This is a genomic window from Nonomuraea africana (assembly GCF_014873535.1).
GTDB classification, from domain to species: domain Bacteria; phylum Actinomycetota; class Actinomycetes; order Streptosporangiales; family Streptosporangiaceae; genus Nonomuraea; species Nonomuraea africana.
Genome location: NZ_JADBEF010000001.1, coordinates 2,493,805 through 2,549,865 on the forward strand (window position 1 = coordinate 2,493,805; position 56,061 = coordinate 2,549,865).

Genomic DNA, 56,061 nt, shown 5'->3' on the forward strand with positions numbered 1-56,061 from the left:
GTAGCCCGCCTCGCGGGTCAGCTCGCCCGGCATGGTGGCGCCGCCGTGATGGCGGTTGAGCAGGCCCTCCGACTCGAGGGCCCGCAGGTCGCGGCGGACGGTCACCTCGGAGGAGCGCACCGCCTGGGCGAGCTCGCGCAGCGAGACCGCGCCGTTGGCGCGCACCAGCTCCAGGATGCGCTGGCGGCGCTCGGCGGCGAACACCGGCCTGCGGGCGTCGCTCTGCGTGTCGCTCACGCCCCGATCATAGGCGATGTCCAGCTCTGACCGAATGGGAACGAATTTGATCGCAACCCTTGACCAGGACGATCGTAAAGTGCTTCTTTTGTGTCCAAGTCGATCGGAAGGAGTCTCGATGAGGAAGCTGATCTCCTTATTCGTCGCCGTGCTGATCTGTGCCATGTGGCAGCCACCCGCGGGCGCCGAGCCGGCCGTGCCGGTCGAGCGGCACGGCCTGCGCGGCGACTACCACCTCTCGACCGGACCTGGCAGGTTCGACTTCGGCGAGCTCAAGGCCTCCGTCGTCGACCCGAACCTCGAGCTGGCCGACCTGAACCCGGTGCTCAAGGAGCTCACCGGCAGGGAGGACGACGTCACCGTCCGCTGGACCGGGCGGATCAGGCCGGCCCACTCCGAGACCTACACCTTCTCCATGATCGGCGACAACGGCTTCAGGCTGTGGGTGGACGGCAGGCTGCTCATCGACAACTGGCAGGACGTGTGGGACGTCGAGAAGGTCGGCGCCCCCATCGCCCTGGAGGGCGGCCGCGCGTACGACATCAAGGTGGAGTACTTCGAGCACTTCGGCGGCGCCCACCTGCGGCTGCGCTGGCAGAGCCCGAGCCTGGCCAAGGAGATCGTGCCGGCAGACGTCCTCTTCCTGCCCGAGGGCTTCGACCCGCCGGGACCGGTCGAGGCGCAGGTGAGCGAGGCCGGCGACCGCGTGACGCTGACCTTCGACGAGCCGCTCGGCGCACTGCCCGCGGGCGTCCACGAGCACCTCGCGGTCACGGTGTCGGGCACCAGGTGGCCCGTGGAGTCCGCGACGGCGCAGGGCCAGTCGCTCGTGCTCGCGCTGGGCGCGAAGATCCCCAAGGCCGCGGGTCAGGGCGTGCGCGCCTCCTATGACGGGCACGGCGGCGTCACCGAGCCCTTCACCCGCGCCGTCGTGCTGAACCGCTCCGCCTACGTGCTGCAGACCAGGTGGTCGAAGGATGTGGACGCGGCCGGCCCGCTGCCGGAGTACCCCAGGCCGCAGCTGGTGCGGAACAGGTGGCGCAGCCTCAACGGCACCTGGCAGTTCGCCCCCGCCGAGGCGGGGGAGGCGCCGCCGACCGGACGCGACCTGGCCGAGCGGATCGTCGTGCCGTACCCGGTGGAGTCCACGCTGTCGGGGATCGGCAGGCACGAGGAGCGCATGTGGTACCGCCGGACCTTCACCGTGCCGCGCTCGTGGCAGAAGGAGCGCGTGCTGCTGCACCTCGACGCCGTCGACTACGAGTCGGTCGTCTACGTCAACGGCCAGAGGGTCGGCGCGCACAAGGGCGGCTACGACCGCTTCACCGTCGACGTGACCGACGCGCTCAGCGACAAGGGCGGGCAGGAGCTGGTCGTCGGCGTCCACGACCCGACCGACCCCGCGCGGCAGGCGCTCGGCAAGCAGCGGCTGAGCCCGGGCGGCATCATGTACACCTCCGCCTCCGGCATCTGGCAGAGCGTCTGGCTCGAGCCGGTCGCCGCCCAGCACATCACCTCGGTCGACACCACTCCCGACGTGGCCGGCCAGGCGCTGCGCGTGAAGGTGAACGGCACCGGCGGGCAGGCCGAGATCACCGCCCGCGCCGGCGACCGCGTCGTCGGCAGGGTCAGCGGCGCGGTCGGCGCCGAGCTGACGCTTCCCGTGCCGAACCCCAGGCTCTGGTCGCCCGACGACCCCTTCCTCTACGACCTGACCGTCGAGGTCGGCAAGGACAGGGTGCGGTCCTACTTCGGCATGCGCTCCATCGCGGTAGAGCAGGGCAGGATCCTGCTCAACGGCTCGCCCGTCTTCCAGCTCGGCCCGCTCGACCAGGGGTTCTGGCCCGACGGCATCTACACCGCACCCACCGACGAGGCGCTCAGATTCGACCTGGAGGAGACCAAGCGCCTCGGCTTCAACGCCGTCCGCAAGCACGTCAAGGTCGAATCGGACCGGTGGTACCACCACGCCGACCGGCTGGGCCTGCTCGTCTGGCAGGACATGCCCGCCATGTTCGGCACCGGTGCCAGGCAGCAGTACGAGACCGAGCTCAGGCGCATGGTCGACCAGCACCGCAGCAGCCCCTCGATCGTCATGTGGGTGCCGTTCAACGAGGGCTGGGGCCAGTACGACCAAGCACGCATCGCCGACCTGGTCAAGAGCTGGGACCCCTCCCGCCTGGTCGACAACATGAGCGGCATCAACTGCTGCGGAGCCGTCGACGGCGGCAACGGCGACATCATCGACTTCCACATCTACCCCGGCCCCGGCAACCCTGGCAGGCCCACCGCGGCCAGGGCCCTGGTCCTCGGCGAGTACGGCGGGCTCGGCCTGCCGCTCATCGGCCACACCTGGTCGGGCGGCGGCTGGGGCTACGCCGTCGAACCCGACCGCAAGGCGCTCACCGACCGCTACGTCGGCATGAACGCCGAGCTGCGCAGACTGCACGCCTGCAACGGCCTCAGCGCGGCCATCTACACCCAGACCACCGACGTGGAGACCGAGCTCAACGGCCTGATCACTTATGACCGCGAGATCACCAAGCCGGACGTCCAGCGCATCCACGACGCCAACAAGGCGCTGACGGGCGAGCTCTCACCCTCGTGCGCGTCCTGATAGGAAGGAACCTGATGACCCCCCACCCCCGTGCGGCGGCCCTGGCGCTGGCCGTACTCCTGGCGGCCGCAGGGTGCGCCAAGGCCGAGCAGAGCGCGAGCCCGCCCAGCCCCGCGAGCACCGCGGGGCAGCAGGTCGTGCAGTCGTCCAGCGGCACGGCCGGGCCCACGTGCACGCTGCAGCGGTTCGGCGGACAGAAGTTCGACCTCAAGAGCGCGGTCGTCGGCTTCTCCCAGTCGGAGAAGGAGGCCAACCCGTTCCGCATCGCCGAGACCAAGTCGATCAAGGACGAGGCGGCCAGGCTCGGCATCGCCCACCTCAAGGTCACCAACGCCCAGTCGCAGTTCTCCAAGCAGATCACCGACGTGCAGCAGCTCATCGCCCAGGGCGCGCAGCTGCTGGTGATCGCGCCGCTGAACTCCGACGGCTGGGAGCCGGTGCTCCAGCAGGCGGCGGCCAAGAAGGTGCCGATCATCACGGTCGACCGCAAGATCAACGCCAGGGCCTGCACCGACTACCTGACGTTCATCGGCTCCGACTTCTACGAGCAGGGCAAGCGCGCGGCCGACCGGATGATCGAAGCGCTCGGCGGCAAGGGCAAGGTCGCCATCCTGCTCGGTGCGCCCGGCAACAACGTCACGACCGAGCGGACGGCCGGCTTCAAGGACCGCGTCAAGGAGAAGGCGCCCGGCATCCAGATCTCCTTCGAGCAGACCGGCGAGTTCGCCCGCGAGAAGGGACAGCAGGTCACCGAGCAGCTCATCCAGTCCAACCCCGACATCAACGGCATCTACGCGGAGAACGACGAGATGGCGCTGGGCGCGGTCACCGCGCTCAAGGGCGCCGGCAAGGAGCCCGGCGACATCAAGATCGTCTCTATCGACGGCACCCGCAGCGCCGTCCAGGGCATCGTGGACGGCTGGCTCTACTCCGTCATCGAGTCGAATCCGCGCTTCGGCCCGCTCGCCTTCGAGACCGCGGGCAAGTTCCTGGAAGGCCGGCCCATCCCGGACAAGGTGATCATCTCCGACCGCGACTACGACCAGAGCAACGCCAAGGACTCGCTCGGTGAAGCGTACTGAGCCGGTGCTGGAGGCCCGGGGAATCGTCAAGCGGTTCCCCGGGGTGCTCGCCCTCGACGACGTCTCCCTCGCCCTGCGCGCCGGCGAGGTGCACGCCCTCGTGGGGGAGAACGGAGCGGGTAAGTCGACCCTGATCAAGGTGTTCACCGGAGTCCACCGGCCGGACGAGGGGACCCTGCGCTACCGGGGCGCCGACACGGGCTTCGCCACCCCGATGGAGGCGCAGCGGGCCGGGATCTCCACCATCTACCAGGAGGTCAACCTCGTCCCGATGATGAGCGTGGCCCGCAACCTGCTGCTCGGCCGCGAGCCACGCGGCCGCCTCGGCGTCATCGACACCGCCAGGCTGTACGGCGAGGCCGAGCGCCTCCTGGCGGGCTACGGCGTCGAGACCGACGTCAGGCGGCCCCTGCGCACGCTCGGCATGGGCGCGCAGCAGATGGTCGCGCTGGCCAGGGCCGTCTCGGTGGACGCCCGCGTGGTCATCATGGACGAGCCCACCTCCTCGCTGGAGCCACGCGAGGTCGAGACGCTGTTCGGGGTGATCAGGCGGCTGCGTGAGCAGGGCATCGCGGTCGTCTACGTCAGCCACCGGCTCGACGAGCTCTACCGGGTCTGCGACCGGGTGACGGTGCTGCGCGACGGCCGCGTCGTGCACACGGGCGCCATCGAGGGGCTGGAGCGGTTGAGGCTCATCTCGCTGATGCTCGGCCGCGACCTCGGCGAGATCCGCGCCGAGGGCTCCACCAGGTTCACCCGCCGCGCCGCGTCGGGCGAGGCCGCCGGCAACGGCCGCCGGCCGCTGGTCGAGGCGCGCGGTCTCACCAGGCGGCACGTCCTGTCGGGCGTCGACGTCAGCGTCCGCGAGGGCGAGGTCGTCGGGCTCGGCGGCCTGCTCGGCGCGGGCCGCAGCGAGACCGCCAAGGCGATCGTCGGAGCGCTCCCGCTGGACGGCGGGCAGGTCCTCGTCGCTGGACGGCCCCTGCGCGGCGGCTCCACCTCGCTCGCCATCAGGGCGGGGATCAGCCTGCTGCCCGAGGACCGCAAGGCCGAGGGCATCGTGCCGACCCTCTCGGTCCGGGAGAACATCGCGCTGGCCGCGCTGCCCGCCCTGGCGACGGCGGGGGTCGTGTCCGAGGCCAGGATCGACCGCGTGGTGGAGATCTTCATGCGGCGGCTGCGGATCAAGGCGGCCTCGCCGTACCAGCTGGTGTCGGAGCTGTCGGGCGGCAACCAGCAGAAGGTGCTGCTGGCCAGGTGGCTGGCGGTGCGGCCCAAGGTGCTGCTGCTGGACGAGCCCACGCGCGGCATCGACGTCGGCGCCAAGGCCGAGGTGCAGGCGCTCATCGACGAGCTGGCGGGGGAAGGGCTCGGCGTGCTGCTCATCTCCTCCGACCTGGAGGAGCTGGTCGAGGGGGCCGACCGGATCCTCGTCCTGCGCGAGGGCGCGGTCGCCGGGGAGCTGTCGGGCGACGAGGTGACCGAGGAGAGGATCATGGAGACGATCGCGGAGCAGTCCGATGAATGAGCGCGCCTTACGGTGGGCCCGCGACTACGGCGTCTACGTCGCGGTCGCGGTCCTGCTGCTGTTCAACGTGCTGTTCACGCCCTACTTCCTGGACGCGGCCAACTTCCGCACCCAGCTGGTCCAGGTCACCCCCATCGTGATCGTCTCGCTCGGCATGGCGCTGGTCATCGGCACCCAGGGCATCGACCTGTCCGTCGGCTCGGTGATGTCGCTGGCCGCGGCGCTGGTCGTGCTCTACCTCGGGTACGGCGCGCTGCCCGCCCTGCTGGCCGCGCTGGTCGGCGGCGCGGTCTTCGGGGCGGCGGGCGGGGCGCTGGTCGCCTACGTCGGCGTGCAGCCCATCGTCGCCACGCTCGCCCTGCTGGTCGGCGTGCGCGGCGTGGCCAACGTCCTGGTGCCGCAGCTGGTGGAGTTCCGCAACCCCGACCTGATCGCGCTGGGCAGCAGCGCGGTGCTGGGCGTGCCGGTGATCGTGCTGATCGCCGCCGCGCTCACGCTGGTGATGACCTTCCTGGTGCGCCGCACCACCTTCGGCCGCCAGGTCGTCGCCATCGGCGGCAACAGGGCCGCCAGCGAGCTGTCCGGCCTGCCGGTCAAGCGCGTGCTGCTGACCGTCTACGTCATCTCAGGACTGCTCGCCGCGCTGGCCGGAGTGCTGGCCACGGCCAGGCTCCAGGCCAGCGACCCGACCTCGCTCGGCCTGTTCATGGAACTGTCGGCGATCACCGCGGTCGTGGTCGGCGGCACGCCGCTGACCGGCGGCCGCATCAGGGTGCTGAGCACGGTCATGGGCGCGCTGCTCATGCAGCTGCTGTCGGCGACGCTCATCAAGCACAACCTGCCGCAGTCGTGGACCCAGATGGTCCAGGCGGTCATCATCCTTGCCGCCGTGTACGCCACCAGGGAGCGGGGAACCCGATGAACTCCGAGAAGCTGAGCAGGACGCTCCAGCAGCACGGCGCGGTCATGGTGCTGGCCGTGCTGGTCATCGTGGGCAGCCTCGCCTTCGACACCTTCGCCACGGCGGGCAACGCCGCCAGCGTCCTGGTCTCCTCCTCCTTCCTGGCGATCATCGCGATCGGCATGACGTTCGTCATCATCAGCGGCGGGATCGACCTGTCCGTGGGCTCGCTGTTCGTGCTCGGCGGGGTGCTGGCCGCCTACGGCTCGCAGTACGGCCTGCTCGTCGCCCTGGTCCTGCCGCTGGCCGCCTGCGGGCTGGTCGGGCTGGCGCAGGGACTGATCATCGCCAGGACCGGCATGGCGCCCTTCATCGTCACGCTGGCGGGCCTGCTCGGCGTGCGCGGCCTCATGCTGGCCATCTCCGACGAGGGCGCCACGACCTACCTGGTGAAGGACGCCGCCTTCGCCTCGCTCGGCCTGACCTACCCCGTCTTCATCACGATCGGGCTGGCCCTGGCCGCGATGGTGCTCCTCCAGCGGACCGGTTTCGGGCAGAACGTCTACGCCGTGGGCGGCAACGAGCAGGCCGCCGCCCTGATGGGCGTGCCGGTCGCGCGCACGAAGGTGCAGGTCTACCTGATGTCGGGCCTGCTGGCAGGGCTCGCGGGAGCGCTCAACGCGGCCAGGCTGTCGTCGGGGGTGACCATCCTCGGCATCGGACTGGAGCTCGACGCGATCGCCGCCGTGGTGATCGGCGGCACGCTGCTGACCGGAGGCGCGGGCGGGATCACCGGGACCGTGGCGGGCGTGCTGCTGCTGGGGGTGATCCAGAGCCTCATCAACCAGGTCGGCAACCTGACCTCCTCCTTCCAGCAGGTGGTCAGCGGCGCCTTCCTGGCCCTGGTCGTGGTCGCCCAGCGCCTGCTCAGCAAGGCCCAGCGGCTGAACTGACCGCCGTCAGCGGACCCGGCCGCGCGGTTTGAGCCGGGCGGTCGGGAGCGCGGGGGCGGGCAGCGGGTCGCCGTCGGCGACCGTGCCGAACAGCGCCCCCTCCGACCACTCCTTGCGGAACGCCTCGATCTCCTCGTGCGAGCGGCCCACGAAGTTCCACCACATCACGATCTGCTCCTCGAACGGCTCGCCGCCGATCAGCAGCAGCCGTCCTCTCCCCGACACGGGCACCGAGGAGCGCCCCTGACCGAGGTAGAGCAGCGGACCCACGGGAAGCGCGGTCTCGTCGACGGTCAGCGATCCGGTCAGCGTCAGCACGGCGTGCTCGAACCCTGGCGCCAGCGGCAGCTCGGCCAGGCCGTCGACCGACACCTCGGCGCCCACCAGCGGCGTGTACGCGCCGGCGGGCGAGCGCACCCCGTCGAAGGCACCCATGAGGACCGTCGCCTCGTAGGAGGCGCCGCGCGCCACCGGCAGGTCGGCGTGATGCTCGAAGCCCGGCGGCACCTGCCTGGCGTGGTCGGGCAGCGCCACCCACAGCTGCACGCCGTGCAGCTCCATCTCGGGAGAGCGCTCCGAGTGCGAGATGCCCCGCCCCGCCGTCATCAGGTTGAGCTGGCCCGGCCGTACCAGCTGGAGGCTGCCCAGGCTGTCGCGGTGGACGACCTCGCCCGACACCAGCCAGGTGACGGTCTGCAGGCCGGTGTGCGGGTGCGGTGGCACGCTCATCGCGGTCGTCTCGGGACCGTAGTGGTCGACGAAGCACCACGCGCCCACCATGCGCCTGCCCACGGCGGGCAGCGTGCGGGTCACCGTCATGGCGCGCGGCCCGCCGAGGGCGACCTGGTGGCCCGTCACCAGCTCACGCACCGGCTCGCCCGCCGCGCACACCAGCTCGCGCGGGTCCTGCTCCACGTTGCTCACGAGAGACCTACAGCGTGGAGGCCCCGTCCTTCAGGGCGGGAAGGAAATGCGGTGCAGAGGGGCACTTCGATCTCCAGATTTTGTCGGTGGCGGTCGGTAGGTTGATCGGCATGCCCCGCTACCGCCTTCAGCCGACGCCTGCCCAGGAGCAGGTGCTGGCCGAGCATTGCGGGCACGCCCGGTTTGTGTGGAATCTGGCCGTGGAGCAGCACCGGCACTGGAAGCTCGGACGTAAGAGCGCGCCGGGCTTCGCCGAGCAGTGCCGTCAGCTGACGGAGGCTCGGGCGGCGTTCGCGTGGCTGCGCGCCGGATCGATCATCGTCCAGCAGCAGGCGCTCAAGGACTTCGCCCAGGCGACGGCCAACTACTTCGGCCACAGCCACCGCAAACCGACGTGGCGCAGGCGCGGGCAAAGTGAAGGCTTCCGCATCGTCGCGGTCAGGCCCGCCGACGTGCGGCGGCTGTCTCGCCACGTGGGCGCGGTGAAGATCCCGAAGGTGGGGTGGGTGCGGTTTCGCTGGTCGCGCTCGGTCCCGGAAGGGGTGAAGTCCTACCGGGTCACCCGGGATGCGGCGGGGCGCTGGCACCTCGCGTTCGCCGCCATCCCCGAGCCGATCCCCGCGCCCGGCACGGGCGCGGTGGTGGGCGTGGATCGGGGTGTCGCCGTGTCGGCGGCGCTGTCGACCGGCGAGCTGCTGCGCGCGCCTGCGCTGCGGGAGGCGGAACAGGCCCGGCTGGTGCGGTTGTCGCGGAGGCTGGCCCGAGCCGAGCGCGGCTCGAACCGCCGGGCGAAGGTCAAAGCCGCGATCGCCCGGCTCAAGGCGCGTGAGAGGGACCGGCGCAAGGACTGGGTCGAGAAGACCAGCACCGACCTGGCCCGGCGTTTCGATGTGATCGCCGTCGAGGATCTCAAGATTTCCAGCATGATCCGGTCGGCCAAGGGCACCCTGCGGGTGCCCGGCCGGAACGTCGCGGCCAAGGCGGGCTTGAACCGGGGCATCCTCGCCGCCGGCTGGGGCCGGCTCGTGCAACGTCTGGAGCACAAGGCACCCGGACGGGTCGTGAAGATCAACCCTGCGTACACGAGCCAGCGTTGCTCGGCGTGCGGGATCGTGGATGCCAAGGCGCGCGAGAGCCAAGCCGCCTTTCGGTGCCGGTCCTGTGGATACGCCGCCAACGCCGACGTGAACGCGGCCAGAAACATACGCGATACCGCCGCAGGGCATGCGGTGGTTGCGCGGGGACGCTCCGGGTTGCCGGAGCGGACGAACCGCGAACCTCAACCTGTCCTCCTCACAGTGTAGGGACGGGTTGGAATCCCTCGCCTTAGGCGGGGGAGGATGTCAACCTACGACTGTAGGGCCTGCCACCAGGCGTCCACGGCCGGGTGGGAAGCGGTGTCGACGAGCTCCCCAGGGCGCGGCACCACGATGTCGACGTCGCGCGCCTTGGCCTCGCGCCACAGCCGGTCGACCGGCTCCGACCACGGGTGCAGCGCCAGCGTGAACGTCGCCCAGTGCACGGGCAGCAGCAGCGATCCGCCCAGCTGGACATGCGCGTTCACCGCCTCCTCCGGGTTCATGTGGATGTCGGGCCAGGCCGCGTTGTAGGCGCCGATCGGCATCAGGGTCAGGTCGAAGGGGCCGTGGTCGGCGCCGATCTTGGCATAGCCCTCGAAGTAGCCCGAGTCGCCCGCGTAGAACACCCGCCGGTGCGCGCCCGCGACGACCCAGGAGCCCCACAGCGTGTCGTTGCGCCGGAGGGAACGCCCCGAGAAGTGGCGGGCGGCCGTCGCGACGAACCGCAGGCCGGCGACCGTGGTCTCCTCCTCCCAGTCGAGCTCGACGATCCGGTACAGCGGGACGCCCCAGCGCTCCAGGTGCGCGCCGATGCCGAGGGGGACCAGGAACGGTGCCCTGGAGATGCGGGTGAGCCTGCGCACGGTGGCCAGGTCGAGGTGGTCGTAGTGGTCGTGGGAGATCACGATCGCGTCGACCTTGGGCACCGCGTCCAGCGGGACCGGCAGCGGGTGGTGCCGCCGGGGGCCGACGAACCTCGTGGGCGAGACCCTGTCGCTCCACACCGGGTCGAACAGCACCCGCCTGCCCTCGATCTCGACCAGCGTGGAGGCGTGGCCGTACCAGACCGCGTTCAGTCCCGTGGCGGGCGGCTCACCCACGGGGGGCGTGCGCAGCGGGATCGGCCCCGGCGGACGGCGCGACTCCCTGTCCTTGGCCAGCTCCCTGAGCAGCCCGGGCGAGGGCGCGGCGAGGCTGGTCGGCTCGGGCATCGGGTTGTGGAAGACGCCGTCCTTGAACTGCGGGGAGCTGCGGATCCTGCTCGCGCGCTCCTCGCCCGAGGTCAGCGGGCGCACGCCGAGCTCGGCCGGGACATCGCGCAACGCCCATCCGGCCACGGCCAGGGCCGCACCGCCCGCGAGAGCCCGCCGTACCGTCCGCATACCTGCCATCGCTCACACTCCAGAAATCAGTCTCCCTCCAGGACAACTGCTCCCGGAGGCCCACGTGTTCCTGGCTACGACGATATATCGCGATATGTTGGGGTGAGCGATGGGGGTGATCGTCAGGTCAGCCTACTCGTCGATCAGCGGGAAGCCGCGCTCCGACCACAGCGCCCTGGAGGCCGCCTCCGGATCGCGGACATCCGAGGGCTCCACGTCGAAGATGTGGGTCGAGGCCGCCACCGGCTCGTAGGCGGGCCAGCCGGGATCTCCCGTCCTGGCGAAGCGCGTCCACGCGGTGCGGAACTGCCTCGACATGGCCTCGGCCTCGGGCGCGCCCCTGATGATCCACCCGGCCAGCGCGCCGTTCACGGTGCCGAAGGTGAGCGGGACGTCGAGGGCGTGGCAGGCGCCCAGCTCGGTCGGCGCCCAGGTCAGCTCGTAGGCGAAGGTGGGGCCCGCGTGCGCGTCGGCGAGCAGCGCGCTCGGCATCCTGAACAGCCAGTCCGACAGCACGACGTTGTACAGCTCGACGGCGTCCGCGTCCGGATGCGCGGTGCGGTAGACGACGTCGGCGTCGGGCAGCGCGAACTCCTTCAGCGCCTCGGCCAGGTCGCGCTCGGTCGCGGGCGGGGCCATGGCGGCGAACATCCTGAACTCGTCGCGGTTGAATCCCACGACCAGCTCGACCTCGCTGCCGGCGCCGTCCGCGAAGGCCTCCCACGGCGTCGCCGGCAGCACCTCGCCGTCCACGACGGGCGAGAACGGCACCGTCACGCCCTTGCGGCGCGCGGCGAAGCGGCGCGCGGCGGCCAGCAGCTCCTCGGGCGAGCAGTCATGCGCCGACCGGCCGACGAGCAGCTCGTGCGTCACCCTTCGCGCGTAGGCGGTGCTGTAGAAGGTGCCCGGCACGCTCTGCGCGATCGCGCGCCTGAACAGCCCGCGCGCCATGGGCATCGACATCAGCGCGGCCACCGAACCGGCTCCCGCCGACTCGCCGAAGATCGTGACCTGGCCCGGGTCGCCGCCGAAGGCCGCGATGTTCTCCTGCACCCAGCGCAGCGCCGCCACCTGGTCGAGGAGACCCCGGTTGGCGGGCGCCCCCTCCACGTGGCCGAAGCCCTGCATCCCGACGCGGTAGTTGAAGGTGACGACCACCACGCCCTCGGCCGCCAGCAGCGCGCCGTCGTACTCGCCGAGGTCGGCCGAGCCCGCCTGGTAGGCGCCTCCGTAGATCCACACCATCACCGGCAGGCCGGAGCCGCCCTCGTCGGGTGTCCAGACGTTGATCGTGAGGCACTCGAGGCCCTCGGCCGAGCTCCACTCGGGCACGCCGGGGGCGATGGCGACCTGGGCGGGCCTGGGGCCGAACGCCGTCGCCTCGCGCACGCCGTCCCACGGTCGGGCGGGGACCGGAGCCGCCAGCCAGTGCTCGCCGTACGGGGCCAGGGCGAACGGGATGCCCTTGAAGACGGACAGATCGCCCTCTCTCGTGCCCCGCACCCTTCCTGCCGTTGTGTGCACCATGACCGTCAGTCTGATCACCTCCCGGAGAGGTCGGAAGCCCTCCTTCCGCTGGGCGGAAACGGCCACGGATTGGGCAGGCAGCGCTGCAGCGACTTCGACTGCTGCATCATGACGGGGGCGGGTCGGCCGCGGCCGGGACAGTGGACGTGGTGGTGACCGAGCCCGTGGCCGACCTCGTGGTTGATCACGTACTGGCGGTAGCCCTCCAGGTCGCCGCGATACTGCTCGACGCCCGTGGCCCAGCGCAGCGCGTTGATGACCGACCTGCGGCCGTTCCAGCACGACAGCTCGCCCCCCGTGCGCAGCGGCCGGCACTCGCGGTTGGTGGTGACGGGGCTGGTCAGCGCGACGCTGAGCCGTACGGGGCCGTGGTCGACACGTAGGAAGCGGCCCCAGCCGCGCGGATCGTTCAGCGTGGCGTGCACGCTGGCGGCGAAGTCCTCGCCGTCGAAGGGCAGGCCGCGCTCGACCTCGACCAGGTAGCGCACCACGGGCCCGCGGCCCTTCCTCGGCGCGTCCGTGCCCGCGACCACCGCGTAGCGCCCGGTCGCCCTTCTCGGCACCTTCACGTACGGCACCGGCGCGCCCCCGTGCGGCGGTTGCGCTCGCTTGGGTCCGGCGGAGACGGCGGGGCGGCGCCCCGGGCCCGAGGTAGGCAGAGACGCGCAACCGGCCAGTAGGAGGGCCACCGCGCCCAGCGCCACAACGCGCACGTCATCCCCCAGATGATCGTTCCATCGGGGGAGAACTTGATCATACGGCGAAGGGCGCCAGGTCCATCGCAGGCTCCTCGCCGAGGGCCAGGGCGGCGGCCAGCAGGCCGGCGTACGGCCCCGCGGTCAGGCCGTACGCGCTCAGCCCCGTCACCGCGACCACCCTGTCGGCGACCCTGGCGATGAGCGGCCTGCCGGTGGACATCACGGGACGCAGACCCACTCTGGTCTCGGTGACCGTCGCCGCCGCCAGGCCCGGCGCGACGGCCAGCCCCGCGGTCAGCACCTCGCCGAGACCCGCCACGGTGATCCGCGGATCGAAGCCCACCTCCTCCACCGTCGCCCCCACGACCACCCGCCCTCCGGGAAAGCCCAGCAGGTACGGCCCTCGCCTGGGCAGCACGATCGGCCACGCCGACGTGTCGGCGCCCTCCACCGTGGCGTGCACGATCTGGCCCCTTCGCGGGAAGACGGGCAGATCGACGCCCAGCGGCCGGCACGCCTGCCCGGTCCACGCCCCTGCGGCGACGATCACCGCGTCCGCCTCCAGCCGCGTACCCTCGGCGGTCGTCACCGCTCCGTCGGCGGTGAGGGCGGCGGCGCCGCCGTGGACCGTGGCGCCCTGCCGTACCGCGGCCTGGAGCAGGCCGTCGCGCACCGCGCGGCCGTCGACGCGGGCCGCCCCCGGCACGTGCAGGGCCGACAGCTTCGGATCGAGCGGCGGGAACAGCTCCGCGGGCCTGGCCACCTCGGTGATCTCGCCCATCTCGGGGGCGTCGGCGTACCTGGTGGCCAGCAGCGCCCGCACCGGCTCCAGCTCGGCCGGGTCCTCGGCCACCAGCAGCGCGCCCACCCTGGCGTGGCCCACGCTCGCCGGTAGTTCGGCGTAGTGGCGCGCGCCCTCGACGGTCAGCCGGTACCAGTCGTCGTCATCCTCGTGATCGACCCACGGGCAGACGATGCCCGCGCCCGCGGCCGTCGCCGCACCCGCCTGGCCACCGTCGACGACCGTCACGCCCACGCCCCTCAGGCCCAGGTGGTAGGCGGCGGCCGCCCCGACAATTCCGCTCCCGATCACGGTGATCCTCATGTCCCGATGATCTCAGACGGGTTAGGTTGGGCATGGAACCCTCGAAGCGGAGGTGGCGCAGGTGGCAGTCGTCCTCATCGGCACGATCGACACGAAGGGCCGCGAATACGCCTGGCTGCGGGAGCGGCTGACCGAGCTCGGCAGCGAGGTGATCATCGTCGACGCGGGCGTCGGCGAGGAGAGCACCGGCCCGGCCAGCTCGTTCGGGGCGCCGGCCACCGCGTCGGCCGAGGACGTCTCCAACGTGCGCGTGGCCGCCGCCGGCGGCGCCGACCTCGCCGAGCTGCGGGCGGCGGGCGACAGGGGAGCGGCCGTCACCGTGATGGGCGAGGGCGCGGCGAAGGTGCTGGCCGAACTGCTCGAGGAAGGACGCGTGGACGGAGTGCTCGCGGTCGGCGGGAGCGGCGGGTCCTCGATCGCCGCGCGGGCCGTGCGCGACCTGCCGATCGGGCTGCCCAAACTGATCGTCTCCACGATGGCGTCGGGGGACGTCTCGCCCTATGTCGGGGCGAAGGACGTCACGATCATGTACAGCGTGGTCGACATCGCGGGGATCAACCGCGTCTCCCGCCTCATCCTGGGCAACGCGGCGGCGGCGATCGCCGGCATGGCCGCCGCCTGGGCCGCCGCATCCGAGGCCGCTGCGTCTTCGGCGGCCGCTTCCGCGGGCTGGTCCTCCCCGGCCACGTCGTCCTCGGCCGGCGCCCCCGCTGGTGGCGCCGGCTCAGGGGTTCCGACTGCGGGGCCTTCGGCTCCGGGGCCGTCGGCTACGAGCGCTTCGCTTGCGGGGGCCCCGCCGGAGGGGGAGCGGCCGTTGGTCGCGGCGTCGATGTTCGGCGTCACCACGCCCGCCGTCGACGCCGCCCGCGAACGCCTCACCGAGCTCGGCTACGAGGTGCTCGTCTTCCACGCCACCGGCTCGGGCGGCCGCGCCCTCGAGGCACTGGCCGCCGACGGACTGCTCGCCGGCGTGCTCGACCTCACCACCACCGAACTGGCCGACGACCTGGTCGGCGGTGTGCTCTCGGCGGGGCCCGACCGGCTCACCGCGGCGGGACGGCGCGGCGTGCCCCAGGTGGTCGCCCCCGGTGCGCTCGACATGGTCAACTTCGGGCCGCGCTCGACGGTTCCCGAGCGCTTCTCCGACCGGAACCTGTACGTCCACAACCCCACCGTGACGCTCATGCGCACCACCCCCGCCGAGATGGCCGAGCTCGGCCGCCGCGTCGTCGCCAAGCTCGCCGCCGCCACCGGGCCCACCGCCCTGTTCGTCCCGCTCCGCGGCGTCTCCGCGCTCGACGCGCCCGGCCTGCCGTTCCACGACCCCAAGGCCGACGACGCGTGCTTCGCGGCGCTCGGTGACTTCCCCGGCACGACACGGCTCGACCTGCACATCAACGACCCGGAGTTCGGCCGCGCGATGGCCGACCGGCTGCACGACCTGATCAGGGGTGAGGGATGAACCGCCAGACCGTACTCGAACGGCTTCGCCGTACCGTCTCCGCAGGCAAGCCCGTCATCGGCGCGGGCGCCGGCACCGGCCTGTCGGCCAAGTGCGCCGAGGCCGGTGGCGTCGACCTCATCATCATCTACAACTCGGGGCGCTACCGGATGGCGGGCCGCGGTTCCCTGGCCGGGCTCCTGCCGTACGGCGACGCCAACCAGATCGTCGTCGAGATGGCGAGCGAGGTCCTGCCCGTCGTGCGTGACACACCCGTCCTGGCCGGGGTGTGCGGCACCGACCCGTTCAGGGTGATGCCGCGCTTCCTCGACACGCTCAAGGACATGGGCTTCGCCGGCGTGCAGAACTTCCCGACCGTCGGCCTGTACGACGGGGTCTTCCGGCAGAACCTCGAAGAGACCGGCATGGGCTTCGACCTCGAGATCGAGATGATACGGCTGGCGCACGAGCGGGAGCTGGTCACCGCCCCCTACGTCTTCACCGCCGCCCAGGCCCGCGCCATGGCCGAGGCGGGCGCCGACGTCCTGGTGCCGCACGTCGGCCTCACCACCAAGGGTTCGATCGGCGCGGGCACCGCCCTCACCCTGGACCAGGCGGTGGCCGCCGTCCAGGAGATGCGCGACGCCGCCGCCGAGATCAGGCCGGACATCCTCGTGCTGTGCCACGGCGGGCCCATCGCCGAGCCGTCCGACGCCGCCTATGTCCTGGCCCGCACCAAGGGGGTGGTCGGCTTCTTCGGCGCCTCCTCCGTCGAGCGGCTGCCCACCGAGCTCGCCATCACCGCGCAGGTGGCCGCCTTCAAGAATCTGGAGATCTAGATGCTCGTGAGCCCCTCCCAGGTCCCCACGATGACCTTCGACTGGGGGTCGATCAAGTGGTTCGTCACACCGTCCGCGATCCCGGGGGCGGGCAGCACGCTCGGCGAGGTGATCGTCAATCCCGGACGCGGCCACGCCCGGCACAACCACCCGAAAGCCGAGGAGATCATCTACGTGATCTCCGGTGAGGCGACGCAGATGGTCGACGACGGCGAGCCGTTCCCCATCAGGGAGGGGGACACGGTGCACATCCCGGCGGGGGCCTTCCACTCGACGTTCAACACCACGTGGCGGCCGTTGCGGTTGATCGTGACGTACACGCCTGGCGGGGAGGAGAAGGCGCTGGAGGGCGCCCCCGACTACTGCCTGCACGAGGCCGGCACAGTCGCGGAGTGGCGCCAGGCCTGAGCGTTCGATCCCAGCGCGCCGGGACCGAACGGGTGGCGGCGGTGCGCCGGGTCCGAACGGGGTGGCGGCGTACGCAGCCCCGAACGGCGGCGGGCTGGCGCCAGGTCCCTCACCCGTCGGCGGCCCACCCGTGCGTGCGCATGAGCGTCTTCGCCACCACCGCGAACCTGTCGCGATGCAGCACGGCCCCCTCCCGCCGGATGTCGTCCTCGTCCAGCGCGAACACCCGGTCGAGCCGCAGATACGACACCCGCCCGTCGCTGCCCCACGAGCCCAGCTCGAGCCACTCCGGACCCTCGTCGCCCCGGCTCGACAGCATCATGGCGAGCAGCCTGCGCCCGTGCCGCCCCACCACCAGCAGCGGACGGTCCTTGCCCCGATCCGGGTCCTCCTCGTAAGGCACCCAGGCCCACACGATCTCCCCTGGGTCGGCCATGCCGTCCAGGTCGGGAGAGTAGGCGAGGGCCGCGGCCCGATCGATCGAGTAGATCTCTTTGACAGCGCCACGCAGCGGGCGCGGGTCATCCTGGTGATCTCGCACATTCGGAGCCTAGACCACACCCCGCTTTCCACGGTCATGACCTTGTCGACCTCACCTCATGGCAGCAGGCCGGCCTTCCGGCCCCACAGCCGATCCGTACGCGCTCGCGCTCGCCATCGTCGACACCCTCCTGCCCCCGGATGAGGGGTTCAGTGGATGTTCAAAGGAGGCCCAGGTCGGCCCGCCGCGCCCGTGCTGGTCTGCGCAATCGCTCGTGTTGAACCTGCTCGCCTCGATCAGCCCATGAACTGACCGCTACCGGCGCCGACCAAGGTCAGGACGGGTCCTGGTCCGACCGAGCATGGTCGTCCACGTCACAAAAGGTCGGTCGTGCTCGCCTGTCGGTCACGTTCGCCGGCCGCGTTCCGTCAGAGCGGTGAGGGACGCAGCCCCCAAGGGGGATGGCGTCGTAACCGATCGGCAAAGGGACATGACGTTGAACGAGATCCAGGTACAGGGCACTGTGGCGGAAGGCTTCGAGGAGGTGCGGCAGGAGTTCGCCGCGGTCGTGGCCAAGGAGCGGGGAGAGTCGGGCGCGCAGCTCGCGGCCTACGTGCGCGGCCGGCGGGTGGTCGACCTGTGGGCCGGAGAGGAGGTGAGCGGCGAGTCGTTGACCGGGGTCTTCTCCTCGACCAAGGGCGCCGCGACCCTGGTCGTCGCGCTGCTCGTGCAGGACGGGGTGCTCGGCCTGGACCAGACGGTCGCGCATTACTGGCCGGAGTTCGCCGCCGCCGGCAAGGGCGGCATCACCGTCCGGGACGTGCTCACACACCGCACCGGACTGGTGGGGGCGGAGGGCGGGTTCCCGTTGGCGGAGCTCGCCGACGACCGGCTGATCGCCAAGCGGATGGCGGGTCAGCGGCCGCTGTGGAGGCCGGGGTCAGCCCACGGCTACGGCGGTTTCGTGACCTTCGCCATCGTCGGCGAGGTGGTGCGCCGCGTCACCGGGCGCTCGATCCAGGAGCTGTTTGAGGAGCGGATCCGCTCGCCGTACGGGCTGGATCTGTATCTGGGGCTGCCCGAGGCGCTCGAACCCCGGTACCTGCCGGTGTTGCCGTGGCAGGCCGCGCCGGAACAGCAGGCCGCGTTCGAGGCGAACTGGGTCGCGCCAGGCGCCATCAGCCCGCACAGCATCGCCGGGATCTCCTACAACTTCAGCTTTTTCCAGCCTGCTGACGTGCTGGACTTCCCCAACCACCGCATCGTGCGCGCCCTGGGCCAGGCCTCGGGCGGCGGGGTGGGCAGCGCCCGCGGACTGGCGGCCCTGTACGCGGCCGCCATCTCCGAGGTGGACGGCCAGGCCCCGCTGCTGGAGCCGGAGACCCTCGCCGAGTTCTCCATGATCCACTCGACGGGTAAGGACCTCGTGGGCGGCGAGCGGGCCCAGTACGCCCTCGGCTTCAAGGCCGTGGGCATGTCCTACCCGTTCCTGAGCGCGAACGCCATCGGCCACGACGGCTCCGCGGGATCGGAGGCATTCGCCGACCCCATCACCGGCGTCGCCTACGGGTACACCCGCCGTCGAGCCGCCTTCGGCTTCCACGCCCCGGAGAACCACCGGCTGGCAGCCGCGGTTGTGCGAGCAGCCACCGCAAGCGCCTAGCGCGAGCCATCCGCCCGAACACCTCGAAGGATCACCATGAAACGACTGCTTGCGATGACGCTTGCCTGTTTGATCGTGCCTGCCGCGCCCGCTTCGGCGCAGCCGCGCTGGGCAGGCGCGTGGGGCGCCGCGCCCCAACCGCCCAACCCGGGAGTGAATTCCCCCAACGTGTCGCAGAAGGGCTTCGACCACCAGAGCGCCCATGCTTCGGCGAAAGCGAACAGGCGCGCTTCGGGCGTGACGTGCTCGACCAGCCGGGCGTGCGCAGCGTCATCATCCAGGGCGGCCTGAACGATCTCGGCCACCCGCTGTGGGACAACGAGTGCAGCAGGCCGAACCCGGTGGTGACCGCCGCCGAGCTGATCAAGGGCTTGCGAAACATGATCGAGGCGGCGCACCAGCGGGGGATCAAGGCGATCGGCGCGACCATCACCCCCATCCACGGCACCTACTTCTACAGCCCGCACGGTGAGAGCGTCCGCGAGGAGGTCAACACCTGGATCCGCAGCAGCGGCGCCTTCGACGCGGTGGCCGGCTTCGACCGCGCTCTGGTCGATCCCCATCCTGCCGACCCGCAAAGGCCAGGGCCCAACCCCGCCCTGACCTCCGAGGACGGCGTGCACCCCAACGACGCCGGATACCAGGCCATGGCCGACGCCATCGACCTGGCCGCCCTCTAACCAGAGGCCATCGGTCACATCCCCTTTCCGCGCGAACCTTCGTCGCCACCCTCCGGCCGTTCACCACGGGGAGTGTGTGGGTGGTGATGCGGTGGCGAGGGTGTGCTCCAGGTCGGTGCGCAGGATGTCGTAGGTTGGGGCCAGGGCGCGCAGGGTCTGGGCGGCGGTGCGGGTGTCGCCGGTGGCCAGGGGGTGCTGCAGGGCGCCGACGAGGCGGGCCTGGCGGGCCAGGGTGGCTGCCGCGGCGGTGCATCCCACGCGGCGCAGGCACGTGGCGGCGTCGGCGAGGCGCCGGGCGCCGACGCGGACGGCGAAGTGGATGAGGTGCTCGCGTAGTTCCTCGTCGCGGGCGTCGAGCCGGTCAGCGAGGGCGAGGGCGGCTTGGCCGTTGGCGAGGCTGCCCGGAGGCGCGGGCAGCTCCGGGTCGGCGGTGAGCCAGGTGATCGCGCGGGGCAGGGTGGCGGTGACGGCGGTGGTGGCGCTGATGTCGGTGACCCGGGTGAAGCCGGTGCGCATGGTGTATGGCCGGCCGTACTCGACCGTGTCGGCGCGCCAGGCATCCATGAAGTCGGTCAGCGGCAGCTGCGCGTAGGGGTAGCCCTGGGGGTCGTGCAGGGTGATGTGGTCGCCCTCGACGTCGAGGGCGATGAGGTAGTGGTCGGCCCCGATGGGGCCGGTTTTGCCTGGCTGATAGCGCAGGTGTCCCATCTCGACCGGGCCGACCATGACCGGCCCGCCCTCCAGCAGCGAGGCGAGCCGGTCGAGCGCGCTGTCCGCGTCACCTCCGCTGAGTGTGCGCGCGGTCCAGCCGAGGGCGGTCAGGGCGTCCTCCACGCCGGTCTCCGGTGTCCAGCCGTAGGGGTCGAAGAACGGCAGTGTGCCGCCGACGAGCTGCATGCCGAACGGGCTGCCGGTCACGGTCTCGATCACAGCCGGCTCGGGCGCGTCGGCTCCCATCATCATGGCCAGCGAACTCGAGTAGCAGTACGGCCCGGAGCCCAGGTACGGAATGTGGATCACCGCGGCAGCGTGCCAGTTTTCCCTGGAAAACGCCACCGCGCTCGGCCGAACAGGTGACCGACGGGAGGAGTCACCGCTCCAGGCCAGTGAGGTCGATGCGGGCCAGCCGGTCAGGGTCGGTCGACCGGCCAGGCCTGCCGGGTACGTCGCTGAGTCGCTCGTCAGGCGTCCAGGACCGCCAGATGGAGCCGGCGAAGGCGGGCGGGGTCGGCCAGGATGTCGATGGCGACGATCTTTCCGTTCGCGATCGCGAAGCTTATGACCGACATCGGCTGCCCTTCCACTGTGTTGACAAGCCCCGCCGCGCCGTTCACCAGAGCCGGTTGCGTGGAGTAAGCCGACGCGAACCGCTGGAAGGTGCTCGCCTGCCCGGCCACGGCCGCCGCGCCGTGGATCTCCGTCCAACCGCCTTCGGGGATCGCGCCGCGGTCGGCGCGCAGCACCACGTCGGGGTCGAGCACGGCGACGAGCGCCCCGAAGTCGCCGGCGCGCGCGGCGGCCTGGAACGCGTCGACCACCTGGCGCTGGAGGGTCAGATCGGGGTCGGGCACCGGGGCCGCGCCCCGCACGCGGCGGCGGGCGCGGCTGGCCAACTGCCTGGCCGCGATCGGTGAGCGCCCCACGATCGGGGCGATCTCATCGAACGACACCCCGAACATGTCGTGCAGTACGAAAGCCAGCCGCTCGGCGGGATTCAACGACTCCAGCACCACCAACAGCGCCAGCCCGACCGAGTCGGCGACCAGCACCTCGTACTCAGGATCGACCCTGTCGGCATGGCTCACGATCGGGTCCGGCAGATGCGCCTCCAGCGGGTCCTCGCGCCGCGCGGTGCGGGAGCGGAGCATGTCAAGACAGACCCGGCCCACGACCGTGGTCAGCCAACCGCCCAGATTCTCCACCTCGCTGGTGTCGGTACGGCTGAGCCGTATCCAGGCTTCCTGGACGGCGTCGTCAGCCTCGCCGAGGGAGCCCAGCATCCGGTAGGCCACCGCTTTCAGATGGGTGCGGTGTGCCTCGAATCGGTTCGCGAGAAATTCTTGCTCGTTCATCGGTCACGTCCTCTTGTCGGGGTCCGTCATAGCGGTGACGAACGAAACCCCGTCGGTGTGACCACCACGGACATCGAGACACCTCGCGGAGGAATCACCATGCAAGCACGGATGAGGAACCCGGCATACGTCCTTCCTGACACGATGCAGGGCATTCAGCTCCTGATGAAGTCCATGGGCCAGGGCGGCGTGCCGGAGCAGACGATGGCGCTTGTCGGGCTGCGGGCCAGCCAGATCAATGGCGGCGGCGCCTGCGTCCATGTGGAGGCCATCGGCGCCAGGGAGGCCGGCGTCAGCGACGAGCGGCTGCTCGCGCTGCCGGCTTGGCGGGAGACCCCGTTCTTCACCGACGCGGAACGGGCCGCGCTGGCACTGGTCGAGGCCGCCACCAGGCTCGCCGACCGGCCAGGAGACGCGGTCTCCGACGAGCTCTGGGAGGAATTCGCCGCCCATTACGACGAGCGGCAGCGCGCGGCTCTGATCCTCTACATCGCCACCGGCGCCTTCTTCAACACCATCAACGCCACCATCAAGGAGCAGGCTGGCACGACCTGGACCTGATCGGCACCCGGCAGCGCGGCTGCCTTGAACCCGCGCACCACAACCGCTCTTGGGGCGCACAACCCCAAGAGCCCTCTCCACACACACTTGGGAAAGTCGCATGTCTCTGCACGAGGAAGCCAACCTCACCGCCCCGCCGCCTGCACGACGCAAGCTCGGCCTGGCGCTCCTGGTCATCGCCGCGGCGCAGCTCATGATCGTGCTGGACGGCACCATCGTGACCGTCGCCCTGCCCAGTATCCAGAACGCGCTGCGTATGGCGGAGTCCGACCTGAACTGGGTGCTCACCTCCTACGCGCTCGCCTTCGGCGGGCTGCTGCTGGTCGGCGGGCGGGCGGGCGACCTGTTCGGCCGCCGACGGCTGTTCCGCCTCGGGCTGGTCGTGTTCCTCCTGGCGTCGCTGCTCGGCGGGCTGGCCGGCAACGGGACGGTGCTGATCGCCGCTCGCGTGCTGCAGGGTCTGGGCGCCGCGGTCGTCGCGCCTACCGCGCTGTCGTTGCTGGCCACCACGTTCCCGGCCGGACCGGCCCGCGACAAGGCGCTGGGCGTGTACGGGGCGATGGGCGGGCTCGGCGCGGTGGTCGGCCTGCTGCTCGGCGGCGCGCTCACCGAATACCTCAGCTGGCGCTGGATCATGTTCGTGAACATCCCGTTCGCCATCGCCGTACTGCTCAGCACGAGCGTGCTGGTCGAGGGAGAGCGCGAACGGGGCGGTCTCGACCTGCCTGGCGCGATCACCGCCACCCTCGGCCTCGGCTCGCTCGTCTTCGCCATCAACCGCGCCGGCCAAACAGGCTGGAGCGACGGTCTCGCCCTCACGTTCGACGCCGTCGCGGCCGTACTGCTGATCATCTTCGTGCTGATCCAGCGCCGCGGCACGACGCCGATGCTGCCGCCGACGGTGCTGGCCGATCGCGGCAGGCTCGGGGCGAACCTCGTCATGTTCCTCATGGGCGGCGGCATGCTGGCCACCTTCTACTTCCTCACCCTCTACATGCAGGTGATCAAGGGCTACGCGCCCATGCTCACCGGCCTGGCCTACCTGCCGTTCGCCATCGGCATCGGCATCGGCGCCGGCGCTGTCGGTCCTCCGATGCTGGCTCGCACCTCGGATCGGACCGTCACGATGACGGGGCTGCTGCTGGCAGCCGTCGGCATGGCCTGGTTCAGCCTGCTCACCCCTGACCAGAACGCCCTGACCGTGCTGCTGCCCGCCCAGTTGGCCGCAGGCATCGGGCTGGGCCTCGTCACCGTCGCTGTCACCATCGCCGGCGTACGCGGCGTCGCCGACCAGGACACCGGCATCGCCTCCGGGCTGATCAACACCACCCAGCAGATCGGCGGCGCGCTCGGCCTCGCCGTACTGGCCGCCATCGCGACTGCCGCCGCTCAGACCCAACCGACCGGGACTCCGGCTCCCGACGCGCTCACCCAGGGCTACACCACCGGAATCCTCGCAGGCGGCGCCCTCTACCTGGCGGCCGTCCTCGTCGCGGCCCTCACGCTCAAGCGGCGCACCGATCAGGCCGCTTGACATCGCAGGCGAAAACCATGAGTAGGAGGCTCGACATGACAGCAAGCCGGGGAAGGCACGACATCGCCGAGACCACAGCCAGCAGGGCCGTCATCCTGATCACCGGCATTTCCGCCGCCGGCAAGTCCACCGTCGCCCAGGCCCTGGCCAAGCGGCTGCCCAGGTCCGCACACGTGCGCGGCGACACCTTCCGCCGCATGGTGGTCAACGGAGGCGCCGAGATGACCCCCGATCGGACGGACGAGGCGGTGCGCCAACTGCATCTGCGCTACCGGATCGCGGCCAGCTCCGCTGACCTCTATTTCGAGGCCGGGTTCACGCCGATCGTCCAGGATGTGGTGCTTGGCGAAGACCTGGAGCGCTTTACCAGGATGATCCGCAGTCGCCCGCTCCATGTCGTGGTGTTGGCGCCGTCCGTGGAAGCGGTGGAGCGGCGCGAGCGGGAGCGGGACAAGACGGGATACGGCGACTGGACGGTCGCTGCCCTCGATCACGTGCTCCGACACGACACCCCGCGCATCGGCCACTGGCTCGACACCAGTGACCAGAGCGTCGACCAGACCGTTGACGAAATCCTGAAGACACTCGAGCGATCATCTGGGTGAACGGCCTTCAGATGGGGGCGGTGCGCCAGTTCAAAGCCCCACATGACGCGGTTGTTCGTAGACCCCCTGACTCAGCCATGGGTGTTCGAGTTATGGGGGAAGTCGGTAGCGCTTCGGCGTTCCAGGTTTCGCGCTGCACCGGCCAAGCTGCTCACCTTGCTCGCCGACGCCCTCCTTGAAGGGGGGTGGTCTCCGAGGGACACCGAGTCACCTGCGTGGGCGCGGTCAGAGGCGCGGTCAGCTGCGTAGAGCTTCATGGCCGCGTACGGCGACGGCCGATCTGGTCGCCGTCACCGCCGACGGGCTCCACGGCAAGCTGCGCGGCACTTTGTTCCCCGAGCATCCGGCGCCCGCGCGACGGACTCGGTGGGAAGCTTCCTGCTACCGGGGGAAGGGTCCTGGGGACACGCCTGGGCGGTGGAGCCGCTGCGCGTCAGTGTGCGCCCCGGTTCGTCGGCTGCCGTGCGTGCCCTGCACGGGGAGCTGGACGCGTACACACCGCTGAGGTCCGCTCGGGCATGCCATACACCTCCCTCCCGGGACCGCAAGAAGATCAAGTGCCGACTGTGGTCGCCGCACCGCGACAGCATCAAGCGACGATCAAGCAACGTGAAGTAATTTCACGCCCTGCTTCGGCGTCCGGCGAGCCCGTGAACTCTCCAACGCCCGGGCTGCGATGTACCGTGCGGCGCATGGCTGATGTGTGGACGGCGGACGGCCGGGGTCTGCCATTCTTTGTCGATCCGTCTGCGACATAAACGGCCCAGACAGGAGGTGGTCACATGAGGCGTGTCAGACGAAGGTATGCGGCGATCGTCGTGGGCGTCGTGGTGATCGCCGCGGTCGAAGTCTGGCACCATTCCTGGCGGTTCTGGCCTCGGCCGCCTCACATCGACACTGCGCTCGCCGACACGGCCGGTCCGATCATCGACGGGCACCTTGAGACCTCACCCGACCTCACGTGGAAGACCATCCCCGGCGAACTGCATCCACGCTGGTTTTGCACTGAGAGACCGATCGAGACAACCCGGGACGGCTCCCGGACGCGGGTCGGACTCGAGGCGGAGTGTGGGGAATATGCCCGGCGCGGTGGTGACCTGCTCATAGGCGGCGCCTGGTCCGGTCCTCTGGTTGTGACGCTCGACCGGGGCAAGGTCGTTCACGTCCAGCAGCCGATCGACGGCGCCGGCTTCGTCCCCTCGGTGAACCGGATGTTCTCCGAACGAGGTGCCGCCGAATACTGGCGGCGCTACCGTCTGAAGAAGGAAATGGCCGCACCCGAAGACGAGGCTCGCGTCGCGTTCGGCCTACCACCTGGCACTCCGGTAAGGCACTTCTGACTCTCCGCGATCAGGAGAGCCAATCCAGGATCTGCCGGTTGACCTCGGTCGGCTCCTCCAGATGCAGGACGTGACCGCCCCCGGCGCGCGTGTGAAGGCGGAAACCCCGGCGAGGCGAGCCCGGTCCGTTTCCCTGCGGAGTGATGACGATCCTGGACGGCAGCCCCCACGTCGATTCGACGTCTCGTCGGGTGCCCCCCGAACGTCGCGCCGGGGTCAGGCCCGTCCTTTCGCGCCAGGGTCAGCTCGTCATGTGGTGTGGCGCCCGGCCCTTCACCCCCAGCCACCGCCGGTCATCAGGGAGCTTGTAGCATCAGCCGTCCGAAAGCGACCCGGAGGCCGCATGTTGTTCCGTTCTACGACCGAGGCAGACCTCGATCGTGTCACCGCGTTCGCGGTTGACGAGCCCGTCAGCTGGATTCCCGCCGATCGCTACCTGGCGGAGCTTGCCGAGGGGATGTACCGCCCCGAATGGACCTGGATCGCCGAGGACAGCGACAAGGTCGTGGGGCGTGCGCTGTGGTGGGGCCAGTCCGACAGCGAGCACCCGATCGCGCTCGACTGCCTGCACGTCGACCCGTCCGTGGCTGATCGCGCGGCCGTCGCCGCCGGGCTGCTCGCCGCGGGACACGCCGCGTTCGAAGAGCAGGGCGCCCCGAAGCCGCCGCTCTACAACCTGACGCTCCCCAACGGATGGCAGGACGACGAGGCCATCGCCTCCGCGATCGCCTGGCGCAAGGAGGCGGCCCTCTCGGCCGGACTCACCGACGAGGTGGAGCGCCTGCGGCTGGAGTGGACGCCCGAGATCGGGGTCCCGGAGTCCAAGGGACGCCTGCGCTTCGCCGAGGCGTCGGACGAGGAGTTCCTCGACGTCTTCCGGAGGATCGCCGTCGGCAGCCTGGACGCCGAGACGCGCAGGAACGTCGCCACCATGGGCGCCGACGCGGCGGCACGGGAGGAGATGGACTTCTACCTGGAGCGTCCCGGCAAGCGTGAGTGGTGGCGGCTCGCCTACACGCCGGACGGGGTGGTGGCGGGGCTGGCGATTCCCTCCGCAACGCCGTACAACGTGAATGTCGGATATCTCGGCGTCGTTCCGGAACTGAGGGGCCAGGGGTACGTCGACGACGTCCTGGCCGAGATCACCCGGATCCACGCGGAGAACGGCGCCGATCTGATCACGGCGACCACCGACACGACGAACGCCCCGATGGCGGCGGCGTTCGCCCGCGCGGGATACCGCAACACGCAGATCCGGCTGATCTTCTCAGCCCCCGCCGACTGACATCGTGCACATCCGGCCGCTCACCTTCACGCGAGCGGCGGACGGCCTGCCCCTTGCATCAGTGGCCTGCCCCACATCAGCGGCGTGCGCCCCACATCGACCGAGGCGCTCGCTCCCAGCCTGGCCCCGCTGGACTCCCGACCGGCAAGCGGCATCCTGACCTCCTGCGGGGCGTCTCGTGGAGGCCGATGGACGATGACGGCATCCACCTCTCCATCCCGAGCTCCGTGGGACGTCTCGTCGGGCTCTGAAGGAGGCGGTTGGCTCGTTGAGCTGATCACCCGTGGAGCTTTCTGGGGGGAAGATTCGTGACGGAGAAGGTGGCTCTCCACGCGGGCGTCCGCGGCAGGCCGTGACGGAGACTGCCGCATAGGCCCCATGCGGAGACGGCCACCCCACTTAGGCGTTGGGCTCCCACGAGCCATCGGCTGGCTGGTCGCGACGGAGACGGGTGTCGGATCTGTGCCTCCGCCCCTGAGCTGAGCTCCCCGCACGACGTGTCGCCTCATCCTCCGTCGGCTGGTTCGACGTGGCGGCGGAGGTTGGCGAGGTGGACCCGCCATCCGGCGCGATGGTCGGCGGCGAGAGAAGGGCCGTCGGGGAGGCGGTCCCAGCCGGTCTCCGTGATGCGAACCTCCGTGCCCGACCCCCGCGGCGTCAGTGTGATCTCGACATCCGTCGCGGCTTCCTGCCCCTCGTCGGCCCAGCTGAACGCCAGCAGCGCGGGCTCGTTCGCATGCGTCACCTCGCCGCGCGTCACCGCGGGTTCGCCGTGCTCGTCGGTCCAGCGCTCCTCGAGGGAGCCGCCCGCCACCGGTTCGAGATACAGGTAGTGCCACCATTCGCCGCGATCGTCGTGGTCGGCGAAGGCGCGCCACACGCGCTCGGCGGAGGCGGCGACGACCGCGGACTCGTCAACGCTCATGGGCGGAACTCCCGGTGAGCAGGCGCCGCAGCGCGGTGGGTGTGTGTCCGAGGTGACGGCGGACCGTGCGGGTGAGATGCGCCTGGTCGGCGAAGCCGAGCTCGACGGCGAGCGCGGCGAGGCTCGTCGCGCCGTCCTCCAGCCGATCGAGCGCGCGCCCGACCCGCACCCGGTTGCGGTAGTGGGTGAGAGACACGCCCATCTCGCGGGTGAAGGACCTGCTCAGTTGGTACGGCGAGGCGCCCAGCAGCTCGGCCAGCGGGATGAGCCCGTCGGCGGCCGGATGGCCTGCGGCGATCGCCTCACGCGCGGCGGTGACGAGCCGCGCCTTGGCCGCTGTCGCGGTGGGCCGCGTGGAGTCGGTCGGCTGCGGAGAGGGGGACTGCCTGAGCACGGCGGACAGGAGCCGGAGGAGACGTTCGGTGAGCGCGAAGCCGGGGTCGCCGCTCCGGGTGGCGGTGAGGAGGGCGCGGTGCGCGAGCTCGACCCGGGCATCGACGTACACGGTTGGGCGGATCCTGCCACGGCCGTCGCCGGTCAGCGATCGCCACAGCGCGGGGGACAGACTGAGCGAGGTGCACACGTCGCCGCCCGCGGGATGCGCGAACCGTTCCTCCTCGCCGGGGACTCCCAGGTAGGCCATCGTCGGGTCGACCAGAGAGGCGACGTCGCCCGTCATGCGCCTGAACCTGCCGGTGCGGACGAGCACCAGCCTATAGTCGTCGCCGACCTCGGGCGAAGACCATCTCCGGTGGTCGTCGACGCAGGTCACGGCGGTGACCGTGAAGCCGGGCCCGATGCCCAGGCGGCGAGCTGAACGCATGTGGCGTACGTTACGCGGCGGCACTGACATTTCTTGGGACAGCCTCAGCGGACCCTTGAGGCCCTATGGGTGCGGGCCGCGGATGAGCCACCAGGGTCTCGACCACCCGCCGCCCGGGGACGGCTTACGCCGTTCTCACAAAGCGTGGCCACCGGCGACCTGGAGCACCTGGCCGGTGATCCATCGGGCCTGGTGGGAGGCGAGGAAGACGACCGCGTCGGCGATGTCGGCGGGCTCTCCGACGCGTCCCAGTGGAATCACCGACGTCGAGTGTTCGACGAGTTCCTCCGTCATCCACCCGGTTTGTACGGGCCCGGGTGCGACCGCGTTGACCCGGATGCCTCGAGGTCCCAGGTCCAACGCGGTGGCCCGGGTGAGCGCCTCCAGTGCGGCCTTCGAGGTTCCGTACCCGATCTGCCCGGGAAAGGCGCGCGCGGCATCGGTGGAGATGTTGACGACGCACAGCGGGACATCGCCGGTGTGCCGCCTGGCCACCTCGGCGATCAGCAGCGCCGGGGCCACGGCGTTGACGCGGTAGTGCCGTTCCAGCGATGCGGCGTCGAACGTGTCCACGGTGTCCGCGGTCTCGCAGTGTGCGGCGTTGTTGACCAGCACGTTGATCGGCCCGAGTCGGCGTTCGACGGTGTCGACGAGCGGCCGGGCGGCGCCGGGATGGGACAGGTCGGCGCTGACCGCGATCCCGCCGAGCTCGGTGGCGAGCTTCTCGGCTGCCGCGGCGCTCGGGGTGAGGTGGGCCCACGCCGTGCCCTCCGGTGCGGGGGGATCCTGCGCGAGATAGTGGACGGCGACGCGAGCCCCCTGCGCGGCGAAGGCACGGCTGATCGCCCCGCCGATGTTGCCGCCCCCGCCGGTGACGAGCACGTTCTGCCCGGCGAGCTGAGGATCGATCACGATCTTCCTCCGTTTTCCTGGTCGGTGCCGACATCGGGGCCGGCGTTCGTTGCCCGGGGTCCAGGAGTGGCAGTGATCTCCTGCCACCGGCCGTGGCTGTTCAGCGCGCCCAAGGCGGCGGGTCCAGCCCCAGCGGCCGACGTCATCGCCGGACGGCAGCCACCCGCGCGGAAGGTGATCAGGAACGCATGACGCCCACGTTAGGCACGGAAACGGAGGCCGAGCAACCCGATTGCCAGGGCTAGGGAAGGCGCAGGCGCAAGGATGTTCAAGACCAGGGGAGGAGTGGATGGGCAGCCTGGACGCATGACAACGCACACTCCAGCGATCGCTGAGATCTCCGCCCACGTCATCGACTGCGCGCGTCCCGCCGCTCTGGCCGAGTTCTACCGCTCGGTGCTGGGCGGACGGATCACCCACAGCGACGACGACTACGCCTCCCTGGACGCAGGCCGGGTACAGCTCTCCTTCATGCGGGTCGAAGGCCACCAGGCTCCCGCGTGGCCCGGCGGCACCAAGCAGGCACACCTCGACCTCAAGGTCGCCGACCTGGAGACGGCGACCAAGGAACTGCTCGACCTCGGCGCGACGAAGCCCGACTTCCAGCCGGGTGCGGGCGAGTGGACCGTGCTGACGGATCCGGAAGGACACGTGTTCTGCATCGCCCCATGACCCGGGCGCCGGAGCGGGGGTGGTCTACCACCGCTCGCGAGGCAGCCCGGGCGACGGTCCGATCGGTATCGTGCACCTCGTTCCTGACCCTGGCCGCCGAAGAGCGCCCGCGTCAGCGCACGCGGAGGACCGCGCGCCCCGGTATTCCGAGGCGCGCGGTCTCGTGTGTATTGCTGCCTTTCGGTCAGCTGTGTGTACTCCCTTCACCGAGGCTTCACCGAGGCACACCTAGGCCCGCGTTCCCGGTCGCCGAGGCGTAGGGGACCGGCTTCACCAACGCCCGCGCTCCAGTGCGCGAAGGTGCGAGACCGGACCCGTAACGTCCTCAGAACAGACGTCCCGTTCAGGTCGATCTGATCGCCTGGGTCGGGCAGCCTGTGATGGCTCGCCGTACCTCCGGGCCCGTGGCGTTCTCGTCGAGCAGCACCACGCGCCCGTCCTCCTCGTCCTGCGTGAACACCTCCGGCGCGGCCAGCGCGCACTGGCCCGACGAGGCGCACCGCTCGCGGTCCACCGTGATCACCATTCCACCTCCAGCCGATGCACGCCGTAGATCGCCATGTCGTTCTTGAACGGCACCTTCTCCAGGGGTACGGCCAGCCGCAGCCCGGGCAGTCGGCGGAACAGCGCAGGGTAGGCGATCTCCATCTCCAGCCTGGCCAGGTTCTGCCCGATGCACTGGTGAGGTCCGAACCCGAACGCCACATGCGGCGCCTTCGGCCTGGTGACGTCGAGCTCGTCGGGCCGTTCGAGCAGCGCGGGGTCGCGGTTGGCGGCGGCCAGTGAGCAGGTCACGAACTCATCCTCCCTGATGACCTGCCCATCGAGCTCCAGGTCGGTCGAGGCGCGCCGGTACATGCCGACGTCGACGATCGACAGGTAGCGCAGCAGCTCGTCCACCGCCGTCTTGGCCGTCTCGGGGCTCTGCCGTACGAGAGCGAGCTGGGCGGGATGCTGCAGGAGCAGCAGGGTGCCGAGGGCGAGCATGTTCCCCGTGGTCTCGTGACCCGCGATGAGCAGCAGGACCGCGATCCCGATGAGCTCCTCGTCGCTGAGGCCGCTGTCGAGCAGGTCGTCGAGCAGGCCGTCGCCCGGCTCGGCGCGCTTGCGGGCGATCAGCTCGGTGAGATAGCCGCCGAGGCTCATCAACGACTGCTCCAGCTCCTCGAGACTGCCGGTGAGGCTCATCAGATGGGCGCCGGCCCGCTGGAACTCCGCGCGCTCCGCGTAGGGCACGCCGAGCAGCTCGCAGATCACCAGCGACGGGATCGGCAGCGCGAACTCTGCCACCAGGTCGGCGGGCCGCGGCGCCCGCTCCAGCGCGTCGAGCCGTTCGGCGACGATCTGCTCGATCCTCGGCCGAAGCCGGTGCATCCGCTGGACGGTGAACCGTCCGGCCAGCAGCCGCCTGAGCCTGGTGTGCTCGGGCGGGTCCATCTGGATGAACATCCCCGGCTCGGGCCGTACGGCGTGCAGCGGCACGTCGCGGAACCCGCCGTCGATCTCCGAACTGAATCGCGTGTCGCCCAGCACCTGCCGGACCAGGTCGTGCCTGGCCACCAGCCAGACGTCGTCGCCGTTGGCCAGGCGCACCCGGCTGAGCGGCTCGTCGGCCATCCCGGCGGGCGGGTCGAACGGGCAGGTGCCTCTGTCAGTGGGCAGTGGTCTCATCGGTCAGCTCCTTGTTTCGATTCCGTACTGTCGGAAGGCAGAAGAGGGCGCTCCAGCGGGTGTTCCTCGATGACGGTGCCGAGGCCGCGCAGGGTGAACAGGGCGGCCACCGCGACGACGGCCACCGCCGCGCCGCAGATGAGCGAGGTGATGTTGACGGCCTGCACGAACGCGGCCGAGGCCGCCGCGACCACGCCGGCCGCCAGCTCCGCGGGCAGGGACGACGCCGCGTGCAGCGCCGTCCCGATGGAGTCGCGGGCGGCGGCCACTGCCTCGGCGGGCAGCCCGCCCGGCAGCTCCAGCGTCTGGCGGTAGATGCCGCCGAGCAGGCTGCCGATCAGCGCGATGCCGAGGGCGGCGCCCAGCTCGTAGGCGGTCTCGGCGATCGCGGAGGCCGACCCGGCCCGCTCCCGCGGTACGGTCGCCAGCACGGTGTCGGCGGTCACGGTGAAGGACATTCCCGCGCCGACCCCGATGAGCAGCAGCGAGCCGAGGACCACCGGGTAGCCGGACTCGGTGGGAAGCAGCGCGAGCACGGCCAGGCCCGCCGCCGAGAGCGCGAGGCCCGCCGAGATCACCAGTGGCCTGCCGAACGCCATCGCGAGCCGTCCCGCGGCGAGCGCCGCGACCATGGAGGCGGCCATCGCGGGCAGCTGGGCGAGACCGGCCTGCAGCGGTGTCCAGGCGAGCACGAACTGCAGGTAAAGGGAGAGGAAGAAGAGCGTGCCGACCAGCGCGAAGACCGCGACCATGTCGCCGCCGACCGCGCCCGCGAACGCCCTGCGCCTGAACAGGCTGACGTCGATCAGCGGATGGGTGAGCCGTGTCTGCCGCCGCCAGAACAGCGCCAGCGTGCCCAGGCCCACCACCGCGGCCACCAGGACGCCGGACTGCGCGAACCCCGCGTGGGCCGCCTCCTTCACGGCGTAGATGACGCCGATCACGCCGACGATGGACAGCAGCACGCTGGGCAGGTCGAGCGGGCCAGGGTCGGGGTTGCGCGACTCGGGCAGGGTGAGCGCGGCGACGATCAGCACGACGACCATCACGGGCACGTTGATCAGGAAGACCGAGCCCCACCAGAAGTTGTCGAGGAGCAGCCCGCCCAGCAGCGGCCCCGCCGCCGCGCCCGCCGTCGTGACCGAGCTCCAGAGCCCGATCGCGGTGGTGCGCTCGCGGGGATCGGTGAAGAGGTTGCGGATGATCGACAGAGTGGAGGGCATGATGGTGGCGCCCGCCACCCCCAGCACCGCGCGTGCCACGATGAGCCACTCGGCGCTGGGCGCGTAGGCCGTGGCCAGCGAGGCCAGGCCGAAGGCGGTCACGCCGATGAGCAGGACACGTTTCCTGCCGAATCGGTCGCCCGCGTTGCCCGCGGTGATCAGCAGACCGCCGAGCACGAAGCCGTAGACGTCGGCGATCCAGAGGATCTGGGTGCTGGTGGGCTGCAGCGCCTCGGTCAGGCGCGGGATCGCCAGGTGCAGCACGGTGCCGTCGATCGCGATGAGCGAGACGGCGAGGCACAGGGTGGCCAGTGCTGCCCAGCGTCTGGTCCTGCTCACGGGTGTCATGCCTGCCACGCTGGCCCATGGCTCGCACGCGGCTCGCACCTGGCGCGCACGAGCCCGCACGAGCCCGCACAGTATGCGCACCCGAGGTGTGCGACCTGCCTGCGGCGCTCGGGTGAGGCGCACGACGGGCCCGCTGGGCGAGGGGGTGATGCGTGCTGGTACCCCCCTTAACCGGATATGGTCGTCTTCAAGATCAAGGAGGGCGAGATCACCGGGAGTCAGACGCTCGTGATGACGGTCTCCTCCGACCGGCACGCCTTGACCAGCCGCCGGTCGGGATGGCACTCGCCTGAGGCGGGACGATGGCAGCCCCGGCGCCAGCGAGAACAACGGCTGACGTTCCAGGCGGTCAGCGGCCCGCACAACGCGCCGCCGACCGCCCCCAGCCCAGCCCCCGCGTGAGGGGAGCGCCAGTAGTCCCCACGCGAGAGAACCACGAGCCCACCGAGGGACCGCCAACAGAGTCGTCCACGTGGGGAAAACGCAGCGAGGGCCCCCAGGGAATGGAGTCGTGGGTGGCAACCCCCATGGGGTGGTGGAAGCCACCCATGGGTGGAAGCGGCCGCGGAGTCCTCCGGCATGGTCCAGCCCCGGTCGACCCCGAAGCGCGAGAGCCGGAACCTAGAAGGGCAGCAGGCCGGTGATCTGGTCGCGGGGTGTCGAACAGCCACGCTGGTAGGACCGTTCGAACGCCGCGTCGCCCAGCACCCGCCGCGCCTCGCCCGCTGTACGGACCACATCGGGGCCGTCGGTCAGCGCCGCGCCGCGCAGTGACACCGCCGCCCCCAGCAGGAAGGCCGCCCGAGCGGCCGATCCGTCGCGCAGCACCAGCTCGGCCATGGCCTCCACCGCGCCCGAGGCGCCCGGCAGGTCGAGGACGCCGACCAGCAGGTCGTAGGCCTCGCGCAGGCGCGCTCCCGCTCCCTCCAGCCTGCCCAGCCCGATCAGGACGCGCGCACGCGTCTCCTGCGCCCCGAGCCAGTGCGCCTCGCAGCTGGCCATGGCCGTCGCGTAGAGCTCGGCCGCCCGAGCGGAGTCGCCGCCCAGCCGCGCCAGCTCGGCCAGGCCGTAGGTGGCGATGGCCGCCGCCTCGGCGGCCGGCAGGCGGCGGGCCATGGCGGCCGCCCGCTCCAGCTCCACCTCGGCGGCGGCCAGATCGCCCGCGCGGGCCAGCTCGGCTCCGCGGCGCGACAGCAGCAGCGCGGTGTCCTCGGTGGCGCCGAAGGGCGCGATCACCTCCAGGGCCTCCTCCGCCGTCGCGATCGCCGCCTCGTGGTCGCCGCGCCATCCGGACAGCTCCGACAGCTGTAGCAACGCCTGACCCACCCCCCACCTGTCGCCCGCCATGCGGAAGGTGTCGAGTGCCAGGCGCAGCTCGCGCTCGCCCACGTCGACCTCGCCGACGCCCAGCCGCAGGTAGCCGAGCAGCAGCCGGGCGAAGGCCCGCGTCCACGGATCGGAGTGGGTGGTGGCGGCCAGCAGCGCGGGCAGTATGGCGGTGTAGTCGCCCGCGGCTATCGAGGGGTAGGGCCGCACCATGGCGATCAGTGGCCAGCGCGGCGGCTCGGTCAGGCCGCCGGCCAGGCGTTCGGCGTTGGCCAGCCGCGCCTCCACCTCCTCCAGCGGCCGGCCCGTCGTCGCCAGCTGCAGCGCGCACATGATGTGCGCTTCGACCAGGTCCGCGGGCGGCTCGGGACCTGCCAGATCGAGCACCTCGACCGACAGCTGCGCCCCTTCGTGCCGCAGGCCGCGCAGCCACCAGTACATCCACAGGTCGGCGGTCAGGCGCAGCGCCATCTCCCCCCGCTTGGTGTCGATCGCCCAGCGCAGCGCCGCGCGCAGGTTGTCGTGCTCGGCCGCCAGCTCGGCCAGGTGGCGCAGTTGGTCGGGGCCGCGCAGCCGGGGCTCGGCCGAGGCGGCCAGCTCGGCGTAGTGCTCGGCGTGCGCCTGCCTGACGTGCTCCTCCTCGCCGGACTCGGCCAGCCGTTCGGCGCAGAAGGCGCGGACGGTCTCGAGCATGCGGAACCGCCCGCCGTCGGCCTGCACGATCGACTTGTCGACCAGCGCGGACAGCAGGTCGAGGTCGCCCCCGCAGACCCGCTCCGCCGCCCCGGCCGTCGCGCCGGAGGAGAACACCGACAGCCGCGCGGCGAGGGTGCGTTCCTCGGGGTCGAGCAGGTCCCAGCTCCACGCCACGACGGCGCGCAGCGTGCGGTGGCGGGGCAGCGCGGTGCGGCTGCCGCCGGTCAGCAGCCTGAAGCGGTCGTCGAGGCGGGCGGCCACCTCGGCGGGGGTGAGGGCGCGCAGCCTGGCGGCGGCCAGCTCGATCGCCAGCGGCAGCCCGTCGAGGGCCCTGCAGATGCGCAGCACGGGGTCGAGGTTGTCGGCGGTGACCGCGAAGCCGTGGCGGACGGCCGCCGCCCGGTCGGCCAGCAGCCGCACCGCGGGGTGCGCGCGGGCCGCCGCGAGGTCGAGGCCCTGCGGCGGCTGGGGGAGCGGGGCGACGGGCAGGAGCTGCTCGCCCTCGATGTTCAGCGGCTCGCGGCTGGTGGCCAGCACCCGCACGTGCGGGCACTCGGCGAGGATCCGGTCGGCGAGCAGGGCGGACGCCTCGACCAGGTGCTCGCAGTTGTCGAGGATGAGCGTGACGCGGTGGTCGCCGAGCGCCGCCACCAGCGCGTCGGCAGGCGGCTGCGATCCCGTGACGGACAGCGGCCCAGGACGGTCGGGGCGCACGCCTCTCACCTGTACCGAAAGGCGGGGGCCCGGCGGTTCGGCGTGCCCGGACGGCAGGCCGAGCGCGGTGAGCACCGCCGGCGCGACGTCGGTGTCCGGTCCGAGCGCGGCCAGCTCGACGAAGCAGACCTCGCCGAGATCTTCGGCCGCCTCGACCGCCAGCCTCGTCTTGCCCGCCCCGCCCGGCCCCGTGAGCGTCACCAGGCGGCCACGGCAGAGCAGCTCGCGGACCAGCGGGACCTCGTGCTCGCGACCGACGAAGCTGGTCAGCCGCGGCCTCGGCGCACGGGGTCGCAGCGGGGACCCCGCGGACGAGACCTCGGTGCGGAGCGATCCCGAAGCGGCGGGCAGCGGAGCGGGCTCCTCGCGCAGCAGGCTCAGATGCAGGGCGGCCAGGTCGGGCGAGGGGTCGGCGCCCAGCTCCTCGGCCAGCGTCCTGCGCGTCTCCTCGAACACCTCCAGCGCTTCGGCCCTGCGCCCCACCCCGGCCAGGGCCCGCATGAGCTGACCACGCAGCCGCTCCCTCAGCGGGTGCCGCCGCGCCAGCTCGCCGAGCTCGGACACCAGCTCGGCGGCCGGCGCCGAGCCCGCGAGCAGGTCGGCCTCGACCCGGTCCTCGATCGCCGAGAGCCGCAGCTCCTCCAGCCGCTCGGCCTCGGCCTCGGCGAACGGCAGCGTCAGCACGTCGGCCAGCGCGGGACCCCGCCACAGGCCGAGCGCCTCCCGCAGCAGCCGCGCCCGCTCACCGGGCGAGGCGGCCCGCCGACCCTCGGCGACCCTGTGCGCGAACAGGTGGACGTCGACCTCGAGCGGATCGACCACCAGCCGGTATCCGGCGGGCCCGAGCTCCAGCGGCACGCCGACCAGCCCCCGCAACCGCGACACCTGCGACTGCAGCGCATTGACCGTGCCCGAACGCCCGTAGAGGGCCTCGACCAGCCGGTCGACGGAGACGACCCGCCCCGCCTCCAGCGCCAGGAGAACGAGCAGGCCGCTGAGCCTGGCCCCCCTGACGGGGACACCCGAGACCTGTGTCGGGCCGAGCACGCCGAATCTCATACCTTTATTGTCGCCACCCGCGGTCCATCCCACGTTTTAGAATCCGATTCTGTGGACAACCTCGGGGCGTTTTTCGCCCTCACCAAAGGCGAGTACGTTCCCGCGCCGCACGCGCACAGCCCCTGGGCGGCCGACATGCTGCACGGGCGCCTGCTCGGCGGGCTGGCGGCCAGGGCGATCGAGGCCGAGCACGGGGACGAGGGGCTGCACTTCGCCCGGCTGACCGTCGACCTGTTCCGCAACAGCCCGCTGCTCCCCCTGACGGTGGAGACGGTCAGGGTCAGGGACGGCCGCAGGATCAGGGTCGCCGACGCCGTCCTCTCGACCGAGCAGGGGCCGGTGGCCAGGGCCGGCGCCGTCCTGCTGCGCAGCGGCGAGCTGCCCCCGGGAGAGGTGTCCCACACCAGGGCGTGGGCCGAGCCCGTGCCGCAGGGGCCGCCGCCGCCCGGCGGGCTGCCGCTGCCGTTCGAGCTGTGGCAGCTCACCGGCTGGGGTGGCGAGCCCGGTCCGCACCGGGCCTGGGTCAGGGAGATCTGCCCGCTGGTCGAGGGCGAGCCGGTCTCTCCGTTCACGCTGGCCGCGCTGGCCGCCGACTTCGCCAGCCCGCTCAGCAACGTCGGCACCGAGGGCCTGCACTACATCAACGCCGACTACACCCTCACGCTCAGCCGCCTGCCCCGCAGTCCCGAACTCGGGCTGGAGACCATCGGCCACCTGGGCAGCGACGGGGTGGCGCTCGGGCAGTGCGTGATGCACGACGCGCAGGGGCCGATCGGGTACGTCGTGGTGACGGCCGTCGCCAACCCTCCTAGCCGAGCGTTGCGGTGACCAGCGTCCAGTCGACCTGGGCGGCGGCGGTGTTGCCGCCCGCCGTCCCGCTGACCCAGTGGGTGGCCTGCGGGCGTTCGCGGCTGTCCTGAACCACCCAGCTCGCCCCGGTGTCGGCGCCGTCGGCGAACAGGCGGGCCACGCCCGCGCTGTCGACGGCGACCCGCCAGAGCTCCGCGCGCCCCCGGTGCACGCGCTGCCACCGGGACGAGCCCTTCGGGATCGCCCAGACCTCGCCCTTCTGGACGGTCATCATGAGCCTGCGGGCGCCGTTGGCGACCTTGGTGCCGAGGCTGACGCCACGCCCGGTGACCGGGTCGAGGGCGCTGTCGTCGACCCCCCTGCCGCGGAACTCCACGGTGAAGTCGCACGACTCGGTGATCTCCAGGGGGACGGTGGCCGAGCCGCGCAGGTCGAGCCTGCCGTCGATGATCCGGCTGCCGGTGAGCGTCCAGCCGTCCCATGCCAGCCCCGCGAGGTTGTCGGTGACCTCGGCCGTGGCGTCACCCGACAAGGTCACCCCCGCCGCGGCCGTCCCGCCGCGCGGGAGCCGCCAGCGCAGGCCCGTGTCGGCGTGGTCGCGCCACAGGCCCGCGGCGCCGCGCCGGTCGGCCACCACCCGCCAGCGCGTCCCTCCCTGCTCCAGGACGGGGCGGCCGTCCAGTGACACGCCGCCCGCCCCCACCGTGAGGGTCATCAGGCCCGCGATCGACAGCTCGAAGTCGCCGCCCTCCACGGTGGCCACGAACCCGGCGGGCGGCGGCTGGGGCGCCGAGCCGGGGCCCGCGAGCCGTACACCGGTGAAGGCGCGGGTCAGGTCGAGCCTGGCGACCCTGATCTCGATCTGGTTGTGCTCCCAGACGACGAAGAACCTGCCCGGCTCGTACTCCTGCGCGCTGGCGTAGACGTCCCAGCCTCGCGCCGCGCCTCGGGTCAGTCTGGTGCCGTCGGCGAACAGCCGCCCTGGACCCCATGGGGAGCCCTGCGGCTTCACCTTGTAGTGCAGCACCTCCCGGTACTGCTCGGGCCGCTCACCCCTGAAGGGCCCCGCCAGGGTGTTGTAGATCGTGAGGTAGCGCCCCTCGGCGTCCGTGGCGAAGAACCCCTTGACGTAATAATTCGGGAGCTGGGGGTCCAGGGACATCGGTTCCCAGGTGAGCCCCCCGTCCGAGCTCCTCGACACCGCCGCGTGGGCCGCATGCGCGCGGTATCTCGCGTCCCTGGCCTCCGGCGACGAACCGCCCCGCAGGTCGAGCGCCCTGGCCACCATCACCAGGCCACCCTCCTGAGCGGGCGCCACCTGAGGCTCCTCCACCCCGATCCCCTGAGGGGGCTCGGCCAGCCGGCCTGAGCGCCACGTCCGCAGGTCCGTCGAGCGCAGCACTCCCGCTCTGGTGCCACCACCGGTCTGCCGCCAGTACGGCAGCAGCCACACGCCCTCGTGCCTGATCGGCTTGCCGGCGACGACCACACCCCTGCCGTTGTCCGGCACCTCGACCGTGAGAGGAAAGTCCTCCCATGTCGCACCGGCGTCGAAGCTGCGTCTGGCGACCATCCGGACAGGAAAACCGTCCACGTTGCCCGCGCCGTCGCGGTCCTCGGCGATCGTGATGCGTCCCAGCAGGGCGTAAAGCACACCCGAGTCGTTGAGGAAGATCACGTAGTGGTAGCGATGCGTGTCCGTCGCCGCCGCCAGTGTCCCCGTGGTCCAGGTGCGCCCGCCGTCGGCCGAGCGCGCGAAGCCGATCGAACCCTGGTCGCCCGGCGTGGCGTCGATCGGGTCGGCCACCCCCGCCCGCCAGCCGACCACCAGCCGGTGCGAGTCCAGCACCGCGATGTCCGGAACCCTGTTGCCTTCGTGCGCCAGCTCTCCGTCCGCACGTCTGTCCGCCGTGGCGAAGACCGTCACCGGTTCGCTCACGCACGGCCCCACCACATCCGCTTCGGGCCACTTCACCCACCCATCTTCCGTCGCTGCCGTGCCCTCGGGCGCGCGTGGTCACCCGAAGTTCACCTGCCTGCCCCTGTACGGCAAGCACCCGACAGCCCACCGTAGTCACCGGTGACCCTCCGTCCATACATGCCACTCCAGCAGGACTTCGATCCCGCCGTCACAACAGGCCCGTACCCCGTCACGGGGCTCTTGACGTCCCGAAACGGGCATGAGTCTGCTTTGGTGTCGAAATGGTGACAAAGGTGATCGGAGTAGGTCGGCTGTCCACGGTTAGACGCACGGAAAGACGCGGAAGCGCCGGGCATCCGAAAGATCCCCGGCGCTCGTGAAATGAATCTACAATGTAAAGGCGCTCACGCCGTGCGCTCGGCCCGGTCGCCCGACCAGTCGACGTGGAACGCGCCCTCCCTGTCCACCCGGTGGTAGGTGTGCGCGCCGAAGTAGTCGCGCAGCCCCTGCACCAGCGCCGCGGGCAGCCGGTCCCTGCGCAGCCCGTCGTAGTAGGCCAGCGCGGAGGAGAAGCCAGGGGTCGGCACCCCGATCTTCACCGCCGTGGTCACCACCCGCCGCCACGCCTCCTGCGCGGTCGCGAGCGCTCCGGCGAACCCCTCGTCGGCCAGCAGCGTGGCCAGCGAAGGGTCGGCGTCGTAGGCGGCGCGGATCCGGTCGAGGAAGCGGGCCCTGATGATGCAGCCGCCGCGCCAGATCGTGGCCATCGCGCCGAGGTCGACGTCCCAGCCGTACTCCTTCGAGGCCGCGGCCATCTGGTCGAACCCCTGGGCGTAGGCGACGATCTTGGAGGCGTACAGCGCCTGCCGTACGTCCTCGACCAGTTCCTTGCCCGCCACCCCCGCCAGCGTCGGGCCTTCGAGGCCGCGGGCGGCCGCGCGCTGGACGGGGTGGCCCGACAGGGCGCGGGCGAAGACCGCCTCGGCGATTCCGGTGACGGGGACGCCGAGCTCCAGGGCGCTCTGCACGGTCCAGCGGCCGGTGCCCTTCTGCTCGGCCTGGTCCACCACCACGTCGACGAAGGGGCGGCCGGTGTCGGCGTCGACCTGGTCGAGCACCTCGGCGGTGATCTCGATGAGGTAGGAGCCGAGGTCGCCCTCGTTCCACTCCCTGAAGATCTGCGCCAGCTCGGCGGGGGTGGCGCCGAGCGCCTGGCGCAGCAGGTCGTAGGACTCGGCGATGAGCTGCATGTCGGCGTACTCGATGCCGTTGTGCACCATCTTCACGAAGTGTCCCGCGCCGTCGGGCCCGACGTAGGTCGCACACGGGACGCCGTCCACCTGGGCCGCGATGCTCTCCAGCATGGGGCCCAGCGCCTCGTAGGACTCCCGCGAGCCGCCCGGCATGATGCTCGGGCCGAGCAGCGCGCCCTCCTCGCCGCCGGAGATGCCGGCGCCGACGAAGTGGATGCCGCGCTCGCGCAGCGCCGCCTCCCTGCGCCTGGTGTCCTCGAAGTGGGCGTTGCCGCCGTCGACGATCATGTCGCCCGGCTCCATCAGGTCGGCCAGCTGGTCGATCACCGCGTCGGTGCCCGCACCGGCCTTCACCATGATGATCGCCCTGCGCGGTCGTTTCAGCGAGGCCACGAAGGCGGCCAGATCCTCGGACGGCAGGAACGTGCCCTCGCCCCCGAACTCCTTGACCAGCGCCTCCGTACGGCTGTGCGAGCGGTTGTGCACCGCGACCGCGTAACCGTGGCGGGCGAAGTTGCGGGCAAGGTTGCGGCCCATCGTGGCCAGCCCCGTCACGCCGATGTCTGCCAAGTCCATGTCAGCTCCTGTTCGCGGAAAAGAGACGCGGAAGGTGTCGCGGAGAGGTACGCGTCCCTCAGAAGATCGGTTCGACGCCCTGCGGTTATTCCCTCAGGCGCACGCCCAGCTCGTCGAGCCTGTTGAGCATGTCGGCCGGGTCGGCGTAGACGCGGAAGGCGCCCGAGCGTTCGAGCTCGTCCCTGCCGTACCCGCCGGACTGCAGGCCGATGCCCAGCGCGCCCGCCCTTCTTGCGGCCAGCAGGTCCCAGACGCTGTCGCCGACGACCATCGCATGGCGGGGGTCGATGCCGAGCAGGGCGGCTCCGGCCAGGAAGAGGTCGGGGTCGGGCTTGGCCCGCCGTACCAGGTCGCGGGTGACCATCGGGGTGTCCTCGGGCAGCTTGAGCATGCCCAGGGCCCTGCGGGCGGTCTGCGCGTAGCCGCTGGTGGCGATGGCCCAGGGGACCTGGCGCTGGGTCAGCTCGCGCAGCAGCTCGACCGCGCCGGGCAGGGGCCGCACCGTGTCGAGCTGCTCCAGGTAGGCGGCGGCGTGCGCCTGCTGCAGGTCGTCGATCTGCGTCTGGGTGAGGCTGAGGCCCGTCTCCCTGAGCAGGGCGGTGACGAACAGGCCGCCGCTCATGCCGATCCTGCGGTGGATCCGCCACACCGACAGGTCGACGCCCATCCCGGACAGCGCGCCGCGCCAGGCGATGACGTGCTGGTAGACGCTGTCGATGAGGGTGCCGTCGAGGTCGAAGAGGAAGGCGGGGCCCGGTGGTGCGGTGTAGTCCATCCGTCCATTGTGGTCACGCCACATCGGGACGATGCGGCCGGGTGGAACGCACGCCGCACTCGTGTGACACGCTGGAGTCATGCGTGTGCTGATCGCGGGTGGACACGGCAAGATCGCGCTCCTGCTGGAGCGGAGGCTGGCCGAACGGGGCGACCAGGCCGTGGGGCTGGTCCGCAATCCCGGCCATCGGGCCGACGTGGAGGCGGCGGGCGGCGAGGCCGTCGTCTGCGACCTGGAGCGCGCCTCGGCCGAGGAGGTGGCCAAGCTGCTCGACGGCGCCGACGCGGTCGTCTTCGCGGCGGGCGCGGGTCCCGGCAGCGGGGCGGCCCGCAAGGACACCGTCGACAGGGCCGCCTCGGTGCTGCTGGCCGAGGCCGCCGAGCGCGCGGGCGTGCGCAGGTTCGTGCAGATCTCCTCGATGGGCGCGGGCGCGCCGCCGAGCCCCGGCTCCGACGAGGTGTGGGCGGCCTACATCACGGCCAAGACCGCCGCCGAGGACGACCTGCGCGGCCGCGACCTCGACTGGACGATCGTCAGGCCGGGCGGGCTGACCGACGACTCCGGTGGCGGAGGGGTGCTGCTCGCGCCGCCGCCGGTGCCCAGGGGCACCGTCGCGCGCGCCGACGTGGCGGCCGTGGTGGCGGCGCTGCTCGACGAGCCCGGCACCGCCGGGATGACGCTGGAGCTGGTCGAGGGCGACGTGCCCGTCGAGAGGGCGGTTCGGGCACTCTAGGAGGTGTGACTGAATACCGCGTACTCGGAAGAACCGGTCTCAAGGTCAGCCCGCTCTGCCTCGGCGCCATGATGTTCGGCGGATGGGGCGAGCATTCCGTGGAGGAGTCCACCAGGATCATCGAGCGCGCCCTCGACTCGGGCGTCAACTTCATCGACACCGCCGACGTCTACTCCCAGGGACAGTCGGAGGAGATCGTCGGCCAGGCCCTGGCCAAGTCGGGCCGGCGCGACGAGGTGGTGCTGGCCACCAAGGTGCACGGCGTGATGGGGGAGGGGCCCAACCAGAGGGGCAACTCCAGGCGCTGGATCTTCCAGGCCGTCGAGGACAGCCTGCGCCGCCTGGGCACCGACTGGATCGACCTCTACCAGATCCACCGGCCCGACCCGGCGACGGACATCGAGGAGACGCTCGGCGCGCTCACCGACCTCGTGCGGCAGGGCAAGGTGCGCTACATCGGCAGCTCCACCTTCCCCGCCCACCAGCTGGTCGAGGCGCACTGGGCGGCCGAGCGCCGCGGCCTGGAGCGGTTCGTGTGCGAGCAGCCGCCCTACTCGCTGCTGGTGCGCGGCATCGAGGCCGACGTGCTGCCGGTGGTCGAGAAGTACGGCATGGGCGCCATCGTGTGGAGTCCCCTCGCGGGCGGCTGGCTGTCGGGCCGCTACCGCCGGGGCGTCGAGCCGCCGCAGTCGCTCAGGGCCGCTCGCATCCCCGAGCGCTACGACCTGTCGCTGCCCGCCAACCAGCGCAAGCTGGAGGTCGTGGAGCAGCTGGCGGTGCTGGCGGAGGAGGCGGGCCTGACGCTGATCCACCTGGCCCTCGCGTTCACACTGCGGCATCCGGGGGTGACCTCGGCCATCGTCGGGCCGAGGACCATGGAGCACCTGGAGGGCCAGCTGGGCGCCGACGAGATACGGCTGAGCGACGACGTGCTCGACAGGATCGACGAGATCGTCCCGCCCGGCGTCACGGTGAACGCGGGCGACAGCGGCTGGCGCCCACCCGCCCTGGTCGAGGCGCGCCTGCGCCGCCGTCCCTGACTATGCCTCGTGCCCGGCCGCGGGGAACATCCGGGTGATCAAGGAGCGGGGGTCTGGGCCGCGTGGACGGCGGCGACCTTCACCTCGAGCTCGCCGCCGCTCACCCCGACCTCCACGCTCCGTGAGCTGTGACGTCCACGTCGGGCGCGCCCCGCCCCGCGGCGATCTGGACGGCTTTGGCGAGCAGCTGTCTGGCGGGGTCGCTGAGCAGCTTGCCGACGTCGACCCGCTGCACGCTGGGCCGGGTGGGCGGCCAGGCCTCCATACCGCCGAACACCCTGCCGCTGAGCTGCTCGAACCCTCTGAATGGGTCACCGAAGAAGGACCCGAATGGCGTATCCGGCATAAAGGGCCCGTTACCTGACATTTCCCCGCACAAGCCCCAGCCCGCGGCAAAGCTGTTCTGGTAGACATGGCGGATGCGAATCACGCCCTGGCTGGCCGTGGCGGCCGCCGTCCCCCTTCTGGCGGGCACTCCCGCGCTGGCCTCGACGCCGCCCAAGACGCCCCCGGGGACGACGGCGGGCTACGTGGTCTTCGACAGGGTGGCAGGGAAGATCGTCGCGCATCGGCTCGCGCACCGGGCGTTCAGGTCCGCGTCCGTGATCAAGATCCTCATCGCGATCGACTTTCTCGAGCGGACGGCCAGGCCGTCCGCCCGCGACCTCGACCAGCTCAAGATCATGCTGCGCTCCAGCGACGACGACGCAGCCTCCGCGTTCTGGGACCGCGGCGGCAAGGGCGCGATCGTGACCAGGACGGCGAAGCGGCTCGGCCTGGCCGACACCCTCCCGCCGCCCGCGCACAAGCCCGGATTCTGGGGATACACGTCGCTGAGCGCCTACGACGTGGCGAGAACCTACAGGTACCTGATGGACAGGGCGGCGCCGAGGGTGCGCGACCTGATCGTCGGGCACCTGCGGCAGGCAACGCCCTGCGGCAGCGACGGCTTCGACCAGACCTTCGGCATCCCGAGCGGCGTGCCCCGCCCCTGGGCGGTCAAGCAGGGCTGGTCGGGCTTCGGGACCGTGCCGCCGGTGAAGTGCTCGCGGAAGGCGGCGGGCGGGGCGCTCGTCACGCCCGCCGGCCCCGCCACTTCTGTCACGCGGCCAGGGGTCCCCGATCTCGGCCGGCCCGTGCTGCACACCTCGGGGCTGGTCGGCAAGGACGACCGGCTGATCCTGGTGCTGCTCACCGCGCATCCAGCCGGCAGCGGCTGGCACGACTCGGTGAAGCGCACCACCACGCTGGCCCGCGACCTCTACCTGAGCGTCTCCAGGTAGGCGGCGTACACCTTCTTCGGCACCGCCATCCGCCACGCCTCCGTCACCAGCTCGCGCATCTCGGGCTCGTCGAGGGCGGCCATCCGCGCCTGCACCCAGTGGAAGCGAAGGTCGCTCTCGCCCGGCATGAGGAACTTCTCGGGCTCGGCCGCCACCAGGGCCGCCCGCTCCTCCTTGGGGAAGCCGAACCCCATGATCGTCTCGTCCCTGGAGAAGGCGACGTAGACGATGGAGCCCACGCGGAACTTCACGCGATCGCGGATCAGGTGCTCGGAGGAGCGGGGAAACGTCGACGCCAGGCGGCGTACATCCTCGACCGTGACCATCCCCACAATCTAGCGGTCCGCCCCGACACTCCGGCGGGGGCTGATGTCGCCTCATGTCCGGTTTCGGCGCCGCCCATGCGGGCAGTCGCGATTCATGAGAGTCATCGTGGTCGGCGCGACGGGCAACGTCGGGACCAGCGTGCTGCAGTCGCTCGAGTCCGAGAGCCGCGTCACCTCCGTGGTCGGCATCGCGCGTCGCAGGCCGAGGTGGAGTCCGGGCTCGAAGACGAGCTGGCACACCGCCGACGTGGCCGAGGACGACCTGACAGGGGTGTTCGAGGGCGCCGACGCCGTGGTGCACCTGGCCTGGCTGTTCCAGCCGACGCGCGATCCTGTGACGACGTGGCGGGCCAACGTTCTCGGCAGCATGGCCGTCTTCCGCTCCGTCGCCCAGGCGCGGGTCCCCGCGCTGATCCACGCCTCGTCCGTGGGCGCCTACTCGCCGGGGCCGAAGGACCGGCCCGTGGACGAGAGCTGGCCCACCCACGGCTGGCCGCGCGCCGCCTACGGCAGGGAGAAGGCCTACGTCGAACGCGTCCTCGACCTGTTCGAACGCGACCACCCTACGATCAGGGTGGTGAGGATGCGTCCCGCGTTCATCTTCAAGAGGGAGTCGGCCAGCGAGCAGCGACGGCTTTTCGGCGGGCCGTTCGTGCCCGGCAGGCTGGTGCGCCGCATGCCGCTCATCCCCGACATCCCTGGACTGCGGGTGCAGGCCCTGCACACCTCCGACGCCGCCCAGGCCTACCGCCTCGCCGTCATCTCCGACGTCTCCGGGGCCTTCAACCTGGCCGCCGAGCCGGTCCTCGGCCCCGCCGAGCTGGCCGACCTGTTCGGCGCGCGCCTCGTCCCGCTCTCGCCGTGGCTGGCCAGGACCGCCGTCGCGGCGGGCTGGCACGCGCGCCTCATCCCCTCCTCGCCGGGCCTGCTCGAGATGGCGCTCAACCTGCCGGTCATGGACACCACCAGGGCCCGCACCGTGCTCGGCTGGCAGCCCCAGTACGGCGCGCTCCAGGCGATGCGCGAGATGATCGAGGGCATGTCGGAGGGAGAGGGCATGGACACCCCGCCCCTGGCCCCCGGTCACCTGAAGGAGGAGTTCACCACGAGGGTGGGCGCCAAGCCCTAGACCGGACCCGTACCCGGCTAGACCACGCAGACACAGACCACGCTGGAGCGTGAGCCCCGGATGCCATGGCCGGGGCTCACGTATGTCAGCGGTCGTTCAGGGTGGTCGTTCAGGGTGGTCGTTCAGAGGTGGTTGTTCGGGGCGGCTGGTCAGGGCGTGAGCAGCACCTTGATGGCGCCGTCGCGCTTCTTCTGGAAGATCTCGTAGCCGTGCGGGGCCTCCGCCAGCGGCAGGCGGTGCGTGGCCAGGTCCATGACGCCCAGCGGGTCACTGTCGTCGAGCACCAGCGGCAGCAGGTGCGGCATCCAGCGCCGCACGTGGGCCTGGCCCATGCGGAGGGTCACGCCCTTGTCGAACATCTTCAGCATGGGCATCGGATCGGCCATCCCGCCGTAGACGCCGACGACCGAGATCGTGCCGCCGCGCCGCACGGTGTCGATGGCCTGGTTGAGCGCGGCCAGCCGGTCCACGCCCGCGGTGCGCATCAGCGGCGCGGCCACCATGTCGGGCAGCAGGCCGGTGACCGCGTGGCCGAGCTTGGCGACGGGCGAGCCGTGCGCTTCCATGCCGACCGCGTCGATGACCGCGTCGGTGCCCCTGCCGCTCGTGAGGTCGCGCACCTTGTCGGGCACGTCGAGGTCGCGGGCGTCCAGCACCTCGACGCCGTGCCGCCTGGCCATCTCGAGGCGTTCGGCGACGCCGTCCACGCCGATCACGCGGTGGCCGCGGTGCTTGGCGATGCGGGCGCACATCTGCCCGATCGGGCCGAGCCCGAAGACCGTGACGCTGCCGCCCTCGGGCAGGTCGGCGTACTGCACGGCCTGCCACGCGGTCGGCAGGACGTCGGACAGGTAGAGGAAGCGCTCGTCGGGCGGACCCTCGGGCACGGTGACCGGGCCGAACTGCGCCTGCGGCACCCTGAGGTACTCCGCCTGGCCGCCGGGCACCTGGCCGTACAGCTTGGTGTAGCCGAACAGGGCGGCTCCCGTGCCGTGCTCGCGCACCTGGGTGGTCTCGCACTGCGCGTACAGCTCCATGCGGCACAGGTGGCAGTGGCCGCAGGAGATGTTGAACGGGATCACCACCCGCTCTCCGGGCCTGATCTGGGTGACCTCCGCGCCCACCTCCTCCACCACGCCGATCGTCTCGTGGCCGAGAATGTCCCCCTCGCTCATGAACGGGCCGAGCACCTCGTACAGGTGCAGGTCGGAGCCGCAGATGGCGGCCGTGGTGACCTTGATGACGGCGTCCGTCGGTTCCTTGATCGCCGGGTCGGGGACCTCCTCGACCCGGACGTCACGCTTGCCGTGCCAGGTGAGTGCTTTCATGCCGATGTCGCCTACCCACGGGACACCGCCGAAACGGCGGCCGGCCCGACGCCCGCTCCTACCGGTGCTCCACCAGGACGGCGTGCTGGTCGGTACCGGTCCTGCCGTCGGGATCGGCGTGCACCGTCGCGGCACGCAGCCGGGGCAACTCGTGGATGAGCCGGTGCTCGGCCTCCACCGCGACGGCGTGCGCCTCCACCAGCGTCAGCGTGTGGCTCACGACGATGTCCACCTCCGCGCGCAGCGCGTGGCCGATCCAGCGCAGCCGCACCGATCCGGCCCGCCGCACGCCGGGCACCGAGTCGAGGATGTCCTCGGCCCGCTGCACCAGGCCGGGGTCGACCGCGTCCATCAGCCGGTGGTAGATCTCCCGCGCCGCGTCGCGCAGCACGAACAGGATCGCGACCGTGATCAGCAGGCCGATGACCGGGTCGGCGACGGGGAAGCCGAGCGCGGCGCCGCCCGCGCCGAGCAGCACGGCGAGCGAGGTGAAGCCGTCGGTGCGGGCGTGCAGGCCGTCGGCCACCAGGGCGGCCGAGCCGATCTCGCGCCCCACCCTGATCCTGTAGCGGGCGACCCACTCGTTGCCGAGGAAGCCGATCGCCCCTGCGGCGGCGACCCAGCCCAGCGCCCGCACGTCCTGCGGGTCGAGCAGGCGCCTGACGGCCTCGTAGCCCGCCAGCCCCGCCGAGGCGGCGATGAGCAGCACGATGACGATCCCGGCGAGGTCCTCGGCCCTGCCGTACCCGTAGGTGAAGCGACGCGTGGCCGCGCGCCGTCCCAGCGTGAAGGCGATGGCCAGCGGGACCGCGGTCAGCGCGTCGGCGAAGTTGTGCAGGGTGTCGCCCAGCAGCGCCACCGAGCCGGAGCGGGCCACGACGACGGCCTGGACGGTCGCGGTGGCCATGAGGATGGCGAAGGAGACGCCCAGCACCCGCATGCCGCGGTCGCTGGACTCCAGCGCCTGGTCGGACCGGTCCGCGCTGTCGTGGCCGTGCGGGGTCAAGACGTGCCCCAGCCGGGACAGCATCCGCCTGACGCCCCCGGCCCCGCGCCCCTGTCCGTGCTCCTGTTCGTGCCGCTGTCCACTATGTCCGTGCCCGTGCTCCTGTCCGTGACCGTGTCCGTTCGCGGGCGGGAGATCAGACATGCGTTCACCTCTTCGAGCGCCTCAGGCGTCCTTCCGCAACGACATGGCCAGCACCGAGCCGAACACCACGTGGCCCGCCGCCATCACCAGCGGCCGCCCCGGCTCGTCGCGATGGACAGGCGGCAACGCCGCCATCGCCGGCACCCAGCCCTCGTAGCTGGCCAGCCAGATCGCCAGGCCGTAGGCCACCCCGAGGGGGACGGGCACGCCGCGCCCGCGGGTCACGAGCCCGAGCAACGCCCCCGCGCCTGCCCCGAACGCGTAGTGCCCCAGCACGGCCAGCTGCCTCTCGCCGGGCTTCGGCAGCCGCGGATGGCCGGGCAGCAACCCGCGGACGATGCGCTTGGGCGGCTGGTCGCGCATCAGCCCCGCCCGTTCACCGGCGAGCATGACCGCGCTCATCACCGTGGTGGCCTTCGCTCCCGCGAGCGCTCCCTTGACCAGGTGCCCCATCATGGAAGCCGACTGCCCCGAGCAGGTCAGCGGAAACGGGGCAGCTCCCTGGCGTACAGCCAGGAGGACAGCAGCGGCTCCAGCGCGGCGGGCGCGTGCGCGAGGAAGGCGGCGGTCGAGACGGTCCCGTGCCGGTGCGCGGCCGTCCACGCCCTCACCATCGAGAAGAACGCCGCGTCGCCCATCTCCGTGCGCAGCCGGTGCAGGGTGAGCGCCCCCCTCTTGTAGACGCGGTCGTCGAAGAGCAGGGCGGGGCCGGGGTCGGCGAGCGTGAAGTCCTGCGGCATCGCCGACAGCCGCTGGTGCCAGCGCCCGGCCAGCTCGGCCGCGCTCTCCCCGCCCGACGCCTCCGACCAGATCCACTCGGCGTAGGCGGCGAAGCCCTCGTGCAGCCAGATGTCGCTCCAGCGGGCCAGGGTGAGGCTGTTGCCGAACCACTGGTGGGCCAGCTCGTGCGCGACCAGCCGTTCGAAGCCGCGCCGCCCGTCGACGTGGTTGCGCCCGAAGATCGACAACCCCTGCGCCTCGATCGGGATCTCCAGATCGTCGTCGGCGACCACCGCGGTGTACCCGGAGAAGGGATAGGCGCCGAACCGGTCGGTGAACAGCGCCATCATCTCGCCCTGCCGGCCGAAGTCGTGGCGCGCCTTCGCGGCCAGCCTGGCGGGGCAGGCCAGCCCCTCCATCGTCTGGTAGCGGCCGATCTGCACCGTCGCCAGGTACGTGGCCATCGGCTCGGTGGGGGCGAAGACCCACGTCGTGGCGCCCGCCGCGCGCCGCCGGGCGACCGGCGCCCCGTTGGCGAGCACCTGGTACGGCGCGGCCGTCGTCACCGTGACCGAGTAGGTCGCCTTGTCGTCGGGACGGTCGTTGCAGGGGAACCACGAGGGCGCGCCGGTCGGCTGGCTGGCCACCATCGCGCCGTCGGTCAGCTCCTCCCAGCCCACCCCGCCGAACGGGCTGGCGACCGGGTGCGGCCGTCCCGCGTAGGCGATCTCGACGGCGATCGCGGCCCCCGCGGGCCGCGGCCGGTCGAGCAGCACCCTCAGCCTGCCCGCGCGGTGGGTGTGCCTGACGCCTGTGCCGTCGACCTTGGCGGAGTTGACCCTGAAGGGACCGAGGTCGAGCTCGAGGTCCGTCACCGGCTCCACGGTCTCCACCGAGAGGGTGGCCAGGCCGCTGAGCCAGTTCGTGGACAGGCGGTAGCGCAGGTCGAGGTCGTAGTGGGTGACGCCGTAGCGCCGGTCCCCGTGGCCGGGGAAGTAGGAGCTCAGCGCCATGGCGAGATCGGGTTGCCGAACCACCGGGTCTCCTCGGGGACGTCCTCTCCCCGCATCACCAGCGACGCGGGCCCGACCGTGGTGTGCGCGCCGATCCTCGCGGCGGGCAGGACGACCCCGTGCGGGCCGAGCGTCGCGCCCGCCCCGAGGTCGACAGTGTCGATGCTCATGACCCGATCATGGAACAGATGCGTCTGCAACACACAACCGCGGTTGACGCAGGCACCGTCGCCGAGGCTCACCAGGTCCGCCTCGGGCAGCCAGTAGGTGTGGCAGGAGACCCCATGCCCGATGCGTGCCCCGAGCGAGCGCAGCCACACGTTCAGCGGCGCGGTGCCCAGCCACGGCTCGGCGAACCAGGGCGCGGCCAGCACCTCGACGAAGTTGTCGGCCAGCTCGTTGCGCCATACGAACGAGCTCCACAGCGGCCTGTCGCCGCGGGCGATGCGGCCCAGGAGCGCCCACTTGGCCAGGCTGGCGGTCGCGGCGGCGATCACTCCGGCGGCGAGCAGCACGAGGCCGCCGGACAGGGCGGCGACCGCGGCGCCGTACGTCTGGGCCAGCCACAGCAGCGCTCCCGCGCTCAGCGCCGCGAGCGCGACCGTGCAGGTGGCGGGCAGCAGACGGCAGCTCTCGACCAGCGCGCGGGCGGCCTTCAGCCGCCACGGCGGATCGTAGGTGCGGCTGCGGTCGCCCCCCTCGCTGGTACGGCGCAGCTCGACGGGCGGCATGCCCAGGTACGACGAGCCCGACTTGGCCTTCTTCGGCGTCGCCGACAGCACGCCGACCAGTCCGTCCTTGGGCACCTTGCGTCCAGGGGCGGTCATCCCCGAGTTGCCGAGGAAGGCCCGCTTGCCGATGCGGGCCTCGGCGATGCGCATCCAGCCGCCGTCGAGCTCATAGGGGGCCACCATCGTGTCGTCGGCCAGGAACGCGCCGTCGCCGACCGAGGTCATGGTGGGCAGCGCCAGGACCGTGGACAGCTCGACGTCACGGCCCACCCGCATGCCGAGCGCGCGCAGCCACGCCGGGGTCAGGATACTGGCGTACAGCGGGAACAGCCACACCCTCGCCGCGGCCATCAGCCGGCCCGTCGCCCACGCCTGCCAGGCGGGACGGCTGTGCACCGGGTACTGGCCGGGGTGCAGGCAGATCGACAGCAGCCGCACGCTGAGAAGGGTCACCAGCGCGAACACCGCCATGCCGGCGACCGTCGCCACCGGCAGCGCCCACCACGTGCCGATCGCCAGCAGCACCGCCAGGCCCGCGCCCGCCGCCGCCACGGGCAGCAGGCTGAGGCCCGCCGCCGAGAGCGCGTACACGCCCACCCAGAAGCGCGAGCGGGGCGCCCGCTCCTCCGTTCTGCGCGCCTTGCCGAGCCTGGCCGCCGGAGCGCCCGCCCAGCGCGTGCCGGCGGGGATCGCGCCCTCGACCGCCGAGCCCGGCGCGACCTGCGCGTTCTTGCCGATCTTCGTGCCGGGCAGCAGCGTCGAGCGCGAGCCGACGGCCGCGCCCGCGCCGATCCTGATCTCGCCGACGCGCACCAGGTCGCCGTCGTACCAGACCCCGCTGAGGTCGACCTCGGGCTCGACCGAGGCGCCCCTGCCGAGCCTGAGCAGGCCGGTGATCGGGGGAGGGGAGTGCAGGTCGGCGTCCTCGCCCACCTGCGCGCCGAGCAGCCTGGCATACCAGGACATCCACGGCGCGCTGCCCAGGTCGGGCAGGCCCAGCCTGGCCGCGAACTGTTCGGCGAACCACAGCTTCAGGTGGACGGCGCCGCCGCGCGGGTACGCGCCGGGCCTGAGCCCGCCGAGCAGCAGCCGCGCGCACCCCGCCGAGAGTGCGAGCCGTCCGGGCGGGGAGAGCAGCAGCAGCGCGCCCGCCGCGATCCACCACCAGCTCGTCACCGGCGTCCAGAACAGGTTGGCCAGCGCCGCCACCACGACCAGGAACCGCAGGCCCGACACGGTCATCAGCGGCACCATCAGCGCGGCCTGGGCGAGCGACGCCCACCGCGGCATGGGCCTGACCCGCCGGGCCGCTCCCCCCGCCGCGCGCGGCCGCGACCGCTCCAGCAGCGCGGTCAGCGCGCCCAGCGTCGAATGCTCGTAGAGGTCGGCGACCGTCACCTCCGGGTAGCGCACCCGCAGGGCCGACACCAGGCGCGCCGCCGCCAGGCTGCCGCCGCCCTCGGTGAAGAAGTCGGTCTCGGGCCCCTCGGGCGCGACGCCGAGCACGGCGGCCCACTGCTCGGCCGGCCAGCCGCCCATCTGCGGCTGCGATCCCGGCAACGGCCACGGCAGGGCGTCCCTGTCGATCTTGCCCGAGGTGCGGGTGGGCAGGTCGTCGACGATCGCCAGGCGCGGCACCAGCGCGGCGGGCAGGGAGTCCTGGAGCAGCTCCCTCGCCTCCGCGAGGTCGAAGTCGTCGCCCGTCACGAGGTAGCCGACCAGCAGCTGCCCCCGTACGGCGGCCGCCGCGCCCGCGACGCCGGGCAGCGCCCTCAGCGCGGCGTCGACCTCGCCCAGCTCGATCCTGCGCCCGCCCAGCTTGATCTGCTCGTCGGCGCGACCGGCGAAGATGAGCCCTTCGGGTTCGGCGCGGACCAGGTCGCCGCTGCGGTAGGCGCGCTCCCAGCCCATGCTGGGCAGCGGGGCGTACTTCTCGGCGTCCTTGACGGGGTCCAGGTAGCGGGCGAGGCCGACGCCGCCGATGATCAGCTCGCCGGTGCCGCCCATCTCGACGGGCTCGCCGTCGGCGTCCACGACGGCCAGGTCCCAGCCGTCGAGCGGCAGGCCGATCCGCACCGGGCCCTCGCCGGTCATCAGGGCGGCGCTGGCCACCACCGTCGCCTCGGTGGGACCGTAGGTGTTCCAGACCTCCCTGCCCTCGACGGCCAGGCGCGCCGCCAGCTCGGGCGGGCAGGCTTCCCCTCCGAAGATCAGCAGCCGCACGTCGTCGAGTGTCTCGGCGGGCCAGAGGGCGGCCAGGGTGGGCACCGTCGAGACCGCCGTGATGCCGTGGGCGACCAGCCAGGGGCCGAGGTCCATGCCGGTGCGCACCAGCGATCTCGGAGCGGCGACCAGGCAGGCGCCGTGACGCCACGCCAGCCACATCTCCTCGCAGGAGGCGTCGAAGGCGACCGAGAGCCCGGCCAGCACGCGGTCGCCCGGGCCGAGCGGGCGGCCGGAGAGGAACAGGCCCGCCTCGGCGTCGACGAAGGCGGCGGCGCTGCGGTGGGTGACGGCCACGCCCTTGGGCCGGCCGGTCGAGCCGGAGGTGAAGATGATCCAGGCGTCGTCGCCGGGAGAGGGCGGGCCCGCGAGCGCTTCGGGGACGGCGAGCCGCTCGCCGTACAGGGTGATCTTGTCAGTCACCACCGCCCTGACGCCCGCCTCGGCGAAGACCAGCTCGGCCCGCTCCTCGGGATCGTCGGCGTCGACGGGCACGTAGGCGGCGCCGGCGGCCAGCACGGCCAGGATCGTGACGTAGAGCTCGGTCGTGCCCGAGGGCACCCGCACGCCGACCCTGTCGCCGCGCCGTACCCCCGCCTCCGACAGCTCGGCGGCCACCCTCGCCACCTCGGCGGACAGCTCGGCGTAGGTGAAGGACACCTCGCCGTCGTCGAGCGCGGGCGCGTCCGGATGGCGGGCCACCGTGGCCTGGAAGATGTCGAGCAGGGTACGCGGAGGCGCCGCCAGCGGCCCGGCGGTGTAGACGGCGCGGACGGCGAGCTCCGGCGGATCGGCCACGGACGGACGCAAGACACGGCTCCAAGGGTGAGAGGACAGGGACGCCAACGTGGCATTGTCCTCCGCTATTCCCCGCATTCATAGGGCATCCGCCCGCATTGTCTCTATATATGAGACATATCTTCTTAACATATGAGAATAGGTTAGGGTTCGGGGCTATGAACGCCGTTTACACCCATGGTCACCATGAGTCCGTCCTGCGCTCCCACCGGTGGCGCACCGCCGAGAACTCGGCCGCCTACCTGCTTCCCCATCTGCTGCCGCACATGAAGGTCCTGGACGTCGGCGCCGGTCCCGGCACGATCAGCGCCGACCTGGCGGCACGGGTCGGCCACGTGACCGTCACGGAGGTCTCCGAGGAGGCGCTGGAGCTGTCGAGGGCGGAGCTGGCCAGGCGCGGCGTGACCAACGCCGACTTCGCCGTCGCCGACGTCCACGCGCTGGACCACGCCGACGACACCTTCTGCGTGGTCCACGCCCACCAGGTGCTCCAGCACGTCGGCGACCCGGTCCAGGCGTTGCGCGAGATGCGCAGGGTGACCAGGCCGGGCGGGTTCGTGGCCGTCCGCGACAGCGACTACCGGGCCTTCGCCTGGTATCCCCTGCTGCCCGCGCTGGAGGAGTGGATGGAGCTGTACCAGAAGGTCGCCCGCGCCAACGGCGGTGAGCCCGACGCGGGGCGCCGGCTGCTGTCGTGGGCCAGGGCGGCGGGGTTCACCGACGTCACCGCCACCTCCTCTACCTGGTGCTTCGCCACGGAGGAGGACAAGGCGTGGTGGGGCGGCATGTGGGCCGAGCGGATCCTGCGCTCCGACATGGCGACCCAGGCGCTGGCCTCGGGCGCGGCCATGGAGGCCGACCTGCGGCGGATCTCGGACGGCTGGCGCGAATGGGCCGCCTCGGGCGACGGCTGGATGTCGATCCTGCACGGCGAGATCCTC

Annotated in this window: 51 protein-coding genes (2 of these 51 cut by a window edge); 24 read left to right on the top strand and 27 right to left on the bottom strand. The window is 71.7% G+C overall.

Going from position 1 to position 56,061, the window contains the following annotated elements; translation table 11 throughout:
* Positions 1–237, bottom strand: partial view of a DeoR/GlpR family DNA-binding transcription regulator gene (locus H4W81_RS11600; RefSeq protein WP_318781677.1) — the start only. It extends 564 nt beyond the left edge of the window; the window shows 237 of its 801 coding nt (coding positions 1–237); its start codon is at positions 235–237; its stop codon lies beyond the left edge, outside the window.
* A 118-nt stretch (positions 238–355) separates the two neighbouring features.
* Between H4W81_RS11600 and H4W81_RS11605 the strand changes: the two genes are divergently transcribed.
* Genes H4W81_RS11605 through H4W81_RS11625 form a run of 5 tightly spaced genes read left to right on the top strand, consistent with a single transcriptional unit; the run spans position 356 to position 7,318 of the window.
* Entirely contained in the window at positions 356–2,854 is a 2,499-nt protein-coding gene (locus H4W81_RS11605) for a PA14 domain-containing protein (RefSeq protein ID WP_192781465.1), read from the top strand.
* A gap of 14 nt (positions 2,855–2,868) precedes the next feature.
* Complete coding sequence (locus tag H4W81_RS11610; RefSeq protein ID WP_192774812.1) at positions 2,869–3,936, top strand: ABC transporter substrate-binding protein; 1,068 nt, start codon at positions 2,869–2,871, stop codon at positions 3,934–3,936.
* The gene (locus H4W81_RS11615) at positions 3,923–5,464 is read left to right on the top strand and encodes a sugar ABC transporter ATP-binding protein (protein ID WP_192774813.1); all 1,542 of its coding nucleotides are present in this window, start codon (positions 3,923–3,925) and stop codon (positions 5,462–5,464) included. The genes H4W81_RS11610 and H4W81_RS11615 overlap by 14 nt, the downstream gene beginning before the upstream one ends.
* A complete protein-coding gene (locus tag H4W81_RS11620; RefSeq protein WP_192774814.1) occupies positions 5,457–6,386 on the top strand; it encodes an ABC transporter permease in 930 nt (309 codons plus the stop codon). Before H4W81_RS11615 ends, H4W81_RS11620 begins: the two co-directional genes overlap by 8 nt.
* A complete protein-coding gene (locus tag H4W81_RS11625) occupies positions 6,383–7,318 on the top strand; it encodes an ABC transporter permease (RefSeq protein WP_192774815.1) in 936 nt (311 codons plus the stop codon). The genes H4W81_RS11620 and H4W81_RS11625 overlap by 4 nt, the downstream gene beginning before the upstream one ends.
* Positions 7,319–7,324: 6 nt before the next feature.
* On the opposite strand, the gene H4W81_RS11630 is transcribed toward H4W81_RS11625, so the two are convergent.
* A complete protein-coding gene (locus H4W81_RS11630) occupies positions 7,325–8,242 on the bottom strand; it encodes a pirin family protein (RefSeq protein ID WP_318781678.1) in 918 nt (305 codons plus the stop codon).
* 110 nt (positions 8,243–8,352) lie between these two features.
* On the opposite strand from H4W81_RS11630, the gene H4W81_RS11635 reads away from it, so the two are divergent.
* A complete protein-coding gene (locus tag H4W81_RS11635) occupies positions 8,353–9,546 on the top strand; it encodes an RNA-guided endonuclease InsQ/TnpB family protein (RefSeq protein ID WP_192774816.1) in 1,194 nt (397 codons plus the stop codon).
* A gap of 44 nt (positions 9,547–9,590) precedes the next feature.
* Here H4W81_RS11635 and H4W81_RS11640 read toward each other — a convergent pair whose 3' ends face one another.
* From H4W81_RS11640 to H4W81_RS11655, 4 genes are all read right to left on the bottom strand, one after another.
* The gene (locus H4W81_RS11640; RefSeq protein ID WP_192774817.1) at positions 9,591–10,712 is read right to left on the bottom strand and encodes an MBL fold metallo-hydrolase; all 1,122 of its coding nucleotides are present in this window, start codon (positions 10,710–10,712) and stop codon (positions 9,591–9,593) included.
* 123 nt (positions 10,713–10,835) lie between these two features.
* Positions 10,836–12,230 carry a carboxylesterase/lipase family protein gene (locus H4W81_RS11645; protein ID WP_192774818.1) on the bottom strand — a complete coding sequence of 465 codons (1,395 nt, stop codon included), beginning with the start codon at positions 12,228–12,230 and terminating at the stop codon, positions 10,836–10,838.
* A gap of 14 nt (positions 12,231–12,244) precedes the next feature.
* Entirely contained in the window at positions 12,245–12,808 is a 564-nt protein-coding gene (locus H4W81_RS11650; RefSeq protein WP_318781679.1) for a DUF3152 domain-containing protein, read from the bottom strand.
* A gap of 175 nt (positions 12,809–12,983) precedes the next feature.
* On the bottom strand, positions 12,984–14,033 hold the full coding sequence (locus tag H4W81_RS11655) for an NAD(P)/FAD-dependent oxidoreductase (protein ID WP_192774820.1): 1,050 nt from the start codon (positions 14,031–14,033) through the stop codon (positions 12,984–12,986).
* 61 nt (positions 14,034–14,094) lie between these two features.
* On the opposite strand from H4W81_RS11655, the gene H4W81_RS11660 reads away from it, so the two are divergent.
* The 3 genes from H4W81_RS11660 to H4W81_RS11670 are packed head-to-tail and all read left to right on the top strand — an operon-like array spanning position 14,095 to position 16,721.
* Complete coding sequence (locus H4W81_RS11660; RefSeq protein WP_192774821.1) at positions 14,095–15,495, top strand: Tm-1-like ATP-binding domain-containing protein; 1,401 nt, start codon at positions 14,095–14,097, stop codon at positions 15,493–15,495.
* Entirely contained in the window at positions 15,492–16,313 is an 822-nt protein-coding gene (locus H4W81_RS11665) for a phosphoenolpyruvate hydrolase family protein (protein WP_192774822.1), read from the top strand. The genes H4W81_RS11660 and H4W81_RS11665 overlap by 4 nt, the downstream gene beginning before the upstream one ends.
* Complete coding sequence (locus H4W81_RS11670; RefSeq protein ID WP_192774823.1) at positions 16,314–16,721, top strand: cupin domain-containing protein; 408 nt, start codon at positions 16,314–16,316, stop codon at positions 16,719–16,721.
* Positions 16,722–16,830: 109 nt separating this feature from the next.
* On the opposite strand, the gene H4W81_RS11675 is transcribed toward H4W81_RS11670, so the two are convergent.
* A complete protein-coding gene (locus tag H4W81_RS11675; protein WP_192774824.1) occupies positions 16,831–17,262 on the bottom strand; it encodes a type II toxin-antitoxin system PemK/MazF family toxin in 432 nt (143 codons plus the stop codon).
* 436 nt (positions 17,263–17,698) lie between these two features.
* Between H4W81_RS11675 and H4W81_RS11680 the strand changes: the two genes are divergently transcribed.
* Positions 17,699–18,865, top strand: coding sequence for a serine hydrolase domain-containing protein (locus H4W81_RS11680; RefSeq protein ID WP_225958563.1), 1,167 nt, complete (start codon positions 17,699–17,701; stop codon positions 18,863–18,865).
* Here H4W81_RS11680 and H4W81_RS49250 read toward each other — a convergent pair.
* Entirely contained in the window at positions 18,862–19,170 is a 309-nt protein-coding gene (locus H4W81_RS49250; protein WP_192781466.1) for a hypothetical protein, read from the bottom strand. The two genes, H4W81_RS11680 and H4W81_RS49250, sit on opposite strands and share 4 nt — an antisense overlap.
* On the opposite strand from H4W81_RS49250, the gene H4W81_RS11690 reads away from it, so the two are divergent.
* A complete protein-coding gene (locus H4W81_RS11690; RefSeq protein WP_318781680.1) occupies positions 19,126–19,545 on the top strand; it encodes a GDSL-type esterase/lipase family protein in 420 nt (139 codons plus the stop codon). The two genes, H4W81_RS49250 and H4W81_RS11690, sit on opposite strands and share 45 nt — an antisense overlap.
* 60 nt (positions 19,546–19,605) lie before the next feature.
* On the opposite strand, the gene H4W81_RS11695 is transcribed toward H4W81_RS11690, so the two are convergent.
* Both H4W81_RS11695 and sigJ read right to left on the bottom strand, forming a co-directional pair.
* Positions 19,606–20,565: a hypothetical protein gene (locus H4W81_RS11695; RefSeq protein ID WP_192774827.1), complete on the bottom strand. Its 960-nt coding sequence runs from the start codon at positions 20,563–20,565 to the stop codon at positions 19,606–19,608.
* A 161-nt stretch (positions 20,566–20,726) separates the two neighbouring features.
* Entirely contained in the window at positions 20,727–21,617 is an 891-nt protein-coding gene (gene sigJ, locus H4W81_RS11700) for an RNA polymerase sigma factor SigJ (protein ID WP_192774828.1), read from the bottom strand.
* A 111-nt stretch (positions 21,618–21,728) separates the two neighbouring features.
* On the opposite strand from sigJ, the gene H4W81_RS11705 reads away from it, so the two are divergent.
* The 5 genes from H4W81_RS11705 to H4W81_RS11725 all read left to right on the top strand — a co-directional run bounded on the left by H4W81_RS11705 (position 21,729) and on the right by H4W81_RS11725 (position 26,942).
* The gene (locus tag H4W81_RS11705) at positions 21,729–22,178 is read left to right on the top strand and encodes a carboxymuconolactone decarboxylase family protein (protein WP_225958564.1); all 450 of its coding nucleotides are present in this window, start codon (positions 21,729–21,731) and stop codon (positions 22,176–22,178) included.
* 100 nt (positions 22,179–22,278) lie between these two features.
* Positions 22,279–23,712: an MFS transporter gene (locus tag H4W81_RS11710; RefSeq protein ID WP_192774830.1), complete on the top strand. Its 1,434-nt coding sequence runs from the start codon at positions 22,279–22,281 to the stop codon at positions 23,710–23,712.
* A 35-nt stretch (positions 23,713–23,747) separates the two neighbouring features.
* Positions 23,748–24,317, top strand: coding sequence for an AAA family ATPase (locus H4W81_RS11715; RefSeq protein ID WP_192774831.1), 570 nt, complete (start codon positions 23,748–23,750; stop codon positions 24,315–24,317).
* 782 nt (positions 24,318–25,099) lie between these two features.
* Entirely contained in the window at positions 25,100–25,657 is a 558-nt protein-coding gene (locus tag H4W81_RS11720) for a hypothetical protein (RefSeq protein ID WP_192774832.1), read from the top strand.
* A gap of 343 nt (positions 25,658–26,000) precedes the next feature.
* Positions 26,001–26,942 carry a GNAT family N-acetyltransferase gene (locus H4W81_RS11725; RefSeq protein WP_192774833.1) on the top strand — a complete coding sequence of 314 codons (942 nt, stop codon included), beginning with the start codon at positions 26,001–26,003 and terminating at the stop codon, positions 26,940–26,942.
* A gap of 505 nt (positions 26,943–27,447) precedes the next feature.
* On the opposite strand, the gene H4W81_RS11730 is transcribed toward H4W81_RS11725, so the two are convergent.
* The 3 genes from H4W81_RS11730 to H4W81_RS11740 all read right to left on the bottom strand — a co-directional run bounded on the left by H4W81_RS11730 (position 27,448) and on the right by H4W81_RS11740 (position 29,602).
* Positions 27,448–27,867 (bottom strand): SRPBCC family protein, encoded by a 420-nt coding sequence (locus tag H4W81_RS11730; protein ID WP_192774834.1) that lies wholly within the window; start codon positions 27,865–27,867, stop codon positions 27,448–27,450.
* Complete coding sequence (locus H4W81_RS11735) at positions 27,857–28,690, bottom strand: helix-turn-helix domain-containing protein (protein ID WP_192774835.1); 834 nt, start codon at positions 28,688–28,690, stop codon at positions 27,857–27,859. The genes H4W81_RS11730 and H4W81_RS11735 overlap by 11 nt, the downstream gene beginning before the upstream one ends.
* 135 nt (positions 28,691–28,825) lie before the next feature.
* Positions 28,826–29,602 carry an SDR family NAD(P)-dependent oxidoreductase gene (locus tag H4W81_RS11740; protein ID WP_192774836.1) on the bottom strand — a complete coding sequence of 259 codons (777 nt, stop codon included), beginning with the start codon at positions 29,600–29,602 and terminating at the stop codon, positions 28,826–28,828.
* A gap of 306 nt (positions 29,603–29,908) precedes the next feature.
* Here H4W81_RS11740 and H4W81_RS11745 point away from each other — a divergent pair, with 306 nt between their 5' ends.
* On the top strand, positions 29,909–30,274 hold the full coding sequence (locus tag H4W81_RS11745; RefSeq protein WP_192774837.1) for a VOC family protein: 366 nt from the start codon (positions 29,909–29,911) through the stop codon (positions 30,272–30,274).
* Positions 30,275–30,617: 343 nt separating this feature from the next.
* Here H4W81_RS11745 and H4W81_RS11750 read toward each other — a convergent pair whose 3' ends face one another.
* The 3 genes from H4W81_RS11750 to H4W81_RS11760 are packed head-to-tail and all read right to left on the bottom strand — an operon-like array spanning position 30,618 to position 33,516.
* On the bottom strand, positions 30,618–30,800 hold the full coding sequence (locus H4W81_RS11750) for a ferredoxin (protein WP_192774838.1): 183 nt from the start codon (positions 30,798–30,800) through the stop codon (positions 30,618–30,620).
* Positions 30,794–31,945, bottom strand: a complete 1,152-nt coding sequence (locus H4W81_RS11755) for a cytochrome P450 (protein ID WP_192774839.1) — start codon at positions 31,943–31,945, stop codon at positions 30,794–30,796. The genes H4W81_RS11750 and H4W81_RS11755 overlap by 7 nt, the downstream gene beginning before the upstream one ends.
* Positions 31,942–33,516 (bottom strand): MFS transporter, encoded by a 1,575-nt coding sequence (locus tag H4W81_RS11760; protein ID WP_192774840.1) that lies wholly within the window; start codon positions 33,514–33,516, stop codon positions 31,942–31,944. Before H4W81_RS11760 ends, H4W81_RS11755 begins: the two co-directional genes overlap by 4 nt.
* 177 nt (positions 33,517–33,693) lie before the next feature.
* Between H4W81_RS11760 and H4W81_RS11765 the strand changes: the two genes are divergently transcribed.
* Entirely contained in the window at positions 33,694–33,918 is a 225-nt protein-coding gene (locus H4W81_RS11765) for a hypothetical protein (RefSeq protein WP_192774841.1), read from the top strand.
* A gap of 219 nt (positions 33,919–34,137) precedes the next feature.
* On the opposite strand, the gene H4W81_RS11770 is transcribed toward H4W81_RS11765, so the two are convergent.
* Entirely contained in the window at positions 34,138–37,311 is a 3,174-nt protein-coding gene (locus H4W81_RS11770) for an ATP-binding protein (RefSeq protein WP_192774842.1), read from the bottom strand.
* Between the two features lie 51 nt (positions 37,312–37,362).
* Between H4W81_RS11770 and H4W81_RS11775 the strand changes: the two genes are divergently transcribed.
* Positions 37,363–38,139: an acyl-CoA thioesterase domain-containing protein gene (locus H4W81_RS11775; protein WP_192774843.1), complete on the top strand. Its 777-nt coding sequence runs from the start codon at positions 37,363–37,365 to the stop codon at positions 38,137–38,139.
* Here the strand turns inward: H4W81_RS11775 and H4W81_RS11780 are convergent.
* The 3 genes from H4W81_RS11780 to H4W81_RS11790 all read right to left on the bottom strand — a co-directional run bounded on the left by H4W81_RS11780 (position 38,120) and on the right by H4W81_RS11790 (position 42,646).
* The gene (locus H4W81_RS11780; RefSeq protein WP_192774844.1) at positions 38,120–40,060 is read right to left on the bottom strand and encodes a sialidase family protein; all 1,941 of its coding nucleotides are present in this window, start codon (positions 40,058–40,060) and stop codon (positions 38,120–38,122) included. The genes H4W81_RS11775 and H4W81_RS11780 overlap by 20 nt on opposite strands.
* A gap of 386 nt (positions 40,061–40,446) precedes the next feature.
* Entirely contained in the window at positions 40,447–41,871 is a 1,425-nt protein-coding gene (gndA, locus tag H4W81_RS11785) for an NADP-dependent phosphogluconate dehydrogenase (RefSeq protein ID WP_192774845.1), read from the bottom strand.
* A gap of 85 nt (positions 41,872–41,956) precedes the next feature.
* Positions 41,957–42,646 carry an HAD family hydrolase gene (locus tag H4W81_RS11790; RefSeq protein ID WP_192774846.1) on the bottom strand — a complete coding sequence of 230 codons (690 nt, stop codon included), beginning with the start codon at positions 42,644–42,646 and terminating at the stop codon, positions 41,957–41,959.
* Positions 42,647–42,725: 79 nt separating this feature from the next.
* Here H4W81_RS11790 and H4W81_RS11795 point away from each other — a divergent pair, with 79 nt between their 5' ends.
* Complete coding sequence (locus H4W81_RS11795; RefSeq protein ID WP_192774847.1) at positions 42,726–43,379, top strand: NAD(P)H-binding protein; 654 nt, start codon at positions 42,726–42,728, stop codon at positions 43,377–43,379.
* Positions 43,380–43,384: 5 nt separating this feature from the next.
* Positions 43,385–44,419, top strand: coding sequence for an aldo/keto reductase (locus H4W81_RS11800; RefSeq protein ID WP_192774848.1), 1,035 nt, complete (start codon positions 43,385–43,387; stop codon positions 44,417–44,419).
* A gap of 100 nt (positions 44,420–44,519) precedes the next feature.
* On the opposite strand, the gene H4W81_RS11805 is transcribed toward H4W81_RS11800, so the two are convergent.
* Positions 44,520–44,765: a hypothetical protein gene (locus H4W81_RS11805; protein WP_192774849.1), complete on the bottom strand. Its 246-nt coding sequence runs from the start codon at positions 44,763–44,765 to the stop codon at positions 44,520–44,522.
* Positions 44,766–44,838: 73 nt separating this feature from the next.
* On the opposite strand from H4W81_RS11805, the gene H4W81_RS11810 reads away from it, so the two are divergent.
* Positions 44,839–45,702 carry a serine hydrolase gene (locus H4W81_RS11810; RefSeq protein ID WP_192774850.1) on the top strand — a complete coding sequence of 288 codons (864 nt, stop codon included), beginning with the start codon at positions 44,839–44,841 and terminating at the stop codon, positions 45,700–45,702.
* On the opposite strand, the gene H4W81_RS11815 is transcribed toward H4W81_RS11810, so the two are convergent.
* Positions 45,681–46,028, bottom strand: a complete 348-nt coding sequence (locus tag H4W81_RS11815; protein ID WP_192774851.1) for an MmcQ/YjbR family DNA-binding protein — start codon at positions 46,026–46,028, stop codon at positions 45,681–45,683. The two genes, H4W81_RS11810 and H4W81_RS11815, sit on opposite strands and share 22 nt — an antisense overlap.
* A 94-nt stretch (positions 46,029–46,122) precedes the next feature.
* On the opposite strand from H4W81_RS11815, the gene H4W81_RS11820 reads away from it, so the two are divergent.
* A complete protein-coding gene (locus H4W81_RS11820) occupies positions 46,123–47,157 on the top strand; it encodes an NAD-dependent epimerase/dehydratase family protein (protein ID WP_192774852.1) in 1,035 nt (344 codons plus the stop codon).
* A 149-nt stretch (positions 47,158–47,306) separates the two neighbouring features.
* Here the strand turns inward: H4W81_RS11820 and H4W81_RS11825 are convergent, their stop codons facing one another.
* From H4W81_RS11825 to H4W81_RS11845, 5 genes are all read right to left on the bottom strand, one after another.
* On the bottom strand, positions 47,307–48,485 hold the full coding sequence (locus H4W81_RS11825) for a zinc-dependent alcohol dehydrogenase (RefSeq protein WP_192774853.1): 1,179 nt from the start codon (positions 48,483–48,485) through the stop codon (positions 47,307–47,309).
* 58 nt (positions 48,486–48,543) lie between these two features.
* Positions 48,544–49,515 (bottom strand): cation diffusion facilitator family transporter, encoded by a 972-nt coding sequence (locus H4W81_RS11830; protein ID WP_225958565.1) that lies wholly within the window; start codon positions 49,513–49,515, stop codon positions 48,544–48,546.
* Between the two features lie 141 nt (positions 49,516–49,656).
* Entirely contained in the window at positions 49,657–50,091 is a 435-nt protein-coding gene (locus H4W81_RS11835) for a hypothetical protein (RefSeq protein ID WP_192774855.1), read from the bottom strand.
* Between the two features lie 23 nt (positions 50,092–50,114).
* A complete protein-coding gene (locus H4W81_RS11840; RefSeq protein ID WP_318781681.1) occupies positions 50,115–51,392 on the bottom strand; it encodes a M1 family metallopeptidase in 1,278 nt (425 codons plus the stop codon).
* Entirely contained in the window at positions 51,359–55,132 is a 3,774-nt protein-coding gene (locus H4W81_RS11845; RefSeq protein ID WP_225958566.1) for a Pls/PosA family non-ribosomal peptide synthetase, read from the bottom strand. Before H4W81_RS11845 ends, H4W81_RS11840 begins: the two co-directional genes overlap by 34 nt.
* A 146-nt stretch (positions 55,133–55,278) precedes the next feature.
* Here H4W81_RS11845 and H4W81_RS11850 point away from each other — a divergent pair, with 146 nt between their 5' ends.
* Positions 55,279–56,061, top strand: partial view of a class I SAM-dependent methyltransferase gene (locus H4W81_RS11850; RefSeq protein ID WP_192774857.1) — the 5' portion only. It continues 12 nt past the right edge of the window; 783 of the gene's 795 nt are visible here — the first part of the coding sequence; its start codon is at positions 55,279–55,281; its stop codon lies beyond the right edge, outside the window.

Coding starts and splice junctions, on each gene's coding strand:
- H4W81_RS11605 (WP_192781465.1), top strand. CDS start 356: ATGAGGAAGCTGATCTCCTTATTCGTCGCCGTGCTGATCTGTGCCATG.
- H4W81_RS11610 (WP_192774812.1), top strand. CDS start 2,869: ATGACCCCCCACCCCCGTGCGGCGGCCCTGGCGCTGGCCGTACTCCTG.
- H4W81_RS11620 (WP_192774814.1), top strand. CDS start 5,457: ATGAATGAGCGCGCCTTACGGTGGGCCCGCGACTACGGCGTCTACGTC.
- H4W81_RS11625 (WP_192774815.1), top strand. CDS start 6,383: ATGAACTCCGAGAAGCTGAGCAGGACGCTCCAGCAGCACGGCGCGGTC.
- H4W81_RS11635 (WP_192774816.1), top strand. CDS start 8,353: ATGCCCCGCTACCGCCTTCAGCCGACGCCTGCCCAGGAGCAGGTGCTG.
- H4W81_RS11640 (WP_192774817.1), bottom strand. CDS start 10,712: ATGGCAGGTATGCGGACGGTACGGCGGGCTCTCGCGGGCGGTGCGGCC.
- H4W81_RS11645 (WP_192774818.1), bottom strand. CDS start 12,230: ATGGTGCACACAACGGCAGGAAGGGTGCGGGGCACGAGAGAGGGCGAT.
- H4W81_RS11655 (WP_192774820.1), bottom strand. CDS start 14,033: ATGAGGATCACCGTGATCGGGAGCGGAATTGTCGGGGCGGCCGCCGCC.
- H4W81_RS11665 (WP_192774822.1), top strand. CDS start 15,492: ATGAACCGCCAGACCGTACTCGAACGGCTTCGCCGTACCGTCTCCGCA.
- H4W81_RS11670 (WP_192774823.1), top strand. CDS start 16,314: ATGCTCGTGAGCCCCTCCCAGGTCCCCACGATGACCTTCGACTGGGGG.
- sigJ (WP_192774828.1), bottom strand. CDS start 21,617: ATGAACGAGCAAGAATTTCTCGCGAACCGATTCGAGGCACACCGCACC.
- H4W81_RS11705 (WP_225958564.1), top strand. CDS start 21,729: ATGAGGAACCCGGCATACGTCCTTCCTGACACGATGCAGGGCATTCAG.
- H4W81_RS11710 (WP_192774830.1), top strand. CDS start 22,279: ATGTCTCTGCACGAGGAAGCCAACCTCACCGCCCCGCCGCCTGCACGA.
- H4W81_RS11715 (WP_192774831.1), top strand. CDS start 23,748: ATGACAGCAAGCCGGGGAAGGCACGACATCGCCGAGACCACAGCCAGC.
- H4W81_RS11720 (WP_192774832.1), top strand. CDS start 25,100: ATGAGGCGTGTCAGACGAAGGTATGCGGCGATCGTCGTGGGCGTCGTG.
- H4W81_RS11725 (WP_192774833.1), top strand. CDS start 26,001: ATGTTGTTCCGTTCTACGACCGAGGCAGACCTCGATCGTGTCACCGCG.
- H4W81_RS11730 (WP_192774834.1), bottom strand. CDS start 27,867: ATGAGCGTTGACGAGTCCGCGGTCGTCGCCGCCTCCGCCGAGCGCGTG.
- H4W81_RS11735 (WP_192774835.1), bottom strand. CDS start 28,690: ATGCGTTCAGCTCGCCGCCTGGGCATCGGGCCCGGCTTCACGGTCACC.
- H4W81_RS11745 (WP_192774837.1), top strand. CDS start 29,909: ATGACAACGCACACTCCAGCGATCGCTGAGATCTCCGCCCACGTCATC.
- H4W81_RS11750 (WP_192774838.1), bottom strand. CDS start 30,800: ATGGTGATCACGGTGGACCGCGAGCGGTGCGCCTCGTCGGGCCAGTGC.
- H4W81_RS11755 (WP_192774839.1), bottom strand. CDS start 31,945: ATGAGACCACTGCCCACTGACAGAGGCACCTGCCCGTTCGACCCGCCC.
- H4W81_RS11760 (WP_192774840.1), bottom strand. CDS start 33,516: ATGACACCCGTGAGCAGGACCAGACGCTGGGCAGCACTGGCCACCCTG.
- H4W81_RS11765 (WP_192774841.1), top strand. CDS start 33,694: ATGGTCGTCTTCAAGATCAAGGAGGGCGAGATCACCGGGAGTCAGACG.
- H4W81_RS11770 (WP_192774842.1), bottom strand. CDS start 37,311: ATGAGATTCGGCGTGCTCGGCCCGACACAGGTCTCGGGTGTCCCCGTC.
- gndA (WP_192774845.1), bottom strand. CDS start 41,871: ATGGACTTGGCAGACATCGGCGTGACGGGGCTGGCCACGATGGGCCGC.
- H4W81_RS11790 (WP_192774846.1), bottom strand. CDS start 42,646: ATGGACTACACCGCACCACCGGGCCCCGCCTTCCTCTTCGACCTCGAC.
- H4W81_RS11795 (WP_192774847.1), top strand. CDS start 42,726: ATGCGTGTGCTGATCGCGGGTGGACACGGCAAGATCGCGCTCCTGCTG.
- H4W81_RS11805 (WP_192774849.1), bottom strand. CDS start 44,765: ATGCCGGATACGCCATTCGGGTCCTTCTTCGGTGACCCATTCAGAGGG.
- H4W81_RS11810 (WP_192774850.1), top strand. CDS start 44,839: ATGCGAATCACGCCCTGGCTGGCCGTGGCGGCCGCCGTCCCCCTTCTG.
- H4W81_RS11815 (WP_192774851.1), bottom strand. CDS start 46,028: ATGGTCACGGTCGAGGATGTACGCCGCCTGGCGTCGACGTTTCCCCGC.
- H4W81_RS11820 (WP_192774852.1), top strand. CDS start 46,123: ATGAGAGTCATCGTGGTCGGCGCGACGGGCAACGTCGGGACCAGCGTG.
- H4W81_RS11825 (WP_192774853.1), bottom strand. CDS start 48,485: ATGAAAGCACTCACCTGGCACGGCAAGCGTGACGTCCGGGTCGAGGAG.
- H4W81_RS11830 (WP_225958565.1), bottom strand. CDS start 49,515: ATGCTGTCCCGGCTGGGGCACGTCTTGACCCCGCACGGCCACGACAGC.
- H4W81_RS11835 (WP_192774855.1), bottom strand. CDS start 50,091: ATGATGGGGCACCTGGTCAAGGGAGCGCTCGCGGGAGCGAAGGCCACC.